General features: G+C 37.5%; 65 protein-coding genes (2 of these 65 only partly in view). 11 read left to right on the forward strand and 54 right to left on the reverse strand.

Annotated features, from left to right (window positions below; genetic code table 11):
• Positions 1-1,674: the 3' portion of a response regulator gene (locus RGQ13_RS19700; protein WP_348391436.1), read on the forward strand. Its footprint begins 267 nt before the window's first position; 1,674 of the gene's 1,941 nt are visible here — the last part of the coding sequence; its start codon lies beyond the left edge, outside the window; its stop codon occupies positions 1,672-1,674.
• Positions 1,675-2,052: 378 nt separating this feature from the next.
• On the opposite strand, the gene RGQ13_RS19705 is transcribed toward RGQ13_RS19700, so the two are convergent.
• The 5 genes from RGQ13_RS19705 to RGQ13_RS19725 all read right to left on the reverse strand — a co-directional run bounded on the left by RGQ13_RS19705 (position 2,053) and on the right by RGQ13_RS19725 (position 7,943).
• The gene (locus RGQ13_RS19705) at positions 2,053-3,120 is read right to left on the reverse strand and encodes a DcaP family trimeric outer membrane transporter (RefSeq protein ID WP_348391437.1); all 1,068 of its coding nucleotides are present in this window, start codon (positions 3,118-3,120) and stop codon (positions 2,053-2,055) included.
• A 152-nt stretch (positions 3,121-3,272) separates the two neighbouring features.
• Complete coding sequence (gene acs / locus RGQ13_RS19710) at positions 3,273-5,171, reverse strand: acetate--CoA ligase (protein WP_348391438.1); 1,899 nt, start codon at positions 5,169-5,171, stop codon at positions 3,273-3,275.
• Positions 5,155-5,319 carry a hypothetical protein gene (locus RGQ13_RS19715; protein WP_348391439.1) on the reverse strand — a complete coding sequence of 55 codons (165 nt, stop codon included), beginning with the start codon at positions 5,317-5,319 and terminating at the stop codon, positions 5,155-5,157. The genes acs and RGQ13_RS19715 overlap by 17 nt, the downstream gene beginning before the upstream one ends.
• A 56-nt stretch (positions 5,320-5,375) precedes the next feature.
• Positions 5,376-6,086 (reverse strand): exonuclease domain-containing protein, encoded by a 711-nt coding sequence (locus tag RGQ13_RS19720; protein WP_348391440.1) that lies wholly within the window; start codon positions 6,084-6,086, stop codon positions 5,376-5,378.
• A 9-nt stretch (positions 6,087-6,095) separates the two neighbouring features.
• On the reverse strand, positions 6,096-7,943 hold the full coding sequence (locus RGQ13_RS19725) for a putative nucleotidyltransferase substrate binding domain-containing protein (RefSeq protein WP_348391441.1): 1,848 nt from the start codon (positions 7,941-7,943) through the stop codon (positions 6,096-6,098).
• A gap of 280 nt (positions 7,944-8,223) precedes the next feature.
• Here RGQ13_RS19725 and RGQ13_RS19730 point away from each other — a divergent pair, with 280 nt between their 5' ends.
• From RGQ13_RS19730 to RGQ13_RS19745, 4 genes are all read left to right on the forward strand, one after another.
• Positions 8,224-8,475, forward strand: a complete 252-nt coding sequence (locus RGQ13_RS19730) for a DUF4212 domain-containing protein (RefSeq protein ID WP_348391442.1) — start codon at positions 8,224-8,226, stop codon at positions 8,473-8,475.
• Between the two features lie 3 nt (positions 8,476-8,478).
• Positions 8,479-10,215, forward strand: coding sequence for a sodium:solute symporter family protein (locus RGQ13_RS19735; RefSeq protein WP_348391443.1), 1,737 nt, complete (start codon positions 8,479-8,481; stop codon positions 10,213-10,215).
• Between the two features lie 124 nt (positions 10,216-10,339).
• Positions 10,340-10,786, forward strand: coding sequence for a hypothetical protein (locus RGQ13_RS19740; protein WP_348391444.1), 447 nt, complete (start codon positions 10,340-10,342; stop codon positions 10,784-10,786).
• 47 nt (positions 10,787-10,833) lie between these two features.
• Positions 10,834-14,265, forward strand: coding sequence for a hybrid sensor histidine kinase/response regulator (locus RGQ13_RS19745; protein WP_348391445.1), 3,432 nt, complete (start codon positions 10,834-10,836; stop codon positions 14,263-14,265).
• Positions 14,266-14,269: 4 nt separating this feature from the next.
• On the opposite strand, the gene RGQ13_RS19750 is transcribed toward RGQ13_RS19745, so the two are convergent.
• The 45 genes from RGQ13_RS19750 to RGQ13_RS19970 all read right to left on the reverse strand — a co-directional run bounded on the left by RGQ13_RS19750 (position 14,270) and on the right by RGQ13_RS19970 (position 44,009).
• Entirely contained in the window at positions 14,270-14,950 is a 681-nt protein-coding gene (locus RGQ13_RS19750; protein WP_348393442.1) for a response regulator transcription factor, read from the reverse strand.
• 177 nt (positions 14,951-15,127) lie between these two features.
• Positions 15,128-15,568 carry a GFA family protein gene (locus RGQ13_RS19755; protein WP_348391446.1) on the reverse strand — a complete coding sequence of 147 codons (441 nt, stop codon included), beginning with the start codon at positions 15,566-15,568 and terminating at the stop codon, positions 15,128-15,130.
• 3 nt (positions 15,569-15,571) lie between these two features.
• Entirely contained in the window at positions 15,572-15,955 is a 384-nt protein-coding gene (locus RGQ13_RS19760) for a cupin domain-containing protein (protein ID WP_348391447.1), read from the reverse strand.
• Positions 15,956-15,988: 33 nt separating this feature from the next.
• Positions 15,989-16,201 (reverse strand): GDCCVxC domain-containing (seleno)protein, encoded by a 213-nt coding sequence (locus tag RGQ13_RS19765; RefSeq protein WP_348391448.1) that lies wholly within the window; start codon positions 16,199-16,201, stop codon positions 15,989-15,991.
• 75 nt (positions 16,202-16,276) lie between these two features.
• Complete coding sequence (locus tag RGQ13_RS19770) at positions 16,277-16,702, reverse strand: GNAT family N-acetyltransferase (RefSeq protein WP_348391449.1); 426 nt, start codon at positions 16,700-16,702, stop codon at positions 16,277-16,279.
• 62 nt (positions 16,703-16,764) lie between these two features.
• A complete protein-coding gene (locus tag RGQ13_RS19775) occupies positions 16,765-17,739 on the reverse strand; it encodes an MBL fold metallo-hydrolase (RefSeq protein WP_348391450.1) in 975 nt (324 codons plus the stop codon).
• 57 nt (positions 17,740-17,796) lie between these two features.
• Positions 17,797-18,168 (reverse strand): hypothetical protein, encoded by a 372-nt coding sequence (locus RGQ13_RS19780; protein WP_348391451.1) that lies wholly within the window; start codon positions 18,166-18,168, stop codon positions 17,797-17,799.
• Between the two features lies 1 nt (position 18,169).
• On the reverse strand, positions 18,170-18,667 hold the full coding sequence (locus RGQ13_RS19785; protein ID WP_348391452.1) for a helix-turn-helix transcriptional regulator: 498 nt from the start codon (positions 18,665-18,667) through the stop codon (positions 18,170-18,172).
• A gap of 144 nt (positions 18,668-18,811) precedes the next feature.
• On the reverse strand, positions 18,812-19,177 hold the full coding sequence (locus tag RGQ13_RS19790; protein ID WP_348391453.1) for an energy transducer TonB: 366 nt from the start codon (positions 19,175-19,177) through the stop codon (positions 18,812-18,814).
• Positions 19,178-19,235: 58 nt separating this feature from the next.
• A complete protein-coding gene (locus RGQ13_RS19795) occupies positions 19,236-19,694 on the reverse strand; it encodes a GNAT family N-acetyltransferase (RefSeq protein WP_348391454.1) in 459 nt (152 codons plus the stop codon).
• Between the two features lie 23 nt (positions 19,695-19,717).
• Entirely contained in the window at positions 19,718-20,413 is a 696-nt protein-coding gene (locus RGQ13_RS19800) for an alpha/beta fold hydrolase (protein ID WP_348391455.1), read from the reverse strand.
• Positions 20,414-20,440: 27 nt separating this feature from the next.
• Positions 20,441-21,127, reverse strand: coding sequence for a hypothetical protein (locus RGQ13_RS19805; RefSeq protein ID WP_348391456.1), 687 nt, complete (start codon positions 21,125-21,127; stop codon positions 20,441-20,443).
• 209 nt (positions 21,128-21,336) lie between these two features.
• A complete protein-coding gene (locus RGQ13_RS19810) occupies positions 21,337-21,885 on the reverse strand; it encodes a sugar O-acetyltransferase (protein ID WP_348391457.1) in 549 nt (182 codons plus the stop codon).
• Positions 21,886-22,134: 249 nt separating this feature from the next.
• A complete protein-coding gene (locus RGQ13_RS19815; RefSeq protein WP_348391458.1) occupies positions 22,135-22,383 on the reverse strand; it encodes a DUF3297 family protein in 249 nt (82 codons plus the stop codon).
• A gap of 161 nt (positions 22,384-22,544) precedes the next feature.
• Positions 22,545-23,033: an alpha/beta hydrolase gene (locus RGQ13_RS19820; protein ID WP_348391459.1), complete on the reverse strand. Its 489-nt coding sequence runs from the start codon at positions 23,031-23,033 to the stop codon at positions 22,545-22,547.
• 301 nt (positions 23,034-23,334) lie between these two features.
• A complete protein-coding gene (locus tag RGQ13_RS19825; protein WP_348391460.1) occupies positions 23,335-23,757 on the reverse strand; it encodes a nuclear transport factor 2 family protein in 423 nt (140 codons plus the stop codon).
• A 114-nt stretch (positions 23,758-23,871) separates the two neighbouring features.
• On the reverse strand, positions 23,872-24,375 hold the full coding sequence (locus RGQ13_RS19830) for a GNAT family N-acetyltransferase (protein ID WP_348391461.1): 504 nt from the start codon (positions 24,373-24,375) through the stop codon (positions 23,872-23,874).
• An 81-nt stretch (positions 24,376-24,456) separates the two neighbouring features.
• A complete protein-coding gene (locus tag RGQ13_RS19835) occupies positions 24,457-24,792 on the reverse strand; it encodes a DUF6176 family protein (RefSeq protein ID WP_348391462.1) in 336 nt (111 codons plus the stop codon).
• Between the two features lie 119 nt (positions 24,793-24,911).
• The gene (locus RGQ13_RS19840) at positions 24,912-25,220 is read right to left on the reverse strand and encodes a hypothetical protein (RefSeq protein ID WP_348391463.1); all 309 of its coding nucleotides are present in this window, start codon (positions 25,218-25,220) and stop codon (positions 24,912-24,914) included.
• A gap of 125 nt (positions 25,221-25,345) precedes the next feature.
• Complete coding sequence (locus tag RGQ13_RS19845; RefSeq protein WP_348391464.1) at positions 25,346-25,765, reverse strand: hypothetical protein; 420 nt, start codon at positions 25,763-25,765, stop codon at positions 25,346-25,348.
• Positions 25,766-25,880: 115 nt separating this feature from the next.
• Entirely contained in the window at positions 25,881-26,228 is a 348-nt protein-coding gene (locus RGQ13_RS19850; RefSeq protein ID WP_348391465.1) for a DUF3703 domain-containing protein, read from the reverse strand.
• 135 nt (positions 26,229-26,363) lie between these two features.
• Positions 26,364-27,098 carry a subclass B1 metallo-beta-lactamase gene (gene bla / locus RGQ13_RS19855; protein WP_348391466.1) on the reverse strand — a complete coding sequence of 245 codons (735 nt, stop codon included), beginning with the start codon at positions 27,096-27,098 and terminating at the stop codon, positions 26,364-26,366.
• A gap of 104 nt (positions 27,099-27,202) precedes the next feature.
• Positions 27,203-27,658 (reverse strand): GNAT family N-acetyltransferase, encoded by a 456-nt coding sequence (locus RGQ13_RS19860; protein ID WP_348391467.1) that lies wholly within the window; start codon positions 27,656-27,658, stop codon positions 27,203-27,205.
• Between the two features lie 134 nt (positions 27,659-27,792).
• Complete coding sequence (locus RGQ13_RS19865) at positions 27,793-28,251, reverse strand: GNAT family N-acetyltransferase (RefSeq protein WP_348391468.1); 459 nt, start codon at positions 28,249-28,251, stop codon at positions 27,793-27,795.
• Between the two features lie 116 nt (positions 28,252-28,367).
• Complete coding sequence (locus tag RGQ13_RS19870; RefSeq protein ID WP_348391469.1) at positions 28,368-29,006, reverse strand: hypothetical protein; 639 nt, start codon at positions 29,004-29,006, stop codon at positions 28,368-28,370.
• 125 nt (positions 29,007-29,131) lie between these two features.
• Entirely contained in the window at positions 29,132-29,533 is a 402-nt protein-coding gene (locus RGQ13_RS19875) for a GFA family protein (protein ID WP_348391470.1), read from the reverse strand.
• 129 nt (positions 29,534-29,662) lie between these two features.
• On the reverse strand, positions 29,663-30,109 hold the full coding sequence (locus RGQ13_RS19880; RefSeq protein WP_348391471.1) for a hypothetical protein: 447 nt from the start codon (positions 30,107-30,109) through the stop codon (positions 29,663-29,665).
• A 128-nt stretch (positions 30,110-30,237) separates the two neighbouring features.
• Positions 30,238-30,483 (reverse strand): DUF6868 family protein, encoded by a 246-nt coding sequence (locus tag RGQ13_RS19885; RefSeq protein WP_348391472.1) that lies wholly within the window; start codon positions 30,481-30,483, stop codon positions 30,238-30,240.
• 134 nt (positions 30,484-30,617) lie between these two features.
• Positions 30,618-31,016: a GFA family protein gene (locus RGQ13_RS19890; RefSeq protein WP_348391473.1), complete on the reverse strand. Its 399-nt coding sequence runs from the start codon at positions 31,014-31,016 to the stop codon at positions 30,618-30,620.
• A 114-nt stretch (positions 31,017-31,130) separates the two neighbouring features.
• Positions 31,131-31,520 (reverse strand): RidA family protein, encoded by a 390-nt coding sequence (locus RGQ13_RS19895; protein WP_348391474.1) that lies wholly within the window; start codon positions 31,518-31,520, stop codon positions 31,131-31,133.
• 130 nt (positions 31,521-31,650) lie between these two features.
• Positions 31,651-32,223, reverse strand: coding sequence for a YdeI/OmpD-associated family protein (locus tag RGQ13_RS19900; protein WP_348391475.1), 573 nt, complete (start codon positions 32,221-32,223; stop codon positions 31,651-31,653).
• A 113-nt stretch (positions 32,224-32,336) separates the two neighbouring features.
• Positions 32,337-32,738, reverse strand: a complete 402-nt coding sequence (locus tag RGQ13_RS19905) for a DUF4267 domain-containing protein (protein WP_348391476.1) — start codon at positions 32,736-32,738, stop codon at positions 32,337-32,339.
• A 127-nt stretch (positions 32,739-32,865) separates the two neighbouring features.
• Positions 32,866-33,372, reverse strand: a complete 507-nt coding sequence (locus RGQ13_RS19910; protein ID WP_348393443.1) for a GNAT family N-acetyltransferase — start codon at positions 33,370-33,372, stop codon at positions 32,866-32,868.
• 144 nt (positions 33,373-33,516) lie between these two features.
• Positions 33,517-34,542 carry a CPBP family intramembrane glutamic endopeptidase gene (locus tag RGQ13_RS19915; protein ID WP_348391477.1) on the reverse strand — a complete coding sequence of 342 codons (1,026 nt, stop codon included), beginning with the start codon at positions 34,540-34,542 and terminating at the stop codon, positions 33,517-33,519.
• 165 nt (positions 34,543-34,707) lie between these two features.
• Positions 34,708-35,397, reverse strand: a complete 690-nt coding sequence (locus RGQ13_RS19920; protein ID WP_348391478.1) for a hypothetical protein — start codon at positions 35,395-35,397, stop codon at positions 34,708-34,710.
• 128 nt (positions 35,398-35,525) lie between these two features.
• Complete coding sequence (locus RGQ13_RS19925; protein ID WP_348391479.1) at positions 35,526-35,876, reverse strand: DUF6559 family protein; 351 nt, start codon at positions 35,874-35,876, stop codon at positions 35,526-35,528.
• Between the two features lie 112 nt (positions 35,877-35,988).
• Entirely contained in the window at positions 35,989-36,309 is a 321-nt protein-coding gene (locus RGQ13_RS19930; protein ID WP_348391480.1) for a YciI-like protein, read from the reverse strand.
• A 395-nt stretch (positions 36,310-36,704) separates the two neighbouring features.
• Positions 36,705-37,643, reverse strand: coding sequence for an MBL fold metallo-hydrolase (locus RGQ13_RS19935; RefSeq protein WP_348391481.1), 939 nt, complete (start codon positions 37,641-37,643; stop codon positions 36,705-36,707).
• 200 nt (positions 37,644-37,843) lie between these two features.
• The gene (locus RGQ13_RS19940) at positions 37,844-38,320 is read right to left on the reverse strand and encodes a hypothetical protein (RefSeq protein WP_348391482.1); all 477 of its coding nucleotides are present in this window, start codon (positions 38,318-38,320) and stop codon (positions 37,844-37,846) included.
• 112 nt (positions 38,321-38,432) lie between these two features.
• Entirely contained in the window at positions 38,433-38,792 is a 360-nt protein-coding gene (locus RGQ13_RS19945; RefSeq protein ID WP_348391483.1) for a VOC family protein, read from the reverse strand.
• Between the two features lie 111 nt (positions 38,793-38,903).
• Entirely contained in the window at positions 38,904-39,695 is a 792-nt protein-coding gene (locus RGQ13_RS19950; RefSeq protein WP_348391484.1) for an EcsC family protein, read from the reverse strand.
• Positions 39,696-39,792: 97 nt separating this feature from the next.
• Positions 39,793-40,752, reverse strand: a complete 960-nt coding sequence (locus RGQ13_RS19955) for a restriction endonuclease (RefSeq protein ID WP_348391485.1) — start codon at positions 40,750-40,752, stop codon at positions 39,793-39,795.
• A gap of 120 nt (positions 40,753-40,872) precedes the next feature.
• On the reverse strand, positions 40,873-42,177 hold the full coding sequence (locus RGQ13_RS19960; protein ID WP_348391486.1) for a TIR domain-containing protein: 1,305 nt from the start codon (positions 42,175-42,177) through the stop codon (positions 40,873-40,875).
• Between the two features lie 144 nt (positions 42,178-42,321).
• A complete protein-coding gene (locus RGQ13_RS19965; RefSeq protein ID WP_348391487.1) occupies positions 42,322-43,572 on the reverse strand; it encodes an AAA family ATPase in 1,251 nt (416 codons plus the stop codon).
• A gap of 119 nt (positions 43,573-43,691) precedes the next feature.
• A complete protein-coding gene (locus tag RGQ13_RS19970; protein WP_348391488.1) occupies positions 43,692-44,009 on the reverse strand; it encodes a hypothetical protein in 318 nt (105 codons plus the stop codon).
• 240 nt (positions 44,010-44,249) lie between these two features.
• Here RGQ13_RS19970 and RGQ13_RS19975 point away from each other — a divergent pair, with 240 nt between their 5' ends.
• Complete coding sequence (locus RGQ13_RS19975; RefSeq protein ID WP_348391489.1) at positions 44,250-45,215, forward strand: integron integrase; 966 nt, start codon at positions 44,250-44,252, stop codon at positions 45,213-45,215.
• Positions 45,216-45,357: 142 nt separating this feature from the next.
• Positions 45,358-46,266 (forward strand): nucleoside-specific channel-forming Tsx family protein, encoded by a 909-nt coding sequence (locus RGQ13_RS19980; protein WP_348391490.1) that lies wholly within the window; start codon positions 45,358-45,360, stop codon positions 46,264-46,266.
• 71 nt (positions 46,267-46,337) lie between these two features.
• Here the strand turns inward: RGQ13_RS19980 and glmU are convergent, their stop codons facing one another.
• From glmU to RGQ13_RS19995, 3 genes are all read right to left on the reverse strand, one after another.
• Positions 46,338-47,696: a bifunctional UDP-N-acetylglucosamine diphosphorylase/glucosamine-1-phosphate N-acetyltransferase GlmU gene (gene glmU / locus RGQ13_RS19985; RefSeq protein ID WP_348391491.1), complete on the reverse strand. Its 1,359-nt coding sequence runs from the start codon at positions 47,694-47,696 to the stop codon at positions 46,338-46,340.
• A gap of 280 nt (positions 47,697-47,976) precedes the next feature.
• Positions 47,977-50,046, reverse strand: a complete 2,070-nt coding sequence (locus RGQ13_RS19990; RefSeq protein ID WP_348391492.1) for a VIT and vWA domain-containing protein — start codon at positions 50,044-50,046, stop codon at positions 47,977-47,979.
• A gap of 177 nt (positions 50,047-50,223) precedes the next feature.
• On the reverse strand, positions 50,224-50,973 hold the full coding sequence (locus RGQ13_RS19995; protein ID WP_348391493.1) for a helix-turn-helix domain-containing protein: 750 nt from the start codon (positions 50,971-50,973) through the stop codon (positions 50,224-50,226).
• 157 nt (positions 50,974-51,130) lie between these two features.
• On the opposite strand from RGQ13_RS19995, the gene RGQ13_RS20000 reads away from it, so the two are divergent.
• Entirely contained in the window at positions 51,131-54,583 is a 3,453-nt protein-coding gene (locus RGQ13_RS20000; RefSeq protein WP_348391494.1) for an acyl-[ACP]--phospholipid O-acyltransferase, read from the forward strand.
• A gap of 25 nt (positions 54,584-54,608) precedes the next feature.
• Here RGQ13_RS20000 and RGQ13_RS20005 read toward each other — a convergent pair whose 3' ends face one another.
• Positions 54,609-55,529, reverse strand: coding sequence for a choice-of-anchor H family protein (locus RGQ13_RS20005; RefSeq protein WP_348391495.1), 921 nt, complete (start codon positions 55,527-55,529; stop codon positions 54,609-54,611).
• A 247-nt stretch (positions 55,530-55,776) separates the two neighbouring features.
• On the opposite strand from RGQ13_RS20005, the gene RGQ13_RS20010 reads away from it, so the two are divergent.
• The 3 genes in view from RGQ13_RS20010 to RGQ13_RS20020 are tightly spaced (at most 3 nt apart) and all read left to right on the forward strand, a layout consistent with a single transcriptional unit that may run on beyond the window.
• Positions 55,777-56,079, forward strand: a complete 303-nt coding sequence (locus RGQ13_RS20010) for a PepSY domain-containing protein (protein WP_348391496.1) — start codon at positions 55,777-55,779, stop codon at positions 56,077-56,079.
• 3 nt (positions 56,080-56,082) lie between these two features.
• Entirely contained in the window at positions 56,083-56,766 is a 684-nt protein-coding gene (locus RGQ13_RS20015; protein ID WP_348391497.1) for a response regulator transcription factor, read from the forward strand.
• 3 nt (positions 56,767-56,769) lie between these two features.
• A protein-coding gene (locus RGQ13_RS20020; protein ID WP_348391498.1) for an ATP-binding protein crosses the window boundary here: on the forward strand, positions 56,770-57,671 show its 5' portion. Its footprint extends 454 nt past the window's final position; the window shows 902 of its 1,356 coding nt (coding positions 1-902); it begins with the start codon at positions 56,770-56,772; its stop codon lies off the right edge, out of view.

Genomic DNA, 57,671 nt, shown 5'->3' on the forward strand with positions numbered 1-57,671 from the left:
ATAGAAAGTCAAAGGCAAGCCAACGGTAAAATTGCTTGGCTTGAAACCAGTAAGATCCCTTTAACCGATACGAATGGTGAGATCATCGGAATATTAGGAGCATTTCACGACATAACGGAACGAAAGCGACTCGAAGATGAGAATATTGCCAATCAAAAGTTAGAATCTCTAGGCACCCTAGCTGCTGGATTAGCGCATGATTTCAATAATATTTTAATGATGATTTTAGGTTCAAGTCAGTTAGCTAAACTGAAAATGGCTAACGGCGCTGACAACGCCGACATTGATGAACTGTTAAGCAACATTGAAAATGCCACATCACAAGCGTCGGTACTCACCGAAAAATTTATGAATTATTCTGAGCATGGCGCTGTTACCAAAACTGTCTGTAATCTCTCAGAAATGCTAGAAGAAATCACTTCTTTCATACAATCTAGTGTTAACTCTAAAATCAAATATGAGATCCATGACAATAAGGGCGACTTGTATGCCGATGTTAACCAAATTCATCAAGTGTTAAACAATCTTCTCATAAATGCAGCTCAGGCTTCAAAAAATAACGAAGATATCACTGTTGCTATCAAAAATTGTGAAGTGAATGGAGAAGATCTGCCAGACCTCCGCTCCGGTAACTATTTTGCAATTTCAATTAAAGATAATGGCATCGGCATACCTAATGAACATAAAGAGGATATCTTCAAGCCCTATTTCACTACCAAGGAGTATGGCCATGGACTAGGTCTAAGTTCTTGTTTAACCATAGTAAAAAATCATAACGGCACAATTACAGTTGAATCAGAAATCGACTTAGGATCTACATTTACTGTTTACCTGCCAATAAGAGGACAAAATCAACACATTGAGCCCATGCACCAACCTTTTTCAAATAATATAATGCCCGGCTCTGGACGTATACTTTATGTTGAAGACGATGCAAATACTCAGGAAGCTACGTTTGAAATGCTAAAAGAGTTAGGTTATCAGATACAATGTTTCTCTTGCGTACAACCTGCAGTTGATTTTATACAGCAACACTCTGATGATTTTGATCTAGTAATCACCGACTTCATCATCGGCAATGATTTACAAGGAGGCATTGAAATTCTCGACAGTGTAAGACAAATAAGAGCAGATTGCCCGGTAGTTTTGATCACCGGTTACTTTCAAAGTCTAGAAGAACGAGCAGAATCAAAACCTCAGTTTTCCTTTATTGCTCAAAAACCTGTTGGCATTGCTAAAATCAGTCAAATAGTGAATAGATTTATCTTAAGTACCAACAATGCTAATTCTACCAAGAAAAATCCAATAGCAACGAATGTTAAAACCATTCTTATTGTTGATGATGAGCCGTTAATTGTTCAGTTTTTAGCAACTTACCTCAATTATCACGATTATGAGGTTATTACCGCTAAAAGTGGCGAGATTGCTCTCAATAAACTTAATGAGCAGACTGTTGATTTAATCATTACCGATCAAAATATGCCTTACATGACCGGCATTGAACTCAGCCAGGAAGTTAAACAGTTATTTCCCAATATACCTATCATCATTAGCTCTGGTTATAATAAAGAAATTGGTGATCACAATATTGAAGAGTTTGGCGTTAGTTATTTTCATAAAAAAGGCTCTAATAACGAAGAGTTATTGAACTCCATAATTAAACTTTTGCCGTGAACACATTCCATCGTTTTCAACATGGATGTTGTATATGCATTATTGCATGGATGCTTAAATAATTGTCCCTGAAGTTACAAATCTATTGCCGTTTTCAACAAGGAAGTTGTGTATGCCATGATCACACGGATGTGAATGAATGGTCCATGGCAGGGGAGGATAAGCACTTCCCTGACTTTACAAACTTAATGCCGTTTTCAACAAGGAAGTTGCGTATGCCATGATCACATGGATGTGAATGAATGGTCCATGGCAGTTTGCATTCCATCATCCCTGAAGTAAAAAAAAGGGAAAGCATATGCTTTCCCAAAAAACCTCGTTTGAGATGACTAAGTCTCAGGCGAATTGAACGAGGAGAAAGTTTAACCTTCTAAAATCTTATAGTACGTATTTAGCTGAAAATTGAGCATACATAGAGCTGGCATCAACATTGTCGTCATCCATGTCATAACTTCCTAATTCAACCCCAAATGACAATTCAGGTGTATAGTTTTTAAATACGTTTACACCATAATGGCTACGATCCCGATCAGATTCTTCTGTTGTGGTGTTACCGATAAAGACTGAGCTACGAGTATCTTCTGTCCAGAAATGGCGATAGGCTAGTAGATATGATGTAGACTCTTCAACTTCACCATTATAAATATCAGTAGCGGCAGTAACCCCCACATAACGGCCTAAATTACCTGTACTGACTGAAAATCTAAAATCGTCTTTGCCAAACGTTTTAATTTTACCTGCAACCGCAACACCAACAGCAGATTCAGTATCATCATCCGTGGTATTCAACTGTCTTACTAAGCCTGATACCGACACGTTACCCCAGTCACCTTTAAAACTGTATTTGGCGATAAAATCAGGTAAATCATCATTAGCAGAGTCGGCGTCAGGAGTACCATCAATACCATCGTTTCCCCAAGATTCTGGATTTTCAATCGCCAGCTGTAATCCCCCATTGGTATAACGCACCATAGTGTTTCGAACGAATGATGTACCTACCATAGGGCCAGCAAAATCAGCTGTTTCAGCTAACGAACTGGTATTCATAAAGGTGGTCCAAGTTTGACCAAACGTCATATTTTGATATTTAATGGTGGCATGGCGTAACCGCGGGTGAGATGAGTTTGAAATAATTTCATTGCCGCCACCGCCATAAAAATCCATTTCAAGAAAACCGGTCACCTCACCATGTACAAATTTCATGTTAAAGCGAGATTCGTTAGCAAACATTTTAACTTTTGAAGCATCTTCAGCCAACGGTGTACCACCACCAGTCCAAAAATCTTGGTAAGCAACATCACCATCAACATAGCGGGTATCAATTTTGATAAAGCCACCAAAAGTAATGCTATCTTGTTCGTTTAATTTAAAGGTATATCCAGCATTTGCAGCACTTGCCAATAGGGCTAAGCCCGTAGCTAACGCTATTTTATTTCGTTTTAACATTGTTTTGCTCCCCATTATCGATCAAGGTAAGACTACTCACATGCCTTAAAGCGATTTTTGTATCGTTATAATTAAATTTTTTGTTACTGGGGGCTATGCCCCCTTTATTGTTATGTTGTATAGCTTTGTACGTTTTTCTTTTTAGTGAATTACTACTCTTCTAAAGTACTTAAATCACCTTCATCTTCACCTAATGCTCGGGCTTTAAGCACTCGGCGCATAATTTTTCCTGAGCGAGTTTTTGGTAATGATTCAACAAACTCAACGCACTCTGGCATAGCAATTTTTCCCATTTCACTACCCACATGAGCTCTAAGTTCTTGCTCAAGTTTTTTGTCACCAACAATGCCTGATTGAAGAATTACATAGGTATGAATCGCATTACCTTTCAGCTCGTGTGGCAAGCCAACGGCAGCAGCTTCGGTTACCATCGGGTGACTTACTAAAGCACTTTCAACTTCAGAGGTACCTAAACGGTAACCACTTACTTTCAGTACTTCATCCATACGACCAATAACCCAAATGTAATCGTCTTCATCTTTTTTGGCGCTATCACCAGCTAAGTAAATCCACTTACCTTCTTTGTCCTGGCTCCAATATAAATCGGCATAACGTTGATCATCTTTAAATACCGTACGAGCCATACCCGGCCATGGGTTTTTAACGATAAGTTTGCCTTCTTCATTGGCACCAACTTCATTACCATCGTCATCAACAATAGCCATTTCATTACCAAAGAATGGTTTAGTTGCCGAGCCTGGTTTTAATGGTGTGATTGGTAGTGGACAGATCATGAAACCACCGGTTTCTGTTTGCCACCAAGTATCAATAATTGGACACTTATCGTTGCCAATTACGTGGTGATACCATTTCCATGCTTCAGGGTTTATTGGCTCACCCACACTCCCTAATAAACGTAAACTTGAAAGGTCATGTTTTTTCGGCCAGCGTTCACCAAAGCGCATTAAGCCACGAATAGCTGTAGGCGAGGTGTATAAAATATTGATGCCGTAGTTTTCAATGATTTGCCACCAACGATTCGGGTAAGGATAATTTGGTGCACCTTCATAAAGCATGATTGTGGCACCATTAATAAGAGGCCCATAAACGATGTAACTATGACCGGTGATCCAACCTGGATCGGCCGCACACCACCATCTGTCCTGTGGCTTAATATCAAATGCCATACGGTGAGTCGTTGAGGTATAAACGGCGTAACCACCATGGGTATGCAACATACCTTTTGGCGTACCTGTAGTACCTGAGGTGTATAAAATAAATAATGGATCTTCAGAACTGGTTTGTTCCGTTTCACACTTGCTACCAGCAATAGGTAATGCTTTTAAGTCATGCAACCAAAAATCACGCGTTGGCTCCATTTCAACATCTAATTCGTTGTTTTTAACACAAATACAAACTTCAATACTTGGTGAACGTTGCATTGCTTCATTGGCAATAGATTTAAGGTTGATCTGCTTACCACGACGCCAGCCGCCATCGGCAGTAATTAATACCCGAGAGTGGGCATCGTCGATTCGAGAAGCAAGTGCCTCAGTACTAAATCCGCCGTAAACAACCGAGTGAACAGCTCCAATTTTGGCACAAGCTAACATAGCAAAAACAAGCTCAGGAATTTGTGGCATGTAGATGGTAACGATATCGCCTTTTTCTACGCCCATACTTTTTAATACATTGGCAAACTGACACACTTCACGGTTTAAGCCGTTATATGAGAAGTTACGTTTTTGACCGTTTTCACCTTCCCAGATAATCGCCATTTTATTACGATTAGAGTTTTCAAGATGACGATCAATGGCGTTATGAACAATGTTTATTTCAGCGCCGTCAAACCATTTATAAAAAGGTGCATTCGATTCATCTAGAACTGAATCCCATTTTTTATACCAACCTAATGTGTCTGCTTGTTCTGCCCAAAACTCTTCACGGTTTTCTACCGAGTATTGATACATTTTTTCATATTCACTAACGTTAGCTTGATCAACTACGTCTTGACCAGGGTAAAACATATCTGGATTAACCGATGCGTTCATGATGCTCTCCACCTTTGTTAGCTGACGAAGATTCATATTCAGGAAAAGCGTCAGCTTTTAATTTGTAAATTTGTTGTTGCATACAAAGGTAGGCGGGTATGACAAGAGAAGATATTAGACCTAAGTCTAAATCTAGACTTTTAAGCATTAGACCTTAGTCTAACAATGTTGATTTAATAGAAGTTTTTTGGATGTTTGTTTTGACTATTTACTAACAAACTCTTTTAAAAGAGTGTTAAACCCAAGAGGATAATGACGCATTTGCGCTAGGAATAATTCGCCTGTAGCAACGGCATCATTCAACGCGTTATGTTCGTGGTGAGCAGGTAAGCCATAAGAATGACGCAAGTTTATTAACCGTAGCTGATTTGGGTCATAAGCGGTGTCGGATCTGTCTAAGCGTTTTTTCGCTAACGCTAAAGTGTCAATAATGGGCCAAATGGGCGCCATGCCATAAAGTTCAATACAGGCTTGCTGTAAAAAAGTACGCTCTATGGTGGCGTAATGCACTAGCATAACTTTACCCGCTAAAGCGTTAAGCATTTTTTCTACAACCAACTCTAATGCTAAGCCATTGGCTTTCTCGTTATCGGTAATTTGATGGATCACTACATTATCTTTATGCAAATCACCTGATGAATGAATAATTTCATGTTCGCTTTTACCTAACTTAATCAAGCCATGCTCGATCGGCACATAACCAACACTAAGTAACTTGTCAGATTTAGCATTTAAGCCAGTAGTTTCAAAGTCGACCGCAAGAATGTCCAAGTCTGCTATTTCGGTTTTATTATCGGGAAAAGGCACTGACAAAAACTGTTTTAGTGGCCCTTCCGGAGCTTTTGCTAGTAACTCTAAGCGTTGTACATTTAAACTTTTAAATTGGCTGATGATTTGTTTTAGCTTATCTTTCATCACAAATGCCTAGCCGTAAGTACTTTGACGATTAGACTGCATGGTTTTGATCACTTTAAACGCGTCTTTTAAATGTTCTCGCTCTAATCGAGAAATTTCTTTCGGCGCTAAAAAATTATCCGGCTCAATACCATCTTGTAACTGCCTGGCTTGATGCTCAGCTCTTAACATACCAAGAAACTCGTAAGCATCAATTAGGTTAGCTGCTGAAGTTTTACTTAAAGAGGGAGTTCCTGAAGCTTGCTTGAGCCGCTCGATAGTATTTACCGCAGTGATACCTTCAGAAAGAGCGTAAATACGGGCTAAGTCTACTATTGGTGCAATACCATTATGTTTTAAATCTAGTGCTTTTGTATTTTTACCGCTAGAAACTAATACAAAATCTCTAAAAAAACCCAGTGGTGGCCTCAGCTTTAATGCATTACCAGATAAATGAGCAATAAATAAAGTATTGCGCTGAGTTTGTTCAAGCATATTAGCCTGTACCTCATTGAGTAAATCAGCATCTCCGAAAACACAATTTAAATCAAAAAACACACTTGAGTGCATCAATGCCATCGGCTCTGGTGTATTTACCCAACTATCGAAATAATGCTGCCAAACACGTTTTGGCTGTCGCCATTTATCGTTTGTTGCCATCACATCACCCGGGCAATAAATAAATCCACAGGCCGCCAAACCATCACTGACAAAGGTAGCGAGTTGTTTGAACCAAGCATCATCTTCTGGGCGCATATCGTTAGAGATTATTAAAGCATTGTCTTGATCGGAATGAGCAAACTGTTCTTGTCGTGCTTGCGAGCCCGCAGCGAGCCAAGCAAAAGGAACAGGCTCTGGACCATATTGCTGTTTGGCCATCTTAATGAGCTTAACCGTAAATGCACAAGTAATCGCACTTATGGTTTTACCTACATGATCTGCAGTAGTGCCTAATTTAGCCATTCTAATTTGCAGTTTTGGTAGCATTTTACTGATGCCGACCAACTCTTCTACGGACATTGCCTTACCAATTGTGCTCGACATATTAACCGCGTTAAGCCCTTCCTGGTTCATTAAGTCGGTTACCGTGATCATCCCTGCTAACTCACCACTTTTCATCACCGGTAAATGATGAATATGCTGGCTAGTCATTTTAATTAGCGCATCATGAGCACTAGAGTTTATATCTATAACTTCCATATTTGGTGTCATAATGTCGCTAACAGGCAGATTGAAGTCTAGTCCTTTGGCAACACAACGCCTGCGTAAATCTTTATCGGTAACTATGCCAGCTAACACATCGCCATTAACAACCACTAGACAGGAAAAATTTAACTCTGTCATTTTAGCAGCGGCTTCTTTAATAGATGCTGATTGGTCTATGGTAACTGCAGGCGCATGATAGAAGTCTTCAATGGAAGTATTCATTAACGTGGAAGCCATAATTGCTTCTTCATTAATTTTTAAAACTTGTTGCTTCAACCGTTGTGCGCCGGTTTGCATAAAAAAGCTAAGCACATTAGGAAAGTCGTTTATAACCTTTTTTAAATCATCGTAAGCAATAGCACACAGTAATGTGTCTTCTTCAGGAATTACTTTCACGGTGATATTTTCATCTGGTTTACAAAATACCGTGCAAATATCACCTTCACCATATTTGCCTAATAACTCATCTTGTTCAGTGAAATAGGCAAGAGCGCCTTTGCGTAAAAAATAAAGCATAGGCGCTTGCACACCAGCAGGGGGTAATTGCTCACCGGCACGTACATAACAAATACTTATATTGCGCACTATGCTGGCAATACTTGCGCCCGGCAACTGATCAAATGGCTCAATCGCTTTAATAAAGTCATGAATATCAGCTAGTTCTGTACTCATTTATACGCTCATCTCTTTAGACAATCTCTTACCTTTAGTTTTATAGTAAGCAAGCAATTAACACAACCTATTAGCCACTAAACTAGACCAAGGTCTAATATTTTTTCTGGTATTTGGTTGTTAGTGTGATAGATAGAATAAGATTTTTACCAAAAGAATCATAATAAAATATGGCTTTGCCTTTCGGTAAATATCTTCTTCATTACAACTTGAATTTATAAAAATATAAAAAACAAAATATCAATTGGTATTAATAATTTTAAATAGTTAGGAGAGCATTGTGGAGAGTAATACAAGTTACTGGCAAGAAAACCTTCGCCTTATACTCATCTGCCTTGTCATTTGGTTTGTAGTTTCATTTGGCTTTGGTTTGTTATTAGTAGAACCGTTAAACGAGATACGTCTTGGGGGTTATAAACTAGGTTTCTGGTTTGCCCAACAAGGGTCTATTTACACGTTTGTTGGTTTAGTTTTCTGGTATTCATCAAAGATGAACAAACTAGATAAAAAACATAACGTAGAAGAGGAATAAATAATGGATGAGTTAAAGCTTTATACCTATATTGCCGTATTTGGTTCGTTCGGTATTTATTTCGCTATTGCCTGGTGGGCGCGAGCAAGTTCAACCAGTGACTTCTATGTTGCCGGTGGTGGCATTACACCGTTACAAAATGGTATGGCCATTGGTGCCGACTGGATGAGTGCCGCATCGTTTATTTCTATGGCAGGTCTTATCGCCTTCTTAGGTTATGGCGGTTCAGTATTTTTAATGGGTTGGACTGGTGGTTATGTACTGCTCGCCATGTTACTCGCACCTTACTTACGTAAACACGGTAAATTTACCGTACCAGAGTTTATCTTTGACAGATATTACTCAAAAACAGCACGTATTGTTGCAGTAATATGTTTAATTATTGCCTCATTAACCTACATCATAGGTCAAATGAAAGGTGTTGGTGTTGCGTTCTCTCGCTTCTTAGAAGTTGACTACGGCCTAGGCTTAGGCATAGGTATGATGGTTGTTTGGGTATATGCTGTATTAGGCGGCATGAAAGGTATTACTTACACCCAAATTGCACAGTACTGCGTACTTATTTTTGCTTACACTATTCCTGCCGTGTTCATTTCATTGCAACTTACTGGTAATCCAATTCCACAACTTGGTTTAGGTTCAACCCTTGCTGATGGTAGTGGCGTTTACTTATTAGACAAGTTAGATCTGGTTGTTACCGATTTAGGTTTTAAAGAATACACCACAGACAACATGGGCGGCACATTAAATATGTTCGCCTATACCATGTCTCTAATGATTGGTACTGCTGGTTTACCGCACGTAATTATGCGCTTCTTCACTGTTCCTTCAGTGAAAGCTGCACGTGCTTCTGCGGGTTATGCCTTAGTATTTATCGCCTTACTTTATACCGTTGCACCTGCTGTTGGCGCCATGGCACGTTTTAACTTAATGAACACTATTGAGCCTACTGCTGGTGAAAATATGGTTTATGAAGAGCGTCCACAATGGTTTAAAGACTGGGAAACAACTGGCTTATTAAAGTTTGAAGATAAAAACGGTGATGGTAAAGTTCAATACGTAGCAGATAAAGAAACTAATGAAATGGTTAAAGTTGACCGTGACATTATGGTTCTAGCTAACCCCGCTATTGCAAACTTACCAAACTGGGTTATCGCTTTAGTTGCTGCCGGTGGTTTGGCTGCGGCACTGTCCACCGCGGCGGGTTTATTGTTAGCTATATCATCCTCTATATCCCATGATTTGATGAAAGGGGTATTAACGCCTGACTTGTCAGAAAAATCGGAGTTACGAGCTGGACGAATAGTAATGACCATCGCAATACTGGTGTCTGGTTATCTCGGTCTCAATCCGCCAGGGTTTGCCGCAGGTACTGTTGCCCTAGCCTTTGGCTTAGCTGCATCGTCAATATTCCCAGCATTAATGATGGGTATATTCTCGAAGAAAATGAGCGGTAAAGCTGCTGTCGCAGGTATGATTTCTGGTATTGGTATTACTATGATGTACGTATTCCAACACAAAGGCATCATGTTTATTCCAGGCACTTCGTTCTTAGGTGGCCTAGAGCAAAACTGGTTCTTCGGTATATCACCAAATGCATTTGGTGCAGTTGGTGCGATTGTTAACTTTGGCGTAGCGTTTGGTGTATGTAAATTAACTGGTGATGCGCCAGAGCATATCCAACATATGGTAGAAAACTTCAGAACTCCAAAAGGTGCTGGTGCAGCGCACGCACATTAGTATTTATTTGTTCTAAATAAAAAGACTCCACTGTTTTATGAACGTGGGGTCTTTATTTTTAAAGCAGCCTTTTATTAAGGTTAATAAGGTGTTAAAACTATCAGTATAAAAAGGTCCTAAAACAATGAATAAACATACAAAGTTAGCATTTTTAATCGCCCCTATACTCGCTTTAGGTGGTTATATAATGTCTGATATTTGGGTCGAAAATGATGCTCAAAAAAATCGTGTATTTCAAATGGCTCCTGAACAATCTTGTGATGTATTAGCGGGTAAATGTGTACTGCTTTCTGATGACTTTAAAATTAATGTTTTTGATGACGATGGAAAAACTACACTCAACTCTACTTTTCCATTAGACACTGCAATTCTATTTTTGGTCGATAGCAATGATGAGGCAACCCCTTACCAATTACAAATGAGTGATACCCCATACTATTGGTTTAGACAAACCCCATTAAGAAAAAAAATAAGTGCTAAGGGTGATACTTATAAACTGCGTATTATTGCTACTGTAAAAGGTGGAAAATACATTAGTGAGTTTTACACTCAAACTGCAAATCAAAGCTAGAAATACCAAGTTGATTAAAAACTTAACAATAACAAACTAGAGGTAATATGTTTCACAATTGGCAATTAGTCGTTATCGCCTTAGCTTATATTGGCTTATTGTTTGTTATTGCTTATTTAGGCGATAAATATCGCCATAAAATATTTGGTAAAAGCCAAGCCATAATCTATGCATTAACGCTGGGTGTTTATTGTACTTCATGGAGTTTCCTTGGTACCACAGGGCAAACTTCTACTAATATTTTTTCTCATATACCAATTTATCTTGGGCCAATATTATTGTTTATGTTTGCTTGGCCATTCATCAAGCGCATTATTAGGGTTAGTTTAAAGTTAAACTTAACCTCAATTGCAGATCTGCTTTCTTCACGTTTTGGTAAATCTCACAATTTAGCCATATTAGTCACTGTTGTCGCCTTAATTGGCACCTTGCCATACATGGCGTTACAACTGAAAGCCATTGTTTATTCATTTGAACTATTACAAATAGAACAAGAGGTTAACAATTGGCAATTAGGTTTGATTACCTCAATTACCATGGCTGGTTTCACCATTTTCTTTGGCATTCGCAACATTGATGTGACCGAGCGCCATCCTGGGGTAATGTTAGCCATCGCTTTTGAGTCACTAATCAAAATAATTGCTTTTGTGGCTATTGCGGTTTTTGTCTGTTTTTTTCTATTTGATTCACCATCAGATCTTTGGCAACAAGCTGATGTAGATGTAAATCAACAATTTAATTGGCCTAATATATCTTCAATGCTTGGCATGCTAGTAATTGTTATGGCGGCATTTTTGTCTTTACCTCGACAATTTCAGGTAATGGTGGTTGAACTCAAAGATAAAAAAGATACTCGCTTTGCCCGTAAAATTTTTCCTGTTTATCTACTAATTTTTGCCCTATTAGCTATTCCTCTGGGCTTAGCTGGACATTTGCTCTTTAATGGTAGTATTGCTGCCGATGCTTATGTACTAATGCTACCGGTTAAAAATCAACAAGTATTACTTGCTTCACTTACCTTTCTAGGGGCTATTTCTGCGGCAAGTTCAATGATCATTATTTCCGCTATTGCCTTAAGTACAATGCTCAGTAACGAAATTGTATTTCCTTTACTATTTCGTCGCAATAATCAGCAAGGTAACGACTATGAGCGCTTTCGTTTAAAACTACTGAACATTAGAAAGTTATTAGTGCTGATAATAATTTTAATGGGTTATGGCGCATTCTTATTAGCCTCAGATGACACTCTTGCGTCTTTAGGTGCCATTGCTTTTGGTTGTATAGCACAGCTAACCCCTGCGTTAGTTGCCGCGTTTTATTGGCGCCATGCCAGTTTAACTGGAGTTTATAGTGGTATTGCTACCGGCTTTTCGTTGTGGTTTTTATTAAACTTGCTACCTAATTTAGGTTTTTATGACCAATCTATATTTCTCGGAGAATTATCAAGTAACACCACAGCAACATTAATCAGTTTTACTTCTAATATTTTTGTTATGTGGGCAATATCATTGTTAAGCCGTCAAAGTGTCCATGAACGCGTGCAAGCAGCCTTTTTTAATGAAGATGTTGACGATGTCGAATTACCGGCTCTTAAGAAAAAACAAATTACCAGCTCTGAATTACAATTATTGATCTCGCGCTTTATTGGTGAAGAAAAAGCCAGCGCCAGCTTCACCAATTTTGAACAAAAGTATGACGACTTGCAGCTTGATGAAAAACAACTGCACCAGTACTTAATAAATCACTGTGAAAATACTTTAGGCACAGTAATGGGTTCAGCTTCAGCCAGACTTGTAATTAATTCAGCTATGCAGGGCAGAAATATCAACTTAAATGAGTTGGCGCAACTCGTTGAAGAAAGCTCAACCCAGCAACAACAGGATAACCAAAATTTATTACAAAGTGCTATTGAAAATGCCAGTGAAGGCTTTTCAATTATCGACAGCCAACTTAATTTAGTCGCCTGGAATAAGCGTTATCTTGAGTTATTTAACTATCCCAAAGGGATGGTATATGTCGGTTGTCAAATTGAACGTTTAATTCGCTATAATGCCGAGCAAGGCCTGTGCGGCCAAGGAGAAATTGAGCAACAGGTAAGCAAACGATTACATTATTTGCGCAATGGTAGTCCGCACACATCTGAACGACAACTCGAAACAGGACAAATAATTCGCATTGAAGGCAATCCTTTACCTGACGGTGGTTTTGTAATGATTTTTAAAAACATTACAGCATTTCGAGAAACAGAAATGGTGCTTAAAGCAGAAAACTTGGATTTGGGATCATTAGTGGCCGAGCGCACGCAAAAACTTGAATTAGTGAATAAACAATTAGCCGTAGCCCGAGAAAAATCTGAACAAGCCCATCTTAAAAAGAGCCAGTACTTAAAAGCAATCAGCCATGATTTAATGCAACCACTAGAAGCGGCTCGATTATTCACTTCGGCATTAGCTGATCAAAATAAACTAAATGATAGCCAAAAAAGGCAAGTGCAAAATATAGATCAATCTTTAAAGGTGGCCAACGATTTACTGATTAACCTAGCAGAGGTTGCACGTATAGAAAGTGGTAATATAAGCCCTAACATTGAAGTATTTAGTTTAAATGATTTGTTCAAACAATTAGAGCAAGAGTTTTCTGCATCTGCCGAGGAAGATCAAATTGAATTTAAGGTCTTTGAGAATGAGCATTGGTTGAAATCCGATAGACATTTGTTGCGTAGAATATTGCAAAACTTACTTACAAATGCATTCCGATATGCCAGCCCAGGCAAAGTGATACTAGAAGCAAAACAAGAAGCACAACAGTTAAAAATACAAGTGATAGACAATGGACCGGGCATTGCGGCCGATAAACAACAGCTTGTATTTGAGCAATTTACTCAATTAGACAACGGAAAGAATCATAGCAGCAACGGCTTAGGATTAGGCTTAAATATAACAAGGTCGCTATCACAAATACTTGGTCACACTTTGCATTTAGCATCAGAAGCAGACTGTGGTTGTAGCTTCTCAATTTCAGTCCCAAAAGCAGAGCCGATATCACAGACAGAACAAACGCCAACTCCACAAGTAGGTTTACAAGGGGTTTCTGTATTATGTATTGATAACGATCCACAAGTTCTTGAAGGTATGTTAGCGCTATTAACAGCATGGCAATGTAAGGTGTATGGAGCAAGTGGAACAGAAGAAGCTAAGGAAGTGTTTGCTCGCCACAATGATGAAATTGAAATACTCTTGGTCGATTATCAACTTGATAATAATGACAATGGCATTGATTTAATCAAAGAATTACGAGAATTGGGGCAGCGTCAAATACCAGCGATTCTAATTACAGCAACCACAGACCCAGATATTGAAAACATAACATCAAAGGCCAATGTCGGTTACATGCGTAAAATGGTAAAACCTGCCGCCCTTAGAGCAATGATGAGCGCCATGTTAGCTAACATATTGAAAGCTAACTATATGCCAAAATAATAAGTCAAACTTTATAGGTATGAGTTAATTCTTGAGTGAATCCACCTTCAGATAAATCTAACTGACCAAGGCAGATAACAGCTTGAGTACGGTTTCGAACATTGAGTTTTCTAAAAATTGCTGTGGCATGAGCTTTAATTGTCGCTTCTGATACATTTAAATCGTATGCAATCTGCTTATTTAATAAACCTTCAGCAAACATTAATAATATCTTATATTGTTGCTGAGTCAGGCTAGCAATACGTTCGGCCATTTCAGCTTTACTATCATTAGTTGAAGGGTCATTTAATGACTCTGGAGTCCAAATTTCACCAGCTAAAACCTGATTAATTGCAGTAAAAATAGTACCTACATCCGTAGACTTTGGCACAAACCCCGAAGCACCATAGCTCATCGCTTTATTAATAGTATCACTGTCTTCATAAGCTGAAACAACAACAACGGGTATTTGCGGAAAATGATTACGAACATGAATTAGAGTGTTAAAACCATGGGCACCTGGAATATTTAAGTCTAACAGCAATAGATCTGAATCCGTATTTTGCTTTAATAGTGAGTCAAGCTCTTCCACTGTTTCTGCTTGCAACCAATTGGTGGTTGCCATTCTTTCCTTCAACGTTTCTAACAATGCTCGTCGAAACAAAGGATGATCATCAGCAATAATCACTTTATCCGGTAAAAACATATTCTTCATCCATAGTATTATCCCAGTAATATAATACATCTATTGTTAATATTTTGTTATTAGACTTTCGGCTAATTTGGTTAAGATTAATCTATATCAACTTTGCATATAAAGTGAATGAGAGATCCTGACTTCCATCAGGATGTGGTGGAGTATGATGCTTTCAAATTATTACCTTTATTGCTCTTTTATTAAGGCTAACAAATTAGCCAACGGGGGCTGTGTTTGAAAGGTCAGGGTGTCTTTAGGGATTAACACCCAAGCAGGGGCACTTTTAAGCCATAAGTGTGCTTGCGGTGTATAGTCAGCAGAGTTTCCTAGGGTTCCGGTTTTAAGGCGGATAATATCTGGTTTATCGGGATTTTGATGGTAAATACGATTACCACAATCACCACAAAAATGTGCACGGTTCATGTTGCCACTGTCACTACTACGCTGCCATAATTTTAAGGTACCCTTATTGAGTTTGAAATTATTTTGATCAATCAAAACAGTCATAGTGCCATAACCTGCTGATACCTTATGGCATTCAGTGCAATAGCACATTAATGTAGCTAATAATTCACCGCTGACTTGATATTCAATAGCGCCACATTGACAGCTACCGTTAATATTCATAACTTAACCCTTAGGCTCAACAATTAAATATACAACGGTTGTGTCACCTATATTTAATACTTCATGCCATTCAACCCCGTTAGAGGTATAACTGCTACCTGTTTTTAATATTACATCTCGGGTACCACTACTTGAAGTCAATCGCATTTTTCCACCTGATATAGCATAGCCAAAGTGAGCTGCATGAAAGTGTTTTTCATGGCCGACACCCGGTGCAAATGTACAGCGCAATATACGTTGTTGCTTATCTTCATGCAGACGCTCACAAACCTTCTTACCTTGCCAGCCTGCAGCGAGTGGTTCGGGTAGTTCATTAGCATAGCTAGTTGATATCAAAGTAATAAATAAAACCAATATTATTGTTAAAGATATATTCAAATTCTTCATAAAGTTCCTTGTTATAACAGTAATGTTGCTAGGTTAATCACAACAACTATTCCCTTGCTGAATTGGTGGACATTTAACGGTGCCAAATGAACAAAACACACAACAATCGCCAGAAAGTGGTTTAAGGATAGTATAACAACGGCTACATTCATAAAAATACTGACATGCATTGGTAGGCATTGTTTCTATTTTTTTGAAATCACACTCAGGACATGTAATTTCAGACTCTAGAATAATTTCACTCATAGTGGCCCTATTTCTTTTTACTTTATGTTCTTAATTTTAATCGTAAGTAGTAGTTAACCTGAACTTGAGATCAGGTTACTTATAAATATTTGGTTGATGTAATTCCATAAATAAATTTGGAGACGCTAAAGGCACAAAGCCAAATTGTTCATAGAGTTTGTGTGCATCACTAGTTGCTAGAGCTATACGACGTAATCCTTGTAAATCAGGATGCTGAATAATTGTTTTCATTAGCCACTTACTAATCCCTTTTCCCCTGTGCTGCTCTAATACAAAAACATCGGCAAGATAGGCGAATGTAGCATAATCGGTGACTAAACGGGCAAAGCCTACTTGTGCTCCCTGTTCAGTAAATGCACCAAAACATAACGAATTATCTATTGCCTTAGTCATAGTGCGTAACGGAATGTTTTCGGCCCAATAAGAACTGGCGATATAGCCATGAATAATGCTGATATCCATATCTGTTTTATTGGAGCTAATTTTATAACCAGGGATCAAAGCTTAATATCCTTTCGAGTAAATGAATCAATAACAATGTCAGCATGATGATTAAAACTAAGCTATTGGGTGAACCACCTTGCTATATTACTTAGTGTTTTTTGAAACGCATTCATTGGGGCAACAATAAATTTAGTAAAAATAATTTTATTTTCTTCTTTCGACTGCTGCAGCTGTATATTTAAAGCAGCTAAGTCTTCAGCCATAAGAACAAGAGAAGCCTCATTTGGTTGATAAGTTGTGCCTATTGGATAATATTCACCGGCTGTGTTGGTCATTTCAATATGTGCACCTAATACGGCACTTACTTCATTGGCTTTAGAAAATGAGGCTAACTTAGCGATACTGTTTTTATAAGCATGCCAATTTTTAACGTAAACATAACCGGGATAAAAAGTATCACCAGTAAGAAGCCATTTAGTTTGACTATCATAAACAGAAATGGCTTCTTCTTGATGGCCAGGCGTTGCAATTATAGTTAATTCACGCCCGCCTAATTCAAGAGTAAACTCACTATTTTCATTAAAAATAAAAAATTTAGTTACGGCATCAGAGTGAGGTTCAACCAAGGTAGTATTTGGGTGATCTTCAAACTGTGCATCTCCTGAGTAGTGGTCACTATGGCTATGAGAGTGAATAACCAATAATTCCCGATTGCTTTTCCCATCAATGGTTGATTGTTCTTCAATTAAAGACTTTATCGTTTTATATAATGGAAACTCCTGTGCATTTTCAGTTGCACCAGTATCTAGAACAACTACTTTGTCATCGCCAAAGAGTACATATATGAAAGGTGCTTCGAAGTTCAGACACTTGTTTTGACGTAGAATATAACTTGCTTGCCCATAGCGAAAAACTTCAATAGCCGGATCGGTGTTGGTTTTGCAGTCGGACCCACCATGTATCCATTTATTGTCAAACAGTGATGAGTTTATAGCCTTGTATTGATCATTAGAGGTAACCCTGGCATCAACAGTATTGATAGAGCTACAACCAGTTAATATTAGGATTAATCCTGAAAGTAATATGCGCCTCATAATTCCTCTTAATAGTGTTGTGAGTCGTAAACGACCATTTAGCCTTATTAGTATTTCTTACTCTCTGGTAAGTCTCAGTATCTCATTGGATTTACTTAGATCACTAATTTCATATATAGAAAGGGTTGTTGGGTTAATTAGAATAAGTACAATACCAACATAACCGTTTTCCGCAGCGGAATACATTTTCCCTATCCATTGAGATGATTGATTCAAATCCGTAGTAATATCTTTGATGACATTAAGACCTGCGGCTTTTAAATTATTATCATGTCGCTTAACCGAAAGTGAACCTAGATCAGATTCAAATTCAATTTCGAGCCATGCCGACTTTTGGGTATGTTTCCACACCCCACTGATTTGATCATTTGCAACAGCATTTACTGACAGTAATATTAAACTTAATAAAAAAAATTTATATAAACGCATATTACTTAGCAAACATACCTTGTTTTTTTATAAACTCATAAATGAAACCAGGGATTAATGATGGTAATCCTACAACTACAACAACGATCAAAAAGCTAATTTTATCTAATCGTTGTTCTGATATTGTACTGCTAAAAATAGCGTCTCTAAGAGTATTAACCCACATAATTGCATTATGTTCCGTCCACCAAAGATAAAGTGCCACACAAAGCACTGGGAGCAATACAGTAATGTGAATAACCTTCGCTGTAGAACTCATTTGATGAAATACTGATTTAGCTGTCTCTGGCTTATTATTGTGATTAGCATTTAATTCTTTAATGCTAATTTCATAAACTGAAGCTAAAGACTTTGCAGACTCTAACGAGGCTACTCCTGTTTTTTCAATTCTTTGAATAGTTCTTAAACTGAGACCTGAAACTTCAGCCAATTGTGTCTGACTCCAAGCTCTAGTGTCTCGTTGAACCTTTAATACGTCTTTGTTTAGTTCCATTTCCATTTTCTAAATCCTCTTCATAAGTGTTCAAATAATATGAAGAGAAATTACCTTTTTGTATACGACATCTATATGACACGAGTACGGCAACACTAGGTCAGTCATGCATAATGCCGCAATAACGGACCAAAATTACCGGCTAATTGATTACGGAGCAAAATCGAACTTTGTCTTAACATCCATAATTGATTCTTCAACCGCAGCATATTTCCATTGTTTTAACGCGGTTACAGACGCTGCATCAAATACACCTTTTGGTATAGACTCTAATATAATGATATCGGTTATAGACCCATCTGTACTCACTGTGAATGACATCGTTACACTACCTTTTAATGCATCTTCAAAAGCCTGTTTTGGGTAGATAGGCTCTACATGAGTGAGTAAGGTCCTATCTCGTGTTTGTATCTTAGCTTTTAGCGCATCAACCTGAGAAGTATCGGCTAAAGCAAGTGATGAATAAAAACTACCAACAATTGCGAATGAACAAGTTATGGCTCTAAAACTCAGCATGATGATTTAAATCCTTAAGGGTATATAAGTCTCTTTTAGTTAATTTTTCAGCTGCTCTTTAGTTAATATTTTTTGACATAAACATGCTGTATGGATCTTTTTTATAATGCCCAAATGGTTCGCACTCTTGAAAACCAAACTGTTGGTAAAGTTTTTGCGCAGGCAAAAAGGCATCCATAGTGCCTGTTTCCAAGCTTAGCTTATTATATGAAAGAATATTAGCTTGATTAAGAATATGCTCTAACAATTTACGAGCTACCCCCTTACGTAAATGATTAGTTGATGTGCGCATGGATTTAATTTCACCGTGCTCTTTATCGAGTTCTTTTAAAGCACCAATACCAGCTAAACTATTATTGATCCATAAACTCCAAAAAGTGACATCTGAATCTTCAAGAGCTCTTAGATCTAATGCGTGAACACTCTCTACTGGAGAGTGAGACAACATATCCTGATGATGCTCTTGTAGCAGAGTAATAACTTCTTTATTTCTTAATTCACCAACTCGAATATCCATCTTTACCTCAATTTAAATGCCTTTTACAACTCAATCCACGACTTAATATAACTGGCTAACTCACACGGTTTTTCCAATGGCAACATATGCCCCGAACCTGATGTACTAATTATTGATAACTTTGGATTTACAGTTCTAAGCTTATTGAACCACTGTGGGTTTATCAACCGATCTCCATCGCTATAATAAAAATGAGTGATAAATGAAACATGGCTTAGAGCTTGAAATAGATCCACTCTTTGCGAAGTAAATTGATATTGACTAATGAATTCGTCTCCGCCGAGTTCTTTATCCATCTTTATTACTAAATCTACAAAGTAATCAGTCTGATTATGTCCATCTAATAAACTAACTACCCTATTCCTGCTAATGCCTTGATAACCATTTTTTTTAACAAATTTTAAAATATCATCTCGTTGATTCAACTCTTCCTTGGGTAAACTTGTAGGGCTATTGGATATTACAAATAGTTTCTCTACTCGTTCTGGGTGCAACATCGAAAAATAGCTCGCAATATATCCTCCAAGTGAGAAGCCCATGAGGTAAACTTTCTCGTTGGCAAACATCTCGCTGTAATGTTCTGCTAACTCGTCAAAGTTCTTCTCTCGTGGAATATCCAAATAAACCAGCTCAAATGAGTTGCTTAAATAAGGGATTAGTTTTACCCATAACTCTTCGGTACACATAGTTCCCGGAATTAAATATAACTTTTTACGCATCGCTACTCCGAGAGTAATAACGTAAAGCTAAGTGACATGCGATAGCACGCCCTTACTTGAGTGTTTTGTTTGCTGTGGCGGTTTCACCAACATGATTATCCCCAACCAAGTGAACCAAACAATCTGCCCTAAGCCAAAAATCTCAGTAAGTACGTCAGCAGGGTAAATAGTGAGAATACCAGTAAGGCCAATGAATAAACCAAAGTAGTGAAGTGCCTTGGGAAGCTCATTAGCTTTTATAGCTGCAGTGCTTAACAATAAAACCCATAGCCCGCCAACAACTTCGTTCCCGCCACCTAAACCCTCAACAATTGAATTAATTGTCAACCAGACCGTCATAGCCTGTTCTGGATCCTTCACCGAGAGTTCGATAACCGTGCCTAATCCTATATTTGCTATCATTCCACTAGCAATTACCAGGCCCACCCAAACTATGCCAAATACAGTAGCAATCTGTGATAGGGCTGGGCTCCTACCTTTAAAACGTTGATGAAGCGCCAAAACTAAAACAGCTAATAAAATGCCAAATATTACATACATAGTTAGGTTTACTATTGATAGGATGATTTGATTATCCGCTAGAAATGCAAACTTTTGTGTTGCATTAGCATTTACAGGAAAGTCCCATACAGCACCAAAAAAAACGAAAGCAAGTACATAAATAACAGCTTCTGAAAGTGCGGCAACGCCTCCTGCTTTTTGTAAAGTACTCAAAATGTATTCCTCCATCAACTAACAATTATTCTTATACCAATTCCATTAATTATGTGATCTACTTTTTAGTGAGTAAAAATGAGCAGATAATTAATGGACTTGGTATTAGTTTACACGAAAATACTTTGTTAAAAATTTCAATGTGTAACAAAAGATAACGTCTTGTTCAGGGGCTATAAATTAGTTGGTTCCTATTAAACTTCAATAGCTTATATTATTTTAGCCGGATTCCCTGCTACCGAAACATCAGCAGGTATGTCTTTTGTAACAACACTGCCTGCACCAATAATACTTCTGTCTCCAACTGTTACTCCGGGTAGAATTATTGCCCCTCCACCTATCCAAACATCGGCACCAATTTTTACTTCTTTGGCGGATTCAAAAAACTTTCGTCTTAAACTGGCATCTTTGGGGTGAGTTGAAGTATAAATTTGCACTGCGGGGCCAATAAAAACATTATCACCAATAGTCACTTTTGCAGCATCGAGTACGACGCAATTGAAGTTGAAAAATACTTGTTTACCAAGCTCTATATTACTTCCGTAATCACAATAAAAAGGTGGTTCAATCCATATCTGAGCTTTTTTCTTAAATAACGATTTAAGCAAGTTTCGGCGTTGTTTGGCATCTGTAGGTACTGAATCATTGAATTGTTTAAGAATTATTTTACATTGCTCTCGCTCAGCGCTTAACTCTCGATCAAGAGGGTTATACTGTTTTCCTGAAAGCATTTTTTGTTTTTCAGATTCGTTACTCATATTTTCTACTCATGTTATTGAAAGTAAGGATTAACTTGTATACTTATCATGGTGAATATCAACGAGTGGGCTGTATAATTTTAACGATAAATAGCAGGCTAAAATTTGAGTGGCGCGAACCTGAACAGGCTGTTAGCAGTCCGCCTCATTAGTTTGTTATATGTATATTATCTGAACAAGCTAAAAAGTGTATCCAGAAATGAAGAGCCATTGCTTGGCTCCCCTCCAGGTTTAGCATTACAAACCGACTTAACTATAATAGGCTTCGACAGTTCCCTTTAGCGTAATAAGTAGCGGTTGTCCTCGACGATCCAACGCTTTTGGAGAAGGAATTTTTACCCAACCTTCACTGATGCAATACTCCTCGACATCTGTACGTTCTTTGCCGTTCAACCTAATGCCTATATTATGCTCGAAAATTTCTGCAACATGGAATGGGCTACGGGGATTACCTGAAAGGCGATCCGGTAAAATTGGTAACGATTTTGTATCGCTCATGTTAATGACCTAAACTAAATGAAAAGTGCACTATTGTAGACAATACAGAGCTTGTGCTCAATAGCTGCATACTTTCCTAGACATATAACGCCACTTTAAGCAGCTTAATATAGCTGGCTAAAATATTGAGGTACGAAAACAGCCAACTGTTTAAATTCTTGTTAGCTACTTTTTTCATTTATCCATTGTTTTACAGGAACTACCCATTCAGAAATAGGCCTATAAAAAGCACCATGTTCTTTACCTGTCGAAATAGAAATTTCGTCAAATGAGGTTAATTTTGGGCTTCGATTTTTGAGTGTTTCACATGTACTTGCATCGTCGGTTGTTTCATAAACAGATAAAAAAGCACCGTTCATTTTAATATCTGCATATTTAGTTGAGACGATCCGCCCACAACCAGCTAAAAGAACGGTATTAACAGGTGTATCCTCCAAATAATGGGAAGTTAAACTCGTAATAAACGCTCCGCGAGAGAACCCCATAATAGTAATGCTCTTGGCAGCTACACCGCTTTTTATTAATTTTCTAACATCTTTAGCTAACAATTTGGCATGAACGAAAGGATCTGTTCCTTTAGGACGATGATAAGCAATCAAACTATATTCACTATCTGCTAAAGATTCCTTTATTGCTGGAAACTCATACACTCCCCACCTTTCATTTTTAGGTGTAGGGTTAGTACCTTCAACAATAAAACCATGGGAATAAAAAACATACTTTTCATTTTCATTAATTTGTTCAGGAAATTTTTCGTATACCTCTCCGGCATAGGATAATGATGAAAAAAGAAAACATACTAATACTGAAAATTTGATACTGACTCTCCTGAGTAGCTAACGCCCTCGTTAAAGGGCAAGAATACCGTTGACTAAAATATTGAATAGAGCAAAAACAGCCAACTGCATTTTGTCCCGCTTGAACTGCTTGATATGAGTACCAACTCAACACCTATGCTTCTTGAGGATATGCTTGCCCTTCATCTTGATTTGAAGCAGGTGAGGAAGCATGTCTATGTAGCCATACCCACCTATCTGTTTTTCTTAATGCCACACTCCAACGAATTGGAATTTCTAATTTACTTCCCTGATATTCAAGATGAATTGCTAACGAAATGGCAACTACAGCATAATCATTTGAAATAGTAACTTTTGACCATTGCCATTCAAACTGATTTGCAGTGGCCTCAGCAAAGTTTCTAAGGAACAATTCCTTAACAGAGCTTCTTCCTATACAAAGTTCATCCGCTCCTGTACCAATGACAGAAATATCATCGCAGTCCTCAAAAACATGCATTAAGGCATCAATATCTTTAGTACAATATGCTTTTGCATAATCTTCTAAAGTGGATTTTATTTCTTGCTCGTCAGTCATGTTACACCTTTAGCCAATTTTGATTGCAGGATACGAAGTACTTTTCACTATAAACCATTCTATTAATTAAAGATAAACTGTTAGCAGTCCCGCTTTAAATTCTTATTAGCCGTTTTATGAAAAAGCCTTATGGTACTCAATATTTCCGTTTGGCATGTCGCCACTTAAAAGTAATGATAGAAAATACTCTGGTGGAACTCCTTTGAATACTAACCCCTCAAACGCTTTAAAACCGAATCGGTTATAATATTCAGGCTCTCCGAGCAGCACGCACCCTTTAGCATTTAACTCACCAATAACATTTAAACCTGAAAGTATTAATTGTGAGCCCACACCTTGATTTTGGTATTCAGCTTTAACAGAAACGGGAGCTAAACCATACCATTGGATGAATTCATTATTTATTTTAACTTTAGAAAAGGCTATATGACCTACAACCACATTATTAACTTCTGCAACTAAAGATACGGAAAGAGCATTATCATCGCGTAATCTAGCGACTATTTCATGCTCAGTTTGGTTACTGTGAGGATGGTTTTTGAAGGCTTCAATAGTAATTTTTTCAATATCATTAATATCGTCAATACGTTCTGGTCGAATATTTATATTATGAGTCATACACTAATCCTAGGAAATAAGGGGCAAAATGTGAAGCGAGCTGAACCAGACAACTGTAATTTGTCCCACTTGAACAGCTTGTTATGTTTTTGTTCTGGGTATATCTATTAATGGTTCTGCTAAGATATTGCCGTTTCCCGCAGTAATTGTAGCCATTAATTCATAGTGAAATTTATCAATTGGATGCTCCAATTTCATTGAAATTTCGAATACTCGTTTAATTGATTTAGCACGCAAATACCATAGGAGGTATTTACTGCCTTCTATGTCTACTTTAAACCAAGACTCTATTTGAACTTCTTCATTTTGCAAAGTTGCTGCTGCTTCATTTAGCCGGGAAGAAATAGTGTCTTTCCACTCTTCAACTTTATCCTCAGTTCCAGGTTTAAGTTTAATTAATCCCGATGCGTATTCCATACTCTAAACTCTCGAAAAACATAAACGCCTCATTAAGAGGCTAAAAAAAATTGTTTAAAACAAGCGACGAAGGTGCAAAAAATTAACTGTTTTTGTCCTTTTGAATAACTTGTTATCAACTAATTATCCTTGACCAAATTATACTTAAAAGAACTAAATCCACTCAATTGAAAATACAAAGCTGGCAACATAAAAGCAAGAAACAAAATATCTGACCAGCTACCTTCCAAATAACGATCAATTAATAAAATAACAATAAATATACCATTGCCTATCAACATCTTGGATTGTGATTTTTTGTCCGTAACTATATTTGATGAACAATGCGGGCATTTAAAAGGAGGTGTAATTAATGATAAAAAATTAGACACTTTAAATCGCTGCAAAAATTTAATTTTGTTTTTACACGCAGGACATTGAGTATTCATATACTTTCCATAGTTGTATAACGCCGTATTAAGGGGCTTATATTCGTTGGCTAAAATGTATAGCGGAGCGGAACCTAGCCAACGGTTAAAGTCCTGTTTGAACAGTTTGTTATGTGTTTTTTTAGTTAAGGGGAATCATTTCTCTTTACAAACTTATAGCCAAGATACGCCATGGGTAAGTATGCACCAATTAAATCCAATGAATTAAACCAAATTGGCGACGGCAGACTAATAACCATAGCTATACCTCCTGCAAGAAATGCTACGCCAATAACAAATGCAATTATTAATTTGTGAGTCACCGCAACTTTTGCAGCGAAAACAGCACCTGCCAATGTTCCTAAAGAGTGTGCAAGAAACGGAAAAACAAAGTGTTTTGGCATGAATAAAGGCATAGCTTTCTCTAGCCCTTCCATTGTTGACACATCTGCACCAGCAGGTGGAGGAACTATCTCTCCACCTAGTGATATTAGTCCCATATTTACTACGCTACCTAAAACGAGCCCTCCTAATATTGCAATAGAATTTAGAATAATAGACTTCATTTTAACTCCTCCATCTGAAACGCATAACGCCACATTAAGCGGCTATTTGTAGTTGGCTAAGATAAGTAAGGCACGATCAAAAAGCCAACTGTAAATTGTCCGGGTGAATGCCTTGTTATGTTTCACTTTCACTCAGTATTTTCTTTAAATCTTCTGGAACAGACATAGGTTTCATCGGATTAACGTTGGCTCCGCCCGTATTACCTAGGGGAACCCAAATTCTAGAAAATATTACTGAAGCTATCATCCTCGTTACCTGACCAAGTACTTCTTTAATATTTCGCTTCTTGATACCAACTTTTAACATCCACCAATGGGATTTAGTATGGGGGATGATATAGCTCTGACCAAGAATGTGAGCACGTTCAAGGTGATGAAAAGAGTCTTCAAACTCATTTAACTTATAAAAGCGAATCGCCTCACCCAACTCTAAATTGTACGCTGCTTTAAGTTTTGTTCGCATTAGACGCTCACTGTATTCCGGTCGAAAGTAATAAAATTATAAAGTGCTTCACACTTCGCGTGCAAACATAACGCCCCAATAAGGGGTTATTAATAGTTTGCTAAAATATGGAGCGAAGCGGAACCGAGCCAACTGTTACGAGCCCTGCTTGAGCAACTTGTTAGAGGCTACACCTAAAGCAAGTTTTGCTGTATGTTTAAGTAAATTTATATCACCGACCTTACCATGTCCCGGTACAACGATCTCAATATTCGGGTATTTATTAATTACTTTTTGAATTGAAGCAGGCCATTTATTTATTGAAGCATCTTCAGTATTGCCTAAATTTTTACTGTTCATACTTTTGACAAAACACCCTCCAAATAAAATATTACTCTTTGGAAGCCAAACAACAATATTATCCTCTGTATGACCAGGGCCAGGATAATAGATTTCGATAGTACCTTTAACTAACTCAAATGTAGTACTAGGGATTTCATTACTAGATTGTTCTCTATGTTTTAAATTAAGTAGGTTATTAGTTTGGGAAGTCGCATATGTTTTTATCTTGGATTTATTAAGAAACGGTATTCCACCGCTAGCATCTTCATGAAAATGAGTAACAATACTACTTTTAGCAATGAGACCTTTTGACCTTATCCAGTTGATTAGTTTTTCTGTCTCTTCTTGTGTCCAAGGCGTATCAATAATGTGAGCATTCTTTCCATCAACAACAATTAAACCAGATGCCCCAACCATTCCCCAAGGTTTAATGTTTTTATAAGAAATATGTTGGTATAGATTATCAGCTAATTTTGTGATTTTTAATTGTTCATCACTAGCAGAAGCAGTCCCTGAAATTAACAACAAAAAGGTGATGATGAATCTCATACTTTAGAGGCCTCTAACACCTCGCTAAGAGGCAAGTAATTGTTGGCTAAATAAGCGACCTAGGAACAAATAGCCAACTGTTATTTGTCCTTTTGAATGACTAGTTAGCGAGTAAAATCAACCAACATTGCCACTTTTTCAATACCGTGAGATGGCGTCCACTTTTTAAATTCAACAAAACCATATTTTTTATATAACTCTATTGCAGGTAAGTTTACAGCAGCGGTTTCTACAATCGCTTGCGAAAAATCAATGGAGTCTAGGATGTGGCCTATCAATCTACTTGCAATACCTTTCCTAAAATACTTTGGATCAACGGTTAAACTATTAATTTCTAGGTGTTGATTTTCTATAGCAATCTCTATTACTGCAGCAATACATTCATTTTCAATAAAGCCATAAAATTGTGTCTCTGAGTTTTCTATATCTTTAATACTTCGCAGAAGCGGAGGGAAATCGAGAGTCCCTATTAGTTGAGCTTCAATTTTATAAGAGCGCTGAAAAACAGTAAAAATCTGATTTGCTACTTCTCCATTCGAATTTTCAAGTTTTGTGATCATACTACGCCTAGGTTCAAAATTTGTAATGCTATCTAACGCCTCGTTAAGAGGAAATAAAATAGCTGGCTTAAATTAGCAAAAAAGGAGCAAAAACCAACTGTTATTTGTCCTTTTAAGTGACTTGTTAGATGAATTTATTCCTTCACCATATACAAACAATTTTTCAATGGAATTTCTTCTGGATAATCAGCAATAGAAAAGCCAAGTTTTGTATAAGCTTGAATTGCACTTTCGTTATGTCCTAATACAAATAGTGAGCATGACTTAGCTCTTAAATCCGATCTCCCCAAAATACTCAATTGCTTTATTAAGTGAGAAGCGATGCCCTTCCCGCGAAGATTAGGATTAACAACTAGCCTTCCAAGATGGCACATCCCAAGCCTTAAATAATATTGTCCAAATGCCAAAAATTCACCTTCGTTAGAAATTAACGAGAATGATTTCAAAGTATCAAGTTTTAAGTCAGCCTTAAAAGAGCTTAAATCGAATGGATATCTAAAATTTGGACCAGACCAAAGATTTAATTCATCTTCGTTTGAAAACCAAGACATCAATTCAATAAAATTTTCATCTGAAGTTTGAGTTAAACGCATATTCACCTAACGCCAGTTTCAGCCGCGCCAAAAAGCGGCGCACCGTGTGAGTAAAACGGGATCTTGCGACCTTCATACAAAGATGCATAGCTTTTGGTGTTAGCTGCAAACACTTGTTAGGCACCAGAAAATGAAAAGGTCAGCCAGGTCGAAGTATCGGTATCTACGGCTTTCTCGGGGAAAAAGAATGCTTGCGAGTCCCCTTCGTGATTGATCGCACTCACACTAATCATCATTTTCCAAATATTGCCCGAAAATTTCTTGCGTAGTACTTGAATTTCCCTATGTGAACCCTTCAAGAATTTAGGGCGTCTTCCCTTTTCGGTTTCTTCATACCCTGCATAAGGCACCCAGAAACCACCCCAATCTTTGAGATTCCACCGTTCAGGCTGACCCCATTCTTTATCAATGAGCAATTTTTCACTAAGCTGAGCAGAAGCATGAAGATTGTGAAGATTGCCAGTTTCGGCATTTTCTATGTAAAGATCAATAACCGCGTAGTCTTCGGCTTTACCTTTGGCGCAAACAAATAAAGAACCTTTGTCATGCATGAGATAAATTGAAGCCCCTGCCGGTAATTCGATCTTCTGCGCTGCTCCCCATTCACTTTTTCCGCAACTACCATCAAAAAGTGGCGCACTGATGGTTAAGCCTATAGAGATGGGCTTAGACGTAGGAACTTCTTCGGCCGCGATTAACACATGACTTAACAAAGTACACACTAGAAAAGTGATATTTCTTTGAATGCTTCTCATAATTTCCTCCTGATGCCTAACGCCTTGCTAAGTGGCGTAAAATAGTTAGCTAAAATTTGCGAGACACGAGCACCAACCAACTGTTTGGCGTCCTTTTGAGCAACTTGTTAGCTGCATGCTTAAAATTAACTACCGAAAGCCTCTAGGTGTTGAATACCATTATCGCCAATTTCATCCCAGTTAGCTTTCGAGCCTACCCAAATATGGTGAGTAATTTTTAAGTATCCATTGTCATTAGGCAATAGGCCAGCTGGAATGTACATCCGAGCACTATCATTTTTTCCAGGCAAATTTGAGCCACAATTAGTACAAAAACTAGTTTGCCAGTCATGGTTAGGTTTAAACCACGTTTTAATATACTTTTCACCTTTAATCCAACGGAAGTTCTCGTTGTTAGTTACTACCACAGCAATGCCATTTGCTCCAGTAGCACTACGACATATGGAGCAATGACAAAAATAGACGTCTGTTATTTGATTGGTGATTTCAAAGGCTATTTCACCACAGTTGCACTTTCCTAAAGTCATTTATACCTCGGAGAATTATCAATATATACTTTTACAGCTAACGCCTTACTAAACGGCAAATAATATTGGCATGTACTTTTGCGTTTTGCAAAAATCATGACGATGTTATTTGTCATATTTATTAACTTGTTAGGAATTTTTTACACTTAATTGTGACCAAGACTGAAAAGTACCAACGGCATATAACGTCCCAATAATTAAACAAATCCCCGAACTGACAAACCAAAAAGTTAAAGTGTTTTCAGGAAACATTGGCATTATGGCCACAAATGCTACACCTCGAAGTAAGTAAATTAGAGAAATAACAATCAGTCCTAATCTAAGAAGCGGAAGCCGAAATATAACTTTTGAGCCAGAAAGCGCATAGAGAGACCACACAGACAGAATCAAAACAATAATTGATGTAACGACAGTTGGATACCAATGTCCATCTTCGGCCATTCTTGCCATTTGTTCGCCAGCACCAAAAAAACGATACCAGTCACCACCGAAAATGATACACCCCAAGTGAGCTATAGCAGCAAGAGCGCTACAAATAGAACCGATAATTAAATATTTATTATTACCTGAGTGCACGATACTTCCCTAATTGTCTAACGCCTAGTTAAGGAGCTGATAATGTTTAGCTAAACTTGTGTAGCGAAGCGGAACCGACCCAAACTTTAGCAGTACCGCTTTAAATGCTTGTTATGTTGAACTAAACGCTAACCCATTAACTTTAATGCAATATACGGTGTTAAATTTAAAAGTAATATGCCTATTTTATAATTACCCAAAAATTGAAAATACATGTTTGGTAACTCTGAAGATTCAACACCTACAATTTTACTATGAAGGTTAATGGTGAAACTTTTAAATACGAAAATGAAAAATGCTGAAAATAAATATACGCCCAAATTTATTACAGTACACCAACCGAAAAAAGTAGTAAGTTCATTTACACCGAGCATAATTTATAACTCCATAAGTTTGGTTCTGCATAACGCCCATTTAAAAGGCTGATAATAGTTTGCTAAAATTGTGTACCGAAGCGAAACCGAACCAACTGATAGCAATCCCGCTTGAATGGCTTGTTATATGTAAATTACTCTTCAACTTGCCAATTGGATGGAAAGCTTACCCACTGACATTTATTCGAGTTATTAAGTGTATAGGCTGGCTCTAAAATTTCGGAAGCTGCAAAACAACCTCCTGCGATACCGATATAATCAGGCATCGTTGATATAGTCCAATACAAAGTTGTACCACAACTAGAACAAAAATAGCGCTTTTGTTCGTGATTTTGCTCTTGGTGCCATAGTGTATAAATTCTTGTATCACCTGACATATTTAATACTGCATCTGTTTTAAAATAAGTAGATATTCCAAATGCACTTCCCGTACGTTGCTTACAGTTTGTACAATGACAAACTGAATTCATTTCAGGTTGAGCTGAAACAGTGATAGAAACCTGTTTACAACAGCATGTAGCCTCTAGTGTCACAAAACTTTCCTTTGTATATAACTCCCTGTTAAGGGCAAATTGTATTTGGTTAAAATAAGCGACGAAGGAGCAAAAACCAACTGTTATTTGTCCTTTTGAGTGACTTGTTATTCATCAAGATTGTACTACTGCATCAACTTCTATTTCGATTAGCCATTCTGGGTTAATAAATTTACTAACTTCCATTACTGTATCGACAGGAAGAATATCTTTGAAATATTCACCTCTCACCTCAGCAACCTCTTTCCAGTTATCAATATTAGTAAGTAGCATACGAGTTCGCACAACATCATTTAGTGTGGCACCAGCTTCTTTAAGCGCAATCTCAATAATTTTTATACATTGTCTTGTTTGAGCAGCAGCATCATTAACACCAACAGTTTTTCCATTGTCATCAATAGGGGCAGTTCCTCCAACAGAGATAAAATTACCGACTTTAACTGCTCGAGAAAAACCTAATTTAGAAGCATAGGGACTTGTACTCGAAACTAGAACACGGTTCATAACGACTCCTTGATGTATAACGCCCAAAATAAGGGGCTGATAATAGTTTGCTAAATTGTATAGCGTAACGGAACCGAGCAAACTGTTAGCAGTCCGGCTTTAAATGCTTGTTATGACGAACTCTACTTTGCTAAGGTTTTTCTTCGTTAACAAGCATGTTCATGAATTTTGTAAATCGCCTAAGTCTGGTTTCAGGCTTCTTGGCACTTATCAATCCATATGCAATAGCGGAACGACTTGATTTATTAAGTGTTGCATAAAATTCTTTAACAATCAGATTAATCTCTAGGGCAGCTAGAAAATCTGAGGGAACTTCCATTTCACTTACCACATAGGCATTTTCCCAACGACCATCGGCTTTTGCTTCACGAATATGTACAAGCCCAGATTCCATTATTCGGTCTTCACTAATCAAGCGTTCCACATGCTTTGTGTTTCTTTTAGACCAGTTGCTTCGTGTTTTTCTGGGAGTTATACGTTGAAGATAAGATTGATCATCGATTGATTTTTTAACACCATCTATCCAGCCCCAACATAAAGATTCAATCACGACATCATCCCAAGTAATGCTCTTAATTCCACTATTTTTTTTATATAACTTTATCCATAATTCACTTTCAGAGGCGTGATTCATCTTAAGCCACTGACCAAGATCTGTCGATATTTCAAATGTCATGATACTTAATAGATCAGGCTCAGGCATCTAGTTAAACTCTTTTCGGCATAACGCCCTGTTAAGGGGCTGATAATAGTTTGCTAAAATGTGTAGCGAAGCGAAACCGAGCAAACTGTTAGCAGTCCCACTTTAAATTCTTGTTAGGCTTTTTGAGCAACAACCTTTTTAAAAACTAGAAATATTATTAATAGATACACGATAGTAGCGATATGCTTAGCAACAACTTTAAATGGAGCTTGAGCTTCATATGCAAGTAGCCCGTCTGTAATTGGCATAACAACAGCAAATAAAGCCCCCCACATTAAAACAATATGATTTCGAGTAAATAAAAGATAACCAAAAATCAGGGTAATAAAAATAGTGCGTGATCCATATATTTTCACCCAATCAGCATCCATACCAGAAAAAAGTTCAGTGCCTCTTACTGTAGAAAAGGCGGCAGGATCAATGAATGAAAAAGTACCATAAAATCCCTGTAACAAAACTATAAGTGAAACTAATACAAAACCTACTTTTTCTAATTTAGTAATTTTATTCGTCATAATATCCGTTTTCATCTGAATTATAGGAAAGCCTAACGCCCCAATAAGGGGCTAATAATGCTTGGCTAAACTTGTGTTGCAGAGCGAAACTGAGCCAAGCTTTAGCAGTCCCGCCTTAATTGGCTTGTTATATCTCGCCTCTAAAATCCAATTGATAGATGTCTACATTGAAACCTTGAATTTCAGATGATTTTTTAAATAAAAAGCCAGCTCTTTTAGCCACTTTAAGAGAAGGTATGTTTTCAGGATCTATTAAAGCTGAAATATCCTTTAATTTTAATTGTTGTTTGCAAAATTCAGCTACAGCAATTGTTGCTTCTGAAGCAAAACCTTTCCCTTGTTGAGAGGAAGCTAACCTATAGCTAACATGCAGTAAATCATTGCTTTCAACTACATGTAAATTTAGTCCGCAAACACCAACAAAACTAGCATCTAATTTTGAAAACATAGCCCATTGGCCAAACCCCTTAGTACGGTATTGTTGTTGGCAATTATCTATATATTTTTGTATTTCACTATCATTGTGAACACCAACTATTGAATATTTCATAACTTCAGGGTCAGACAAAACAAGTCGCAAATCAATTGAGTCTTTTGAATTGATTTCACGAATTTCTAATCTATCAGTCTCCATGACACTCAAAATATAATCCTTAGAGATATAACGCTTACATAAGCTGAAATTTATAGCCAACTATAATGTTTGAGGAACGAAAAACAGCCAACTGTAAATGTTCCGTTTAATGTTCTTGTTATGAGAAAATAAATGGTACATGGGTTAAGTTTTTTGAGCACACCCATCTAAGTTGCTTACTCCATTTTTTCGCCACATACGGTCGAAAATAATCATGGATACAAAAGCTAAAAATAAGAATAAGCCCATTTGTTCAGAAAAAGGAATGAGTCTCGGTGAGCTATTCATAGCTGTATGCAGTAAAACAACCATCAGAAGGTTTCCTCCTGTGCGATTGTAAAGCCAAGTAAAAATAATCCCCAACATAACACAAGCCCCTGCTTTAGCAAAAACCATTTCAGGTGGATCGCTATATTGGCCAATAACAAATAAAGGAAAATGCCATAGGCCCCAGATTAGACCAAGAAATACAGAGCTCAAAAGTGGACTAAAACTCGCCTGTAGGCGTGGTAACATCCAAGCTCGCCAGCCAGACTCTTCACCAATAGCGACCACTAAAAAAGTTAATAATATTGAACGTGTTGTATATAAAATCCAAGTTTGCAAGTCTAAACCGTGGTGAGAAATTTCTACAGGGTTTCCCGTCATGTATGCCATGAACAGTCCTAGTAACATCCATGTCGCGGGTAACAGCAAGGCGATCAACCACCACTTAATAGATATACGCCACTGGCTTATTGAATTTAGAGCATTTGACCGACTAACGACTAAAGATGCTATTACAAAGCCCCCAACCCCAGCAGAAACTATTGAACCTAATACTCCAGTAAATGTAATGCCAACTGGTTTAGCCGTAGAAAATTTTTCTGCTGTAATAGCATCGCCTGTAATCAATATTGAGAAATACAATCCAAACAGTAAAATGGAAAAAAAACTAAAACAGAACCACCACTTTCTATTGCCAATATTGGCTCCTGGACCGCATAAGTGATTTAGAAAAATTGCTGCTAATGCAGGGCCAAAACCGGCTCCAACTAGTATACGTCCAAGTGCCCAATTTGATCCTGCAAAAAACGGAACACAAAACCAAACAGCCCATGTGATGCCTACACTAATTAGCGTAAAAGATAAAATCGGATATCGCTCTGAACACTCTTTCAACCAATTCATTAGTTATTCCTTTGGGGATGCTCCCTCAACTACGATTTCGCATAACGCCCTGTTAAGAGGCTGATAATAGTTTGCTAAAATGTGTAGCGAAGCGGAACCGAGCAAACTGTTAGCAGTCCCATCTTAATTGGCTTGTTAGGCATATATACACCTAGCTGATTATTATTAAATTCTTACACCATTTACAAAACTGCAATTAGGAAAGAAAGGATAATGATCTACGGGCTTAAGCTCAATAATATTTACTTTACTTACTTTATCAGATTCAACTTTTTGTTCAATTTCAAAGTAAAACCACCAACGTTCGTTAAATGATGTTAATTCTATATAAGGATAACTTCTTATTTTCCAACTACCTTTGAGATGATCTTTTCGTTCGTTAGTTTTGTTGAGAAAAGTCAGTTGATAAGTATTATCTTTGTTTAAACGAAGGTTCACTAAAGTATCGCAATTTCGGCTTTCGTAATCATTAGCCAGATCTTGATTAGCAATTTTATCTTTTTGTTTGACTCCTTCTGGGAGTATAAACAAACCAACACTATCTTTGCTATACCAATGATTCCCTGATACAAGCGCTTCTACGTTAGGGATAGCCCAACCTAAATCAGAAAGTGAATTTATTAATATATCTAGAGTTTTATCACCCTTAATAAATGGCGAATAAAGCAGAGTTGATTGGTTAATTGTTTCAGGAAAAGAGAGTGTATTAGTAATAACTTTAAAGTTAGACTCATCCAGTTTTGAACTGATTTTTTCAATTTCAGTATCTGATAAATAACGCGTATATAAATGAACTTCTGTAGAAGAACAAGCAACAAGAGAAATACTAAGTATTACAACACTCAAAAACTTCATTAAATCGCATCCCTCCGTATATGCCTAACGCCCTGTTAAGAGGCTGATAATAGTTTGCTAAAATGTGAAGCGAAGCGAAACCGAGAAAACTGTTAGCAGTCCCGCTTTAAATTCTTGTTATGCGTAAACTACTCTCCGCCACCGCCGCCATCACCACCAAAATCTCCACCAGTGCCATCGTCTCCGCCACTATAATATGAAGAACCGAAAAGCGCCCCAAAAATCCCTATTCCTGATACGGAAGTAATTGTATTGCTCATTGATTCGGTAGATTCATTATCAGGGGTATTGGCTTTGGAAGTCGCAACGTCGCAATACATTAAATATGCGTAATGTATATGCCTTTTATCAAAGCCCATTTCATCTATGGTTTTATCAACTTGACCTTTTGTGTAAGTTGCTGAGCCGCCATACCTTTTAGCTAATGCAGGGCGAAGTTTGTACTTATACTTTCTAATAGTCGACTTTTTACCAAACATTGATAAAACTCCTTTTACGCATAACGCCCATTTAAGGGGCAAATAAGGCTTGGCTTAAATCGGGCACGCAGTGACAAAGACCAAGCTTTATTTGTCCTGTTTTAGTGCCTTGTTAGGTGCTAATTTCAATATTTTGTGGAGAGACACCTGCCCCTATAATTATTGACCATGACCTGACCTGCCAATTTTTTACAAGACCGTTTAAGACATAAGGATCTCGTTTGGCAAAACTTTCCGCAACGTCTGGAGAGTCACCCTCAAAAAGTAAAACGGCTCCATCATTAGGTTCGGTTAGCGCTCCACCCAATCTCAGTTCACCGCGATCTACAGCAGATAAAGCTAGTTTAATATGAGCATCACGAAATTCAGTCCTTCGCTCTATATAATCAGATACAACATCATATGTTAGTAGAAAATACATATTGGATTTCAACTCCCTTTACACCTAACGCCCTGTTAACGGGCTAAGTAAAGCTGGCTAAAATAGTTGAGGCACGAAACACAGCCAGCTTTATGTGTTACGTTAAACAGCTTGTTAGTTTGAGTAACCACGCTTCCGCCAGTTTACTGGCCACAAGCTATTGGTAAACATACACTTTTTACAATTTATCTACTGTACTTAAAAAGAAAACAAAATGGAAATGATTAGGTAGGTTAAGCGCTGATTTTAAAAAGTATCTACTCAAAAAAAGCGCTTACTTCAACTTGAAAACATTCCTTGTTTTTAACTCTTAAAGATAAAACAAACTAACGCATTAATAACCGGCTAATATTTTCTGTGTCCGGCGCTGAAGGCGCGTAGTTGATTGATTTGTTATACGTCGGCACCTAAAGAGTAAACCGCTTTCCTTCTATCGCGATATTAAATCCTGCAGATTTTACCTTCTGACTTTCCACACTATTTGGATTCAACATAGGGTTAGTATGATTCATGTGTATAAACCATACCTTTTTGCGATCTTCGCGAGAAAGCTGTTTTAGGGTTTCCATGGTTTCAGTAACGAATGGGTGTGGTATCAAAGACATGTCGCGACCAGGTAATTCTCCATCTGCAAAAAAACCCGCGTCAAGAAAAGCATAGTCCACCGTTGTTACTAACTTTGCGATATCCGTTTTCCATTCGTGCCACTTATTTATGTCTGGGATAAATATTGCAGACTTGTCTGGACCAACTATTCGATATCCTACAGTTTCAGAGTATTCGTCTCTGTGCGGCACTAAAAAAGGTGTTACTTTCACGCTACCTAATTTTTGCACTCCGTTGTCTTGCAAGGGTACTAAGGATATGTTTTTGTATTTAACAAGCTGGCTCCACGGTCCGTTTGTTTCCAAAAATCGTGCCATTCTAGGCATAGAAAATACAGGCACATTTGATGCCCCCATCGCCTCATGGCCTAAGAACATTAGCCCGGTGTAATGACCGATATGTGCGTGAGTAAGGAATATTCCTGAAAACTTAAAGTTCTCCAAAGGTGCCTCTAACTCTAAATCATAAAGTTGCGACGGGAAATTTGGTGTAGCTTCAAACATATATTTTGTCTTAGCCTGAGGGTCAATCAAACCAAGTGAGACGGCTCCCCGCCTGAGGCCGATATTTTTCCAACCGGGGATACAATGAACTTCATAACAGCCAGCTTGAGGATAACCTGCGTCTTGAGCCACACCAAGAACGTAGATATAAGGACTCTCACTATTAGATGAAGCAGCAAAACTGACAACTCCGAAAAGGCTCACTATTAATATTATTTTGAAGAGTAACGATCTCATAGTAATCCTCTATTCTCAATTGTGGTGTCAGTAAACGTATAACGCTGAGTTAACCGGCAGGCCGAAGCGTAGCTTTGGGCTGTCGGGCAGCCGTAGGCTGCGAAGTTGAACGTTTTGTTATGTGTTTGCTTCAATTCCGATTTCCTATACTGGGACTTAGTTTTGGTTACTATCGGTGAGCCGATATAAAACTACTAGTACTAGTCAGTCTCGATGTATTTGTCCATCTTGATGGCAAACCCAGGAACATAATTTTGTTTTGCCTCTTGATGCCACCACTTTCGGACCTCTGGTGTTGAGAACCAATTCATTAGTTCGTAAGACATAGCATCAATCACGCCATCTAGATCATCATCATTAAAATATAAATCCGCATCAAATTGGCTGTCGACATCTTCCAGCCAGATCACATACATTTCGACCAAAGCAATAAATCTCTCTAGGTCCACGCCATCTAGGGACTGTCCACTTATTCCTTTGCGATAGATTATTGCCAGCTCGGCGTCTTGGGCAATAAGTTCAGGTATGCGCGTTGCGGCAGTGTTTGTACTATGAATAATCGTAGCGCGCGCAATCAAAGTATTTTGTCGTATTTGAGCAGCTACATAAATAAGTGAAGAAATAATGGCTATGACGCCGACGACTTCAGAAAGTGCGATAATTGCGTTCCAATTCATCTCGTTACTCCTCTAGACACATAACGCCCTAATAATGGGCAAATATCAGTTGGTTAAAATAAGCGGCGAAGGAGCAAAAACCAACTGTTATTTGTCCTGATTTATTTGCTTGTTAGGTGAAAAACTCCATTAATTCATTTACGATCCCTGAAGGGTCTTTAAAAGCGGCATAGCGACCCCACCTATTTTCATTAGGTGATTTATGGATAAAAACTACACCTTTAGATTTTAACTCATTAATTTTTTCATCCAAGTTACTGACAGTAAGCACCAATGATGAATTTGAGTTATATCCGTGCTCATAGCTTTTTGCTTCCATTGTACCTTGAAACATAAACACATTATGTGAACCACTTTTAAGCTTTAAACTGTCTTCATGTTCTTCAACAAGTGTTAGACCGAGAATACCAACGTAGAAATCTCTCGAAACAAGTAGATCATGAACGACTAATAAAGTTGATGGATTATCCATAGAGGCTAAGTCTCCTTTCACCTAACGCCTTACTAAGCGGCGCGAAATAGTTTGCTTAAATTGCGAGGAACGAGCGCTAGCAAACTGTTTAGCGTCCGTTTGAGTAACTTGTTAGCCATTTTTAGGTAATGCATCATATGCGTCTTTGACTACTTCATATCCATATACACGTTCTAGTTTTCTAACAATAAAATGGCCTCTAGCCATGTCTTGAAAGTGATCAATAAATAAAGTATTTATTATTGCGCCGCCAGCTGCACCAATAGCAGGAACTGCTTGTGCAGCTGCTTTTTGAGTAACTTGAACACCAAACTTTTCAGCGATTTTAGCAATTAATTTAATTAAAATAGGAGCTGCTTCATCGGTAATACCTTTTTTTAGAATAAATTCTGCAGCTTCAGCAACTGACTTTGCTAGTGCTGCTCTTATCGCAAAATATCCCGACTCACTGCCATCATCTAGATCACTTGGCCCACCCAATGCAAACACCTCTAAACAAGCCATTTGAGTTTCAGGTGTTGTAATCGATTCACCTTCGCTACGAGCAATATCAGCTATAGAACGCAACATTATTGATGTTGAAATGGGTAGTTCAACAGCTATCGCCGCCAAGCCAAAGAAACCGCCGACACCACCACTAACTGCAACTCCCAACTTATGCCAAATATTAGACGATTCTTCACCAGGAATATCTTTCATCGTAAATATCGCAGCATCAGATGCCTTAATTAGAGACTTCTCTGTCACTTTAGCTATATTTTTACTCCAATCATCAGGAAGTAAATCTAAACCCTTTTCAATAGGAGTACCTATAAGATTAGTTATTTTTGCAGCAAGTCCCGGGTTCTCTAATAAAGATTTTGCAACTAAAAGCTCTTTTTCATGTGACTCAGAAATGTTCAAGTAAACTCCTTAATGGCTAGCGGGCGCAAAATTGTTGGCTAAAATTAGCGAAGAATGAGCGCAAGCCAACTGTTTTGCGTCCACTTTGAGCGACTTGTTAGCTTTCATACCCCAAGCCGCCCATGTATGACGGAATTTCCATTAGAGACTTAACTCTATCTTGCTCGTTATCTGTTAAGTGCCGACAAATATATGGATAGACCTTAATCATAAATGTTTTTAAATTTTCAAATGCCTCGTCAGAATATTCAATACCATCTCTTAGTTCATTGAATGTACTCATGACCCACTTTATAAATACAGTAGGCATCATTACATCTGAAATATCTTCCCAGCCATCACTTACATCTGATCGTTGCTTTCTGATATGGCGCGAAAGTACGTCATCACAATGACCACGGCACGTCCAGTAAACAAATTCATAACGCTTGGGCTCTTTTTCATAATCGACTCGTATTTTATTCCAGAGCTGAATAATCCCTTTGTCATCTTGCTCAAATAATTCTTTATCACAGACTTTACAATGAAGCTTCGGATCTTCTGCAAAAATTTGGGCTGGCTTGGGGTTGTTCGTTTTCCACTTATCAAGCGATTGGGGGAAGTATCTCTCAGCTATTTCCAATCCTTTTGCTGAATGTAATAAATTACTTTCTATTTTTTCATAGTCAAAAACTTGTGTTTCAATTTTCCCATCTAAACCTTGGAGGTTTCCTGCTAGCCCTGCGCTAGCAAGAGTTGAATAAAAGCCAATAAATCCATCACACTCATTTGCTTCAACACGATCTCTAATATTAGAATCATCGCTTGGTTTCACTGAACTTCCACTATGAGCTTTATGCTTACAACTAACCAACCATTTAACTAGGGTTTCTCCACCGACACCTGTTCGTTTTTCCAATACTACTAAATCGACACCACCATCAGCACCTCTATCAGGATCAGTTAAAATTTCATATCCAACAAAAGCTAAAAAGTCTCTAGAGAAAAGTTCAAATTGATCTTGTTGCCCTGTAGCAATATGCGCTTCTGGGATTTCTTTGAAGTCTAAAACAGCCAATGAGGCCTCCTTTGAAAGCTAACGTCCAAATAACGGGCAAAAGAGCTTGGCTATAATTAGTGAGGAACGAACTAAGCCAAGCTTTCTTAGTCCATTCGTTAATTTTCTTGTTAGCAGCCACTAAGCACCATGACATTTTTTATACTTTAAACCACTACCACACGGACAAAGTTCATTTCTAGTTACTTTCTGCTGAGACTTTTTTCTTAAACGCTCTTTTAATGATGCAACTAATTTCGAAGATTTTGGATCTATTCTCAGCATTTCGTCATAATGCTGTAAAGCTTTATCGTGCTCTCCCATATATTCAGTTAGAAAACTACCGTAACCAAGGTGAACCTCTATATAATCAGGGTTTAAACTTAGAGCTTTATCGTACAATTCACAAATGACCTTTTGATTGGCTTTACTCTTACTATTTCGCTTATAACAATTAGCTAAATTATTGTATGCTTTTTCTTCTGTAGGGTTATATGAAATGATTTCTTCATATTGCTTTTTAGCGCTTTCGATATCATCAAAAGCATCAGTTAATAAACAACCTAGGTTCAATCGTGCAACTGTAAAATTAGGAAAAAGATCAATTGCCTTGACTAACATATCTTTTGCTTTTTGATGCTCTCTTTTTTCATTAAATAGCATATAAGCATAGTCATTCAGTGCGAAAGCGTTTTCAGCATTTAATTCTATAGCTTTTTCATAATTTGCCTCAGCTTTTAGAATATTATTTTTTAATTTAGCTACTATCGCTCTTATTGCATAAGCATCAGATGTTGGTGTGTTATTCTCAAACCAATCGTCTATCTGTAGTTCTTTTTCGTCAATATTTGGATTTAATGTTATTTGTAATAATTCAATCAGATGATCAACATTTACACCACCTATTGATTCAATAAGTGATTTGTAGCTTTCATCTTTTAGTTCGCTAAAAGTCACATTTTTTATATCACTTATATAACTTAGGAATTCATTGATATTCGAAGAGATACTTTCCAAAACTTTAAGTTCTTGGATTTCATTGATGATAGCCGTAGCTGGTAAGCTATTTATTAATTCTTCTAGTTTATTTTTTTCTTCCAACCAATGTCTTGTATATAGAACACGTCCTTCGGCATTATAAATGGAAGGATTGCCAACAATAATAGGCAAAATTTTGTGTTTGTATTCTTTTTCTTTTAAAAGGTGAATAACTTCCTTTAAACAGTTCTTTGACTTCAAATAATCTTCGCTCACAAGAAGTATCGCGAAATCTGTATCTCTAATTTTTTCCATAAAGCTAGTGATACTAGATTTATATTCAATATCACGAACATCTCTAACTAGGCTTAATTGAAACTGGCTCAAATCACTTTCAATTTCATCGGCGACTTTAGTGTCGCTCCATGAATAAGAAATAAAAATACTAATTTTTGATTTTTTAGTCACGATACTTCCTTTGTACTCAACTGTTGGTTTGGCTGCTAACGCTTTGCTAAGCGGCTAAAAATGGCTAAAAATGGCTGGCTATAATTAGCGAGGAACGAGCAAAAGCCAGCTGTTTTTTGTCCGTTTAAGCAACTTGTTAGATTTTTAACTTAGCTTGAATAGCTTTTTACGCACATTTTCAGACGTCTCATCTTTATGCAACATTATTCTAATGCACATTAAGTAGCGAGGATCAGTTAACGAGTAAGAGCTAGAGTGAGCAATTTTTTTAAGAACAGGTTTATCTCCTTTTGCTAAATTAGAGAGTACTTGACCAATACCTGATTTACTTCTAGGGCAGTTATTTGGAAATTCTATAGCTATTTGTTTACCAATAGTTTCTGTGTTCACTTGATGGTGGGCTATTTTACCTAAAGCGTATATAACTTGATTTCTTCTTCCGTTAGCTGTTTCATCTGAGTTTAAATACGCTTCTATTACTGAATAGTTTTCACGTAATCCTTTTCTTAACCAATCATGATCTGCTAAATCTAATAAAGTAGGTTGATAAGTCCATTTATTATCTTCAAGAATATAAGATAGTCCTTCGCAATATTCATGTATCCTTTGAGGAACACCTAAAGTAATATCGTAAACGTGTCGTGCTAGTCGCTTCAATTGAGTCTCACCAATGTTTACTTTAAGATGATGTTGAAAACCATTTTCACAAAAAGTCACCACTTGTCCTGGCACTAAGCCTGCAACCCTAGATATTTCTTGAATTCTATTACCGACAGAAGATGGGTTTTTAGCAGAAGAAAAATACTCCAGCACTTGGTTAGGGACACCTACAATTAAAAACTTTACGTTATATTGAGAATAACGAGAATCATCTAATAGAATAATTATGTCGGACAATTCACTCATTAACTCATTATTTTTGAAAATAGTTTCGACATTGTCAAAAACAATTACAACAGGTTTACTGTTAGAGTTTTCGTTAAGGGCGATAAAAGATTCAATTAACCGGTCTTCTTGTTTTAATTCATAGTTACCTTGGTGAGATAATTCAGCCGTAGCTAAAGCCTTAACTCCTGCTTTTTTTGTTTCTGAATAGGAAACTTTCTGCGATGTTCCATTTTGTACACATACTGAATAAATTTCATCGACAATAGACTTCTTCATTGAAGCTCTTGCACAGTTGGCAACAACATATTCTATTTTCTTGTCAGAGAATACTTTCTTATATAACCATGATTTACCGTTACCACTCTCTCCAAAAAGAAATGAGTGCATACTTCCTTTAATTGATCGAAATAGTTCTTTTTCTAGAGCTTCCCTTTCAATGTACATAGTCTTATTTACTTCTGAATTACGAGGCGTAAACACCTCATTAATTTCGGCTCTTCCAAACATGAATCATCCTATGAATGTGATAAAAATCTAACGCCCCACTAAGAGGCTAATTTAGTTTGGTTAAAATCAGGAACGCAGTGACAAAAACCAAACTAAATTTGTCCTGCTTGAGTGCCTTGTTAAATTGTATTTGTGCTTACTGATTGCCCACATATTGGACAATACTTTAGCTCCAATTTGCCACTAGTTTTTAGTGACTCGATAATCTCATAAAGATCTGTCGTACATTTGGGGCATTTCGCCTCTTTAGCCGCACTTCGAATTTGATAAAGAAATAAGCCAGTTGTTAAAAGCCAAGTACAAGACAAGCCTACTAAAAAGAATAAGCTATCTGAACTTTCTCTTATAAAGTATGCGTGCACAATAGTCGTGAATAGAGCTGCAATAGCAAATTGCCATTGTTTATTACGCGACTTTTTATATTCGATTATTTCCATACTACTCTTTCAATTTAACAGCTTAATAAAAAGCAAAAGACTATGATTCAACACGGGCTCTAACTTCTTATCAAATAAAAATATTACGATAGCTTATTTTTTTACCAAATATCAATACTTTATGATGGTTAATTCTTTTATCTCTGATAAAAGACAGTTTTTTGCCGTGTTTCACGCATTTTTGGTTTTTTGAGAGTTTAACTATACTTGAATAGTTATTTTTAAAAGTAGGTATCAAGGATGAAATCTGAATTTTTAAAAGCTGTGTCCAAGCACATGTGGACTCGTCGATACGCCAAGAAAACCATTGAAGCATATTTATATTGGATCAAAGCCTTTATTATTTATAACGGTAAGCGCCACCCCAAAGAGATGCATAATGTTGAAACTGAAAATTTCCTTTCTTATTTAGCTAACGAACGCAATGTAGCTCCTAAAACTCAAGCCATAGCTCTTAATGCTTTAGTGTTTCTTTATAAAAACGTTTTAAATAAACCTTTAAACCTAGAGATGACTTTTAATCGCAGCACTAATCAAACAAAGCTACCTACTGTATTAACTAGAAAAGAAACGGTTAGCTTTTTTCATGCAATAAACCCCAAGTATTCTCTTGCTTGCCAATTAATGTATGGCAGTGGATTACGCTTAATGGAGCTTATTCGATTAAGAACTCAAGATATTGATTTTGACTATTTTTCAGTGCAAGTTTGGAATGGTAAAGTCGGAAAACATAGAAGAGCAACTTTAGCTAAAGAATTGGTTAGGCCACTTAAAAGGCAAATTGAAGCTGTTAAATTAAAGCATGAATTAGATTGTCAAAACTCTAGCTATGCCGGTGTTTGGTTGCCACATGCTCTATCTCGTAAATTTCCCAATGCAAGTAAACAATTTAGTTGGCAATTTTTATTCCCTTCTAGCAGGTTAAGCTCAGATCCTGAGAATGGTGCAATGCGCCGTCACCACATAGATCCAACCTGCGTACAAAAAGCAGTAAGAACTGCCGCATTAAAAGCAGACTTTGATAAACGAGTAACGTGCCACACTTTAAGGCACTCTTTTGCAACACATTTACTTGAAAGAGGGGCTGACATTCGTACAGTACAAGAACAATTAGGACATAGTGACGTACGTACCACACAAATTTACACTCATGTTATTGAGCGGGGAGCAAACGGGGTCCTTAGTCCGCTTTCCGATTTAATGTGAAATTTATCGTTAGGCAAATTACACAAATTTAAATAGTGCTCAATATTTAAACTATAATCATGTTTGATTTACGCTGTTTTTATTTCATCGTTCAAATTCAAGGTAGTCGATCACTAAAAATTCAACACTAGGGAAATATTTTATGAAAGTATTAACTTCATTACTACTTATCTTAAGTTTTCTACAATCAGGCTTTGTTACAGCAGCGACCGTGCCTGAAGATATCCATGAAAACGATTTCTTATGGCTTAATTTTCATCTTTATCATGGTGAAGATCAACGTGGTGGCCCCTTTAAATTTAACGATCAATATTTGGAAATTGAGTTTGGCGGACGCTCTGGTTTATTTGATTTATACGGTTATGTTGATTTTAAAGATGCGTTTAATAACTCTGACAGTGATGCTCACGATGGCTCAAATATGTTTGCCGATATTGAACCAAGAATGTCGCTCGATTACTTGTTTGATAAAGACTTGTCGGTTGGCATTATTAAAGAATGGTATATCGCTATGGATATATATTATGGCGACAATGAATGTGCACAAACTTGTGTGGTAGATGTTGTGGATGAAGTGCCAGTTACAACTGAAAGTAGTGGTTTGAAAATTGTTTGGCTGGGTATTGGTACCGATATGGAACTACCTTGGCTTGGTAAAACTGGGGTTAATCTGTATGCCCGCTTGATAAGAGAAAACTATGGTGCAACTAATGAAGATGAGTGGGATGGTTATGCTTTTCATATGAATTGGTTTAAGACACTTCACAATTTTGAAAATTCTGGCTTTCTCGCCTTTCAAGGATATTTTGATTATGAATTTGGTAGCGATCTAGATGAAGGTAACAGTTTTGAGCAAGAGTATCGCACCGACACTTCTTTGCAATCGTATTTAGGTATTTGGTATCACTTACCAAGCTCGCACTTTGCAATGGGTTACGGGTTAAAGTTATACGATGATATGACCCAGTGGAAAGACGGTACTATTTTAGGCGGTAAAGAAGTAGATACTAGTGGTGCAGGGCATTACTTTAATTTGACCTATTCTTTCTAGAAGAGAGATATTAAAACGCCGGCATATGCCGGCGTTATTATACAAATTCTGAAAATTTATTGGTCGATAAATTACTTTTTAATTGGCCTTGTCCAGCCGGTAATGTTGCGTTGTTTAGCTCTTGATACGGCTAAGGTGTCATCTTCAACATCTTTCGCAATAGTAGAACCAGCGCCGGTTGTTGCCATTTTACCAATAGTAACAGGGGCAACTAAAGAAGCATTTGAACCAATAAATGCACCATCGCCAATGATGGTTTTAGATTTATTTACGCCATCATAGTTACAGGTAATAGTACCTGCACCAATATTTACTTTTTTGCCAATTTCAGCATCGCCTAAATAGGTTAAGTGCCCTGCTTTTGCGCCTTCATCCATGGTTGTATTTTTCATTTCAACAAAGTTACCAACGTGTGAGTTGGTTTTCATTATGGTACCTGGGCGAATGCGGGCAAAAGGTCCCGCTGAACATTGCTGACCAATATTGGCATTTTCAACAATGCTGTTTGGTTTAATTTCTGCACCTTGGCCAATTTGGCTATTGATGATAATACAGTTTGCGCCAATTTTTACATTATCGGATAAGCTTACATCGCCTTCGAAAATGCAGTTCACGTCGATCTGTACTTCGTTGCCAACAGTTAAATTACCACGAATATCAATACGCGTTGGATCACGTAAACTTGCGCCAGCAATCATTAGCTCTTCGGCTTTACGTAACTGATACGCTCGTTCAAGGTTCGCTAGTTGTACTCTATTGTTTGCGCCTTCTACTTCAACTTCAGTACCGGGGTGAGCTGTATGAATGGTTTGACCATCACTATGTGCCATAGCTATTATATCGGTAAGGTAGTATTCACCTTGCGCGTTGTCACTTGAAAGGTTAGATAACCAACGCTTTAAATCGCCACCATTGGCTAATAAAATACCGGTATTACATTCAGTAATTGCAAGTTGCTCAGCCGAAGCATCTTTTTGTTCAACAATACCAACCACATTACCACCTAAACGAACAATGCGCCCATAGCCTGTTGGGTTTGCCAAGTGAACTGTTAGTAACGCCATGCTATTTTTTTGCTTGGCTTGAATGAGTTTTTCAATAGTTGATACTTTAGTGAGTGGCACATCACCATAAAGCACTAAAACGTCTTCATCATCTTTTAAAAATGGGCTAGCCATATCTACCGCGTGGCCAGTACCAAGCTGCTCTGCTTGCTCAACAAACGTTAGATCATCACCTTGAATACGTGCTTTGAGCACTTCACCACCAAAACCATAGACTAAGTAGATATTATCAGCATTAACCGCACGAGCAGAGTCTATAACATGCTCTACCATAGATTGATGAGCAACCGGGTGTAAAACTTTTGGCAAGTCAGAACGCATGCGGGTGCCTTTACCCGCGGCTAATATAACCACTGAAAGTGACATAGAAGTTCCATTTTTTATTTTAAAGATGAAGATAATTGTGACTATTTTAACGTTGAATAGCTTTAATTTCTAATCTAATTATGATTTTTCGCTGTTTTATTAAAAGCATTTAACTTAGTAAAGTTTAGGCAAAAAAAAACCTCCAAAAAATTGGAGGTTAAAAATAGCATTTCAGGGAGGAAAACTATGAAAGTTAACTGTGTTAAATAATAGCCTTTACCTTGATAAAAGTCCGTTAACGAAATGTAAAACCCTGCAATAGTTTGTTGTCATTATCTTGTTAACAAACTTTGCCTCGTTTAGTCTTCAATGCTCGCTGAGCAATAGTTAATAGTAGTACAAACAAGATCCAAGGCGTTGTACTACCACCACCTCCGCCACCAAAGCTAGGTCGGCTTTTATTAAATGCTGGTGTGTTCTTATCTATGTGATTATTACGAACAGGGGCACTGGTTCTTTTAGCGCGAGCAGCGTGTTCTTTTGCTACGCGCTGTTGATTTTGACGGTCAATACCATGAGCGGAAAATTGCTCCTCGCGCATCACTAACATTGAGGTGTAGTCAGTAACTAATCCATACTCGATAGCTAAATCGGTTATTGCTTGCTCACTGTCTTTATCGGTACCTAAATAGTCCATTTTATCCTGTATGTTTTGAATTGTAGCAAACGCCCATAACCGTTCTAATTCAGGGTGTAATTCACTTTCTTGGGCAAAATTAAAGCGTGTGTGATAGCGGTTTTTATCACCCGATACTTTACCTTTTATCGTCACCTCTGCTTCACCATCACCATCACCATAGTAATGACCAAAAACAACTAATTGCTGACCTCTATATAAAGTATTTATATTTTTCGGCGTCATATCTTTAACTTTCACACCACTGATTTCTATATCCAAATCGTGAAATGCTTCATAGCCTAGCTTTGCCGTCGCCTGCATTAATTGCCCTACTATGTCATCACTATTAGACACATCAATGGCAAAACCATTTGAAATTTTGGTCATACCGGCCAGCAATGGTCTATTGGCACTATTGCCCATAACAAAGGTAAACAACCTTACATCTACTTTTTCAAGCATTTTAATAAACGCTTTTTTCTCGGTTTTGCCAACATTAGTAACACCATCGGTCACCAAAACAATTGCACTTGGGCGATCAGAATCTAAGCTTTTTAGAGCCATTTCCATACCGTTATAAAGGTTCGTGCTGTTTCCTGGTTGTTGTTGCTCTAGTTTCTGCATCAAATGCAATACATTTTCGCGAGTGGCTTGCACATAACCATTAGTTAACTGCTGCGCATGACTGCTAAAAATAACCACTTGAAAGCGGTCTTGATCATTCAATTTATGCAAACCTTGACGCACCCCTTCAACCATACTTTGGTATTTTCCTTGCATAGACCCTGAATAATCCAATACAAAAATAAAGTCTCTGCCTTGCGTAATTGGCGATAAGTCTTCACCTGGGGTTACGGTCATCATAAAGGTACCACGTTCTTTGCCTGGCTGTTTGTAGCTCACCAAATCAATAGAGCCAGGTAATCCAGATTTTAAGCGCCAGTAAACAACAATGTCTTGATCAAGAGAAAATGCCGGTACAGTAGCTACTGGATTATTGGCAGTGCTTCCTTCTTCAATTATTGCGGTGGTTTCCTCACTAGAAAAGCTTACAGTCCATTCATCAGCAGATATTTGCTGTACCAATGCCTGCGAGTGTTTAGGTAAGCGAAACTCTTCCACGGGGTAACTAGAGCGAAATACTAAATTAAAACTAAATTTATGTTTTACTTTATCTTGATAGTTCCAAAATGCGGTCTTAAGTTCATCAACTCCGCCTTCTTCCATAGGGTATGTGTAACGACCTATTGATGTTTCTACTTCTGCAACTTGCAAGTAAGTTAATTGAATACGAACCTGTTGCTTAGCGCGTATTGGGTAAACTTTAGTATCAAAACTTTTGTAACTGTCTTTTTCACTAAGCGCAACGTCTCGTCCAGCTTGCTTTTCTTGTTGGTAAATTTGTTCCGCTTTATGCTTTTCTACTACTTCACCAGTTATTGGCTGACCATCTATCCAATAGGCAAACTCACCAAGTGAAGCTTCTTTTGGTAGAGGAAATGAATATATCGCCTCTAAATCAATGTCGTTAGGGTTATAAAAGACTTGTTCTATGCGAGTAACCACAAAGCCGTCTTCAATTACCACGTTGACATGATGCTCGTTAATATCTAATGCAGGCAAAGAGCCATCACTAGGTGTAAGTAAGCCACTGGCTAAACTGATTTGGCTAAATAACGCCAAACTTACCAGCAGTGATTTGCTGAATATTTTTATAAGTAAGTTGTTCATAACTCTGTCCTTCCTGTTTTAACAGCAACGGCTGTCATTGCTTTGAATTAGGAAGTAACACAGTGGAGGGGAAGATTATAATGTGCAACCAAAAGCAAAAAGGTTGCAGGTTTGTCGAGTATAAGTATTAAATACCTATACTTTATGTAAACAAATTGTTTATAAATATTCGTTTATTTAAGTTTGATGAGGCTGTTTTTTCAGTAAATGTTGCGACAATCCGAAACGCCAACTGCGCATCGCAAGTACAACAGTAACGCCAAAACGCTGCTCTAAGGGTAAGCTAGAGTCTTCATGATTTAACACCTCAAATTCTTGCGCAATACGTTTAAGTTTACGTTGAAATTCACTATTACTGGCACTGGCAAGCATACCATTAAGTACCAATAAGCTTTCTTCATCTTGGTTAAAGCGTGAGTTGAAAAATTCTTGGCCTATGGTGCGTTGAAAGAATGCTTGAATGGGCCCGTTTTCTCGCCAACCAAAGTTTGCTGCAACCAAAAGCTTAATTCTATTACCAGGCAATAACTCAATAATTTTTAGTTTATCTAGACGTGCCAGTTTTTGAATACAGTAATGGCTCTCTAATTTATAATGCTCAATGATCTCATCCATGGTCCACTTATTAAGTACGCATAGCGCAATTAATAGCAAACCAAGATCTTGGCTTAACTCTTGTTCCTGTTCAACATTGAGTTGTTGCAAGTGTGCTTGTTGCTCAGACATCAAAAGTACTAAATCTGAAATTTCTAAATCCATCATCTGACATATTTGATCTAGTCGTTGCAGCGAAATATTTTCCTCACTAAACAAACGTTTAATGCTAGCTTGAGTCAACCCTATGTGTTTTGCAACATCAGCATATGTGTAGCCGTGAGCTTTTAGTGATTTTTTTAATGAAATTAACAGTGAACTTGTTTGAGCCATAGGGTAATCTAATTATTGTTGGTTAAAAATGATTCATGGTATTAAATATTTATACCTTATGGCGAATATATTGCAACAATTAAATTATTGGTAGAAAAATATAACAACAAAATACACACTAGCATCACGTGTTAGCAACCAGTAAACCAGGGAAAATATGAAACAGTTATTCAGCTTTAAAGGATTTTTCGCCTATATCGCCATGGTATTTATTAATGCCTTTGTTGATTTAGGGCACAAAATTATTGTACAAAATACCGTATTCAAAATTTACGACGGCGACATTCAAATCGTATTAACTGCAGTATTAAATGCATTAATACTACTACCCTTTATTTTCTTATTTTCCCCTTCTGGTTTCTTAGCCGATAAATACCCAAAACCTAAAGTAATGCGTAACAGTGCCTTAGTTGCTATTGTCGCAACCTTATTAATCACCCTGTGTTACTACCAAGGTTGGTTTCTTGGCGCCTTTGCTTTAACCCTATTAATGGGCATCCAATCTGCCATTTATTCTCCGGCAAAGTACGGTTATTTAAAAGAATTAATTGGTGTTGACCATTTAGCGCAAGGTAATGCTTTAGTGCAAGCCGTTACTATAGTTTCTATTTTATTAGGTACCTTTGTCTTTTCAGCATTCTTTGAACTATTACTGACCGGCATAGAATTAACTGACAGTGGCATTATTTTACAAGGCGTAGTCATTTTAGGTTGGGTTATGGTGGCATTATCGGTGCTTGAATGGTGGTTCTCTTGTCAGTTAAAAGAAACTAAACCTGTTGATAATAGTATGACTTTTTCTACTAAAACTTATATCAAAGGTCAGTATCTTGGTAGTAATTTGAAAAAGATTTTCAGTAATCGAATTATTTGGCTATCGATTGTCGGCTTATCAATGTTCTGGTCGGTATCACAAGTTATGCTGGCAACATTCCCGGCGTTTGCTAAAGAAGTATTGTCGGAGAATAACACCCTGGTGATCCAAGGAATTATGGCCAGTACCGGTATCGGCATTGTGCTTGGATCATTGTTTGCTGCTCGCATATCAAAAGATCATATCGAGTTAGGTCTTATTCCTATTGCTGCCATAAGTTTTGCGTTATTACTTGGCAATATTGCCACTCTTGATTCAAGTGTTGCTATGGCATTTACTTTCTTTGGTTTAGGTATAAGTGGCGGCTTGTTTATTGTGCCATTAAATTCTTTAATTCAATACACTGCCAAAGAAGATGAATTGGGAACCGTTTTAGCAGGTAATAACTGGGTACAAAATGTCGCCATGTTGAGCTTTTTAATGGTGACCATTGCTTTAGTGTCTTATGGCATGAGCAGCACTGATATATTTTATCTGTTAATGGCGTTGGCGTTAACGGGTGCAATATACACTGTCTATCAATTACCACATTCGTTAATTCGCATTGTTGCCTCTTTTATTATGCAACGCCGCTATAAACTGCAAGTACTTGGATTTGAAAACTTACCCGCTAACGATGGCCTATTGTTACTCGGTAATCACATTAGTTGGATTGATGGCTTAATTGTACAAATGGCTTGCCCACGTAAAGTTCGTTTTGTCATGCTGCGCAGTATTTATAACCGTTGGTACCTTAAACCTATTGTTAAATTCTTTGGTGCCATTCCTATTAACGAAGGTAATAGTAAAGAGTCTCTAGCACTGGTTAATCAAGCATTACAAGATGGCGAGGTTGTTTGTTTATTCCCAGAAGGAGCAATTAGCCGTACCGGAGCCCTGGGCGTATTTAGAACTGGCTATGAGCGTGTGGTCGATAATGTTAATGGCGTAATAATACCATTTTACCTACATGGGTTATGGGGTAGCCGCTTATCGCGCGCAAACAGTAGTAAACTTCGCGAAAACACTCAGCAGGGATTCCGCCGGGATGTATCAATTAGTTTTGGTGCGCCATTAGCAATGGAAACACCTGCTATTGAGTTAAAACAAAAAGTATTTGAGTTAGCATTTAATGCCTGGGAATATCAAACCAGTCATGCAGATCCATTGCCGTTAGCTTGGATCAAATCAGCAAAACAAAATTTATCGGCATTAGCGGTTAAAGACACCACAGGTACGAGTTTTTCTAATCGTAAATTATTGGCAGCCACGGCAACGTTAGCCGCTAAAATAAAACAGTTAGATAACAGCCAAAATATTGGCCTTATGCTGCCTGCAAGTAGTGCCGCTGTTATGGCAAACAGTGCGGTTTTGCTTAACGGTCAAACCGCGGTTAATCTAAATTACAGTACCAGTGTTGATGCTGTAAGCTCTGGCATTACTAACGCTAAAATAACTACCGTATTTAGTTCAAAGAAGTTTATCCAAAAACTGCAAAGTAAAGGCATTGATTGCGATAAAATGCTCGCCAATACCAATATTGTTTATATGGAAGACATTAAAGAAAAACTGTCAAAATCGCGTTATATTTGTGCCAACATTGCCAGTTATGTATTGTCATCTAGAATGTTTTACCGTGTATTTGGTACTCCGGTTGATATTAACGCTCCTGCCTGTATTTTGTTTTCAAGTGGCAGTGAAGGTACGCCCAAAGGCATCATATTAAGTCATAAAAACTTTTCGGCAAACATTAAGCAAATTAGTGATGTATTACGAACTAATGATAAAGATGTGGTTATGGGCTCATTGCCGCCATTTCATTCATTCGGCTTAACAGTTACTACCTTTCTACCATTAATCGAAGGGGTACCGGTAATTTGTCATCCAGACCCTACCGATGCATTAAATATTGCTAAAGCTATCGCCAAAAATAAGGCTACCTTGCTTTGTGCTACCGCAACATTTTTAAGGCTGTATACGCTTAACCGTAAAATTAATCCACTAATGCTAGAGAGTTTACGCCTAGTTGTTGCTGGTGCAGAAAAGCTGCCAGAGGATACTCGTCAAAGCTTTAAAGATAAGTTTAATAAAACAATTTATGAAGGCTATGGTGCTACGGAAACAACACCTGTTGCCAGTGTAAATATTCCTGATCAGCTCGACCCTAATGACTTAAAGGTGCAATCTGGTAGCAAAATTGGCTCTGTCGGTATGCCATTACCAGGCTGTTCATTTAGAATTGTTGATCCTGTGAGTATGGAAACCTTACCAACTGGGGAGCAAGGTTTAATTTTAATTTCTGGTAGTCAGTTAATGTTAGGTTACTTAAATGACGATGAAAAAACCCAACAAGTTATTGTAACTTTAGATAATCGTCGTTGGTATAAAACTGGTGATAAAGGCTACCTTGATAAAGACGGATTCTTAACCATTGTCGATCGCTATTCTCGATTTGCAAAAATTGCTGGTGAAATGATCAGCCTTCAAGCAGTTGAGCAAGAGGTAAATAACGTAATTACCGACGATTTAGGCGAGTTTTTAGCAGTTAACCTACCGGACATCAAGAAAGGTGAGAAGATCATCATATTAACCACAACCGATATTACTGAGAAACAGTTAAGACAAGAGTTACTTAATAACAACTGTAACCCCTTGATGATCCCATCTGAGGTTTATAAGGTGGAGCAAGTCCCTAAATTGGGCAGTGGCAAGTCTGACTTTGCTGGGGCGAAGAAATTGGCATTAAGCTTTGCTTAGGTAAAAGAGATAGCTATTTGATTTTTCAAATTGCTATCTCTTTAACTACGACCTGTTTAGTTTTACTTATAGCAACATTGCTGCGTTTAATTTTGCGTTGAAATAGAACCATCAGCATCATTATTATTCCCCATATCCCAGCACTACCACTATGGTGGTGATGGTCATCATGATAATGATCGTCATAATAAGTATCATGTTCATCACTTTCTAAAGGTAGAGCATATAAAGCATCGCTGTCATCAGAGCTAAATGTTGCCACTAAACCTGAGTAGCCAACTTCATATAAATCAATTAACACATCGTAATTGTCGCTGTAATAACCTTCATATAGTGTTGTTACTACCTCATATTCGTCATCAATATTTTCACCGGCGATGGTAAAGATGTCGGTACTAAAATAGTGAGTCCAAGGGCCGCCATCAACGCTTAAATAAAGCTCTGCGTAAACGTCGGCTCTTTCGTTTGCAATATTACTGATCACATCTGCATCAAAAACCACACTAAAGGTTTGGTAATAACCATCTTCGTCAAAGTCATCAAATAAGTAACTTTGGGCATCATAAATAGTAAACTCATGACTGTAATAACTACTGTTAATTGTAGCCATAGTTGCTGACTTACTAGCAAGGGCATTTTCATTTGTGCTCGTTGTTTTAAGCCTTTGAGCCCGCGTAAAACTAGTTGCCTTGCCAATATCCTGATCACTAAAGCTTTGTGTTCGGCTTTGTTCAATAAAGTTTAATTTATCTTGTTCACTAAACGATTGTTGTTTTTGACCAAACGAAACGGTTTTCAAAGCAGGGGGATTAGTTTGCTCTTGTGCATAAGCTTTATTAAAGCCAAATAAAACCATCAATACTTGAATTGCTAATAAAAATAGCAATATAGCCAGGGTAGACAATAAAAATTTATCTACAAAGTTAAATTTTTCTGGAATATTCATTTTGGTCACCAACTTGTTTATCACTTTGTAGGTTTATTAAAGCGCAAGCTAACTGAACATAAGCTGAACAGTATTTTATTTTTGTTCAGCTAATGTTCAGCTTACAAAAACTATCCTTGTGGTGTAAAAAAGAGACAGAAATCGAATTAATGGCAATTTGGTTTATTTAACTGATTCAATCTTTTACACTGACCTATCGCTCAAGTTTATTTGAAGCATTGGTTTTAATATTGTTTAAGGTTTGCGAATGAAATTTATTGTGTTGTGCTTATTTAGTATTGGAGTTGTTACTTCGCCATTTTCCGTGGCCAAGTTAAATAACCTTCTGCCCAAATCACAATATGCTTCGCATACACCTTACAAAAGTGCAGCGCTAAAAATTGCTAATAAAGAGCAGGCAGCAAAGTTAGTAAAATCGCGTATGGGCGGTAAAGTACTTAGTGTAAAAACAGTCAAAGGCAAGCAAGCCTACAAAGTTAAGTTACTAAAAGATGATGGCCATATTATTTCGGTTTATGTAAATGCAAAAACTGGGAAAATAAAGGGGTGATTAATGCGCTTACTTTTAGTTGAAGACGACTTACAACTGCAAAGCCAATTACAAAACCATTTACAACTCGCCAAATTTTCTGTGGATGTTGCCTCAGATGGCGAAATAGGTTTATTTCAAGGAACAGAATACCCTTACGATGCTGCAATTATTGACGTAGGTTTACCTAAAATTGATGGTATTAGCTTAATTAAATCGCTACGTGAACAGGATATTAAATTTCCAATTTTAATTTTAACTGCACGTGATCATTGGCAAGATAAAGTTACCGGTCTCGATGCTGGCGCAGATGATTACCTAGCTAAGCCTTTTCAAGTAGAAGAGTTATTAGCAAGATTAAACGCATTAATCAGACGCAGTGCCGGTCAAGCTAGCCCTGTTATTAGTAACGGTCCGCTTACCATAAATACCAAAAGTATGCAGGTTGAGGTTAATCAGCAATCTATAAATTTAAGCAGCTCAGAATATCGCTTGCTTGAGTATTTAATGTTGCATTTAGGTGAAGTTAAATCAAAAGCAGAGCTTACTGAACATATCTATAACGAAGACTTTGATCTTGATTCTAATGTAATAGAAGTATTTGTGCGCCGCTTGCGTAAAAAGCTAGATCCAAACAGTGAATACGACTTTATTGAAACACTACGTGGCCAGGGTTATAAGCTTAAGCCTTTACAAGGTAAGGCTTAGCCAATGGCTTTGAATACTCAGATCAAAGGTTGGTTTAACTCATTACAAGCACGGGTGATGGTATCGGCATTATTAATGATATTAATTATACTGCCGAGCATAGCTATTATTCTAAATAATGCCTTTACTGAACAAGTACAAAGCTCAATTCAAAATGAACTTATCGCCAGTAGTTATTCAATTTTAGCGCTCGCAGAAGTTGATAACCAACAACTACAAATGCCCGAACAATTATTAAATAATCAGTTCAATGCTAGTGGCTCTGGCTTATATGCATTAATGGTTAAAACCGACAACACTAAGCAAAATACAATATGGTCGTCACCATCTTTTATCGGCTTAACCTCACCTAATACCTTACCAACCCCAGCCATAGGTGAAAGCCGTTTTAGTAAACAAGTAATCGATAATAAAAACCATTTAGTGTATAGCTTTACTGTCAGTTTTATTGAACAACAACAAGCATTCACCATCACCTTGCATATAGTTAAAGACCAATCAGGTTTTGCCATAATGGTCGCTAAATTCCAGCAAACATTGTGGACTTGGCTAGGGTCTATAATGGCTGTTTTATTAATATTGCAATTTTTTTTGCTGAAATTTACTTTAAGGCCTTTAAGCAAATTGCAAAAAGAACTAAAGCAGATTGAGCAAGGAAATAAACACAAAATTGAGCATCAATACCCACTAGAGCTTGCTCGTGTTTCTAAACAACTAAATACCTTGTTAACAGCGCAGAAGAATCAACGTAAACGTTATCGTAATGCTCTATCTGATCTAGCCCATAGTTTAAAAAACCCTTTAGCAGTCATGCAAAGCCAAGGAAATTTAACAACTAGTTCGCTGCAACAATTATCATTAATGAATAAAACCATTGAACATCAATTAAAACGAGCTCAAAGTGG

This window comes from Thalassotalea psychrophila (assembly GCF_031583595.1).
GTDB classification, from domain to species: Bacteria; Pseudomonadota; Gammaproteobacteria; order Enterobacterales; family Alteromonadaceae; genus Thalassotalea_A; species Thalassotalea_A psychrophila.

Bases quoted from the DNA above. Each gene is read 5' to 3' on its own strand.
- RGQ13_RS19705 (WP_348391437.1), bottom strand. From the start codon at position 3,120: ATGTTAAAACGAAATAAAATAGCGTTAGCTACGGGCTTAGCCCTATTG.
- acs (WP_348391438.1), bottom strand. From the start codon at position 5,171: ATGAACGCATCGGTTAATCCAGATATGTTTTACCCTGGTCAAGACGTA.
- RGQ13_RS19715 (WP_348391439.1), bottom strand. From the start codon at position 5,319: ATGCTTAAAAGTCTAGATTTAGACTTAGGTCTAATATCTTCTCTTGTC.
- RGQ13_RS19720 (WP_348391440.1), bottom strand. From the start codon at position 6,086: ATGAAAGATAAGCTAAAACAAATCATCAGCCAATTTAAAAGTTTAAAT.
- RGQ13_RS19725 (WP_348391441.1), bottom strand. From the start codon at position 7,943: ATGAGTACAGAACTAGCTGATATTCATGACTTTATTAAAGCGATTGAG.
- RGQ13_RS19735 (WP_348391443.1), top strand. From the start codon at position 8,479: ATGGATGAGTTAAAGCTTTATACCTATATTGCCGTATTTGGTTCGTTC.
- RGQ13_RS19740 (WP_348391444.1), top strand. From the start codon at position 10,340: ATGAATAAACATACAAAGTTAGCATTTTTAATCGCCCCTATACTCGCT.
- RGQ13_RS19745 (WP_348391445.1), top strand. From the start codon at position 10,834: ATGTTTCACAATTGGCAATTAGTCGTTATCGCCTTAGCTTATATTGGC.
- RGQ13_RS19750 (WP_348393442.1), bottom strand. From the start codon at position 14,950: ATGTTTTTACCGGATAAAGTGATTATTGCTGATGATCATCCTTTGTTT.
- RGQ13_RS19755 (WP_348391446.1), bottom strand. From the start codon at position 15,568: ATGAATATTAACGGTAGCTGTCAATGTGGCGCTATTGAATATCAAGTC.
- RGQ13_RS19760 (WP_348391447.1), bottom strand. From the start codon at position 15,955: ATGAAGAATTTGAATATATCTTTAACAATAATATTGGTTTTATTTATT.
- RGQ13_RS19765 (WP_348391448.1), bottom strand. From the start codon at position 16,201: ATGAGTGAAATTATTCTAGAGTCTGAAATTACATGTCCTGAGTGTGAT.
- RGQ13_RS19775 (WP_348391450.1), bottom strand. From the start codon at position 17,739: ATGAGGCGCATATTACTTTCAGGATTAATCCTAATATTAACTGGTTGT.
- RGQ13_RS19780 (WP_348391451.1), bottom strand. From the start codon at position 18,168: ATGCGTTTATATAAATTTTTTTTATTAAGTTTAATATTACTGTCAGTA.
- RGQ13_RS19785 (WP_348391452.1), bottom strand. From the start codon at position 18,667: ATGGAAATGGAACTAAACAAAGACGTATTAAAGGTTCAACGAGACACT.
- RGQ13_RS19790 (WP_348391453.1), bottom strand. From the start codon at position 19,177: ATGCTGAGTTTTAGAGCCATAACTTGTTCATTCGCAATTGTTGGTAGT.
- RGQ13_RS19795 (WP_348391454.1), bottom strand. From the start codon at position 19,694: ATGGATATTCGAGTTGGTGAATTAAGAAATAAAGAAGTTATTACTCTG.
- RGQ13_RS19800 (WP_348391455.1), bottom strand. From the start codon at position 20,413: ATGCGTAAAAAGTTATATTTAATTCCGGGAACTATGTGTACCGAAGAG.
- RGQ13_RS19810 (WP_348391457.1), bottom strand. From the start codon at position 21,885: ATGAGTAACGAATCTGAAAAACAAAAAATGCTTTCAGGAAAACAGTAT.
- RGQ13_RS19815 (WP_348391458.1), bottom strand. From the start codon at position 22,383: ATGAGCGATACAAAATCGTTACCAATTTTACCGGATCGCCTTTCAGGT.
- RGQ13_RS19825 (WP_348391460.1), bottom strand. From the start codon at position 23,757: ATGACTGACGAGCAAGAAATAAAATCCACTTTAGAAGATTATGCAAAA.
- RGQ13_RS19830 (WP_348391461.1), bottom strand. From the start codon at position 24,375: ATGACTCATAATATAAATATTCGACCAGAACGTATTGACGATATTAAT.
- RGQ13_RS19835 (WP_348391462.1), bottom strand. From the start codon at position 24,792: ATGGAATACGCATCGGGATTAATTAAACTTAAACCTGGAACTGAGGAT.
- RGQ13_RS19840 (WP_348391463.1), bottom strand. From the start codon at position 25,220: ATGAATACTCAATGTCCTGCGTGTAAAAACAAAATTAAATTTTTGCAG.
- RGQ13_RS19845 (WP_348391464.1), bottom strand. From the start codon at position 25,765: ATGAAGTCTATTATTCTAAATTCTATTGCAATATTAGGAGGGCTCGTT.
- RGQ13_RS19850 (WP_348391465.1), bottom strand. From the start codon at position 26,228: ATGCGAACAAAACTTAAAGCAGCGTACAATTTAGAGTTGGGTGAGGCG.
- bla (WP_348391466.1), bottom strand. From the start codon at position 27,098: ATGAGATTCATCATCACCTTTTTGTTGTTAATTTCAGGGACTGCTTCT.
- RGQ13_RS19860 (WP_348391467.1), bottom strand. From the start codon at position 27,658: ATGATCACAAAACTTGAAAATTCGAATGGAGAAGTAGCAAATCAGATT.
- RGQ13_RS19865 (WP_348391468.1), bottom strand. From the start codon at position 28,251: ATGCGTTTAACTCAAACTTCAGATGAAAATTTTATTGAATTGATGTCT.
- RGQ13_RS19870 (WP_348391469.1), bottom strand. From the start codon at position 29,006: ATGAGAAGCATTCAAAGAAATATCACTTTTCTAGTGTGTACTTTGTTA.
- RGQ13_RS19875 (WP_348391470.1), bottom strand. From the start codon at position 29,533: ATGACTTTAGGAAAGTGCAACTGTGGTGAAATAGCCTTTGAAATCACC.
- RGQ13_RS19885 (WP_348391472.1), bottom strand. From the start codon at position 30,483: ATGCTCGGTGTAAATGAACTTACTACTTTTTTCGGTTGGTGTACTGTA.
- RGQ13_RS19895 (WP_348391474.1), bottom strand. From the start codon at position 31,520: ATGAACCGTGTTCTAGTTTCGAGTACAAGTCCCTATGCTTCTAAATTA.
- RGQ13_RS19900 (WP_348391475.1), bottom strand. From the start codon at position 32,223: ATGCCTGAGCCTGATCTATTAAGTATCATGACATTTGAAATATCGACA.
- RGQ13_RS19905 (WP_348391476.1), bottom strand. From the start codon at position 32,738: ATGACGAATAAAATTACTAAATTAGAAAAAGTAGGTTTTGTATTAGTT.
- RGQ13_RS19910 (WP_348393443.1), bottom strand. From the start codon at position 33,372: ATGGAGACTGATAGATTAGAAATTCGTGAAATCAATTCAAAAGACTCA.
- RGQ13_RS19915 (WP_348391477.1), bottom strand. From the start codon at position 34,542: ATGAATTGGTTGAAAGAGTGTTCAGAGCGATATCCGATTTTATCTTTT.
- RGQ13_RS19920 (WP_348391478.1), bottom strand. From the start codon at position 35,397: ATGAAGTTTTTGAGTGTTGTAATACTTAGTATTTCTCTTGTTGCTTGT.
- RGQ13_RS19925 (WP_348391479.1), bottom strand. From the start codon at position 35,876: ATGTTTGGTAAAAAGTCGACTATTAGAAAGTATAAGTACAAACTTCGC.
- RGQ13_RS19935 (WP_348391481.1), bottom strand. From the start codon at position 37,643: ATGAGATCGTTACTCTTCAAAATAATATTAATAGTGAGCCTTTTCGGA.
- RGQ13_RS19940 (WP_348391482.1), bottom strand. From the start codon at position 38,320: ATGAATTGGAACGCAATTATCGCACTTTCTGAAGTCGTCGGCGTCATA.
- RGQ13_RS19945 (WP_348391483.1), bottom strand. From the start codon at position 38,792: ATGGATAATCCATCAACTTTATTAGTCGTTCATGATCTACTTGTTTCG.
- RGQ13_RS19965 (WP_348391487.1), bottom strand. From the start codon at position 43,572: ATGTTTGGAAGAGCCGAAATTAATGAGGTGTTTACGCCTCGTAATTCA.
- RGQ13_RS19970 (WP_348391488.1), bottom strand. From the start codon at position 44,009: ATGGAAATAATCGAATATAAAAAGTCGCGTAATAAACAATGGCAATTT.
- RGQ13_RS19975 (WP_348391489.1), top strand. From the start codon at position 44,250: ATGAAATCTGAATTTTTAAAAGCTGTGTCCAAGCACATGTGGACTCGT.
- RGQ13_RS19980 (WP_348391490.1), top strand. From the start codon at position 45,358: ATGAAAGTATTAACTTCATTACTACTTATCTTAAGTTTTCTACAATCA.
- glmU (WP_348391491.1), bottom strand. From the start codon at position 47,696: ATGTCACTTTCAGTGGTTATATTAGCCGCGGGTAAAGGCACCCGCATG.
- RGQ13_RS19990 (WP_348391492.1), bottom strand. From the start codon at position 50,046: ATGAACAACTTACTTATAAAAATATTCAGCAAATCACTGCTGGTAAGT.
- RGQ13_RS19995 (WP_348391493.1), bottom strand. From the start codon at position 50,973: ATGGCTCAAACAAGTTCACTGTTAATTTCATTAAAAAAATCACTAAAA.
- RGQ13_RS20000 (WP_348391494.1), top strand. From the start codon at position 51,131: ATGAAACAGTTATTCAGCTTTAAAGGATTTTTCGCCTATATCGCCATG.
- RGQ13_RS20005 (WP_348391495.1), bottom strand. From the start codon at position 55,529: ATGAATATTCCAGAAAAATTTAACTTTGTAGATAAATTTTTATTGTCT.
- RGQ13_RS20010 (WP_348391496.1), top strand. From the start codon at position 55,777: ATGAAATTTATTGTGTTGTGCTTATTTAGTATTGGAGTTGTTACTTCG.
- RGQ13_RS20015 (WP_348391497.1), top strand. From the start codon at position 56,083: ATGCGCTTACTTTTAGTTGAAGACGACTTACAACTGCAAAGCCAATTA.